The following is a 57407-nucleotide window of genomic DNA, read 5'->3' on the forward strand; positions in this document are numbered from 1 at the left end:
ATCCTCCGAGGGCCGGATGGTTCGGAAATCCAATCCTAACCCTTCTTGACCACCCGCCGCCCCATAGGATCTGTGGTTCTCTCCCCGTGCTTTCTTTCGCACGGGGGCCACGGGTGCCAGTCGGCACCCGGCCTTCCCTGCGCCCTCTGTTTCGAAGGGGGCGGCTTCGATCAGCACAGCTCGGACAGATCCTGTCGCGAGGCCCCTGATGCTCGCGTGGTTGCTGGAAGCAGACCTTGCCTTACTCCGGCATCATCTCGCCGGAGCCGCCGAACTCGGCCGGGAAATCCTTCAGCTTCGGCAGGCCGTCCCTGATGGGCAGCACCGTTTCCGCGTAGTTGACGTGCACGCCGGGCGTGAACTTTAGCGTCGGAATCGTCGCGGCATAGACGTCGATCATGCCGAGCGGCGGGTGGTCGGTCATCAGATGTCCGCCACACTTGGTGCAGTACTTGCGGTAGCTCATGTCGGTCTTGTGGTAGGTGCCGATCGCATCGGCGCCCTTTGTCACCCGCACGCTCTGTGGCTTCCACAGGGTGAAGGCGTTGACCGGGCCGGCCGACCAGGACCGGCACGACGAACAATGGCAATAGCCCATTGCCTCCGGCTCGCCGTCGGCCTCGATCTCGACCGTGCCGCAGAAGCATTTGCCCTGATAGAGCGTCATGAGAGCGTTCTCCCTCGTGTGTGTTCTGGATGTTGGACCGGCATGCTGACACACCTGAACGTTGAAATGGAATCCTAGAATGCAGCTCGCTGCAGGGAACATCTGGTGCAGCGCAGCGGTCCTCGTCCGTGATCCGCGACACGAAATGTTGCGGCGGGGGATCAGACGCATGGCCCCATACCCGCAGGCCCGCTTGCTAGGGAACATCAGGTGCCGTTAGCTCTGGCGACAACAAGGATCGAGGGAGCCGACGCCACGATGGGACCGCTTGCGGGCATCAAGGTCATCGACATGACCACCGTGCTGATGGGGCCGTATGCTGCCCAGACGCTCGGCGACTACGGCGCAGATGTCATCAAGGTGGAATCGCCGGAAGGAGACGTCACCCGCAAGATCGGCCCCTGGCACCATCCCGGCATGGGCCCGGTGTTCCTCAACACCAACCGCAGCAAGCGCGTGATCTGCCTCGACCTCAAGAAGACGGCCGGCCGCGAGGCCGCGCTGCGCATGGTCAAGGATGCCGACGTGCTGCTCTACAACATCCGGCCGCAGGCGATGGCGCGGCTGAACCTCGGCTATGATGTCGTCTCCGCGCTCAATCCGCGGCTGATCTATGCCGGCGTGTTCGGCTTCGGCCAGGACGGTCCCTATGCGGCCAAGCCCGCCTATGACGACCTGATCCAGGGTGGGGCGGCGCTGTCGCACCTGATGGCGGTCGCCGGTGACGGCACCCCGCGCTATGTGCCGAATGCGCTGGTCGACCGCATCGTCGGCCTGACCGCGGTCGGCGCCATCTGCGCCAGCCTCGTGCATCGCGGCCGCACCGGGCGCGGCCAGCGCCTCGACGTGCCGATGTTCGAGACCATGTCGGCCTTCATCATGGGCGACCACATGGGCGGGCTGACCTACGAGCCGCCGCTCGACAAGGGCGGCTATGCGCGGCATTTGTCGCCCGACCGCCGGCCCTACAAGACCGCCGACGGCCATATCTGCGTGATCGTCTACAACGACAAGCAATGGGACGCATTCTTCACGGCGTCCGGCCGCACCGACCTGCGGGGCGATGACCGGTTCAACAGCTTTGCCCGGCGTGCCGCCAACATCGATTTCGTCTATGCCGAGCTCGCGCGCATCTTTCAGACGCGCACCACGGCCGAATGGACCGATCTGCTGGATGCCGCCGACGTGCCGGTCATGCCGATGCACGACCTCGAAAGCCTGCTGAACGATCCGCACCTCGTGGCAACCGATTTCTTTCCCGTGGTCGAACATCCGACCGAAGGCCCGATCCGCAGCACCCGCGTTTCCGCGACCTGGTCCGAGACCAAGGCCGAGCCGCAGCGTCTGGCGGCGCGGCCGAACGAGCATGGCGCGCAGATTTTGCGCGAGCTTGGTTTCTCGGACGAGGAGATCGATGCCATGATCCGCGACGGCGTGACGACGCCGGCGCCAGCCAGGGAGTGAGACGATGGATTTCGCGCTCTCCGCCAACCAGGAATCGATCCGCGACGCGGTGGCAAGAATCTGCGCTGATTTCGACGACGCCTACTGGCTGAAGAAGGACAAGGAGGGCGGCTTCCCCTTCGACTTCCACAAGGCGCTGGCAGATGCCGGCTGGCTCGGCATCTGCATCCCCGAGGAGTATGGCGGCTCCGGCCTCGGCATTCTCGATGCTGCGATCATGATGCGCAGCATCGCCGAATCCGGCGCCGGCATGTCCGGTGCCTCGGCGATCCACATGAACGTGTTCGGGCTCAATCCGGTCGTCGTGTTCGGGACCAAAGAGCAGTGCGCGCGGATGCTGCCGGGCATCGTCGATGGCAGCGAGAAGGCCTGCTTCGCGGTGACCGAGCCCAACACCGGCCTCAACACCACCCAGCTCAAGACCCGCGCCGTGCGCAAGGGCGACCGCTACATCGTCAACGGCCAGAAGGTGTGGATATCGACCGCGCAGGTCGCCGAGAAGATCCTGCTGCTGGCGCGCACGACGCCGCTAGAGGAGGTGAAGCGGCCGACCCATGGGCTCAGCCTGTTCTACACGGATTTCGATCGCAATCGGATCAAGGTCCACGAGATCGAGAAGATGGGCCGCAAGCCGGTCGACTCCAATGAGCTGTTCTTCGAGGATGTCGAGATTCCGGCCGAGGATCGCCTGGGCGAGGAGGGGCGCGGCTTCGACTACATTCTGCATGGGATGAACCCTGAGCGCATCCTGATTGCCGCCGAAGCCGTCGGGCTCGGTCATCTCGCGTTGGCACGCGCGAGCGCCTATGCGCGGACGCGCAACGTGTTCAATCGCCCGATCGGTCAGAACCAGGGCATCCAGCATCCCCTGGCGAAGAACTGGATGGAGCTGGAAGCCGCCTGGCTGATGGTGCTGCAGGCCGGCTGGCAATACGACCAGGGCATGGCGTGCGGCCCGGCGGCGAACGCCGCGAAATATCTCGCCGCAGAGGCCGGCTTCCACGCCTGCGAGCAGGCGGTGATGACCCATGGCGGCTTCGGCTACGCGCGCGAGTATCACGTCGAGCGTTACCTGCGCGAATCCCTGATCCCCCGCATCGCGCCGATCAGCCCGCAACTGATTTTGTCCTTCATCGCCGAGAAGGTCCTCGGCCTGCCGAAATCGTATTGAGATGAACTCTTGCTGAAATGATGAACCCAATCGCGATGGACGCACGCTGCCCGCATTCCCTCCCCCCTTGTGGGGGAGGGGCAGGGAGGGGGGGGACCCCACGACGACTCCTCGTGCGGCCACCCCCACCCCCGCCCCCTCCCCGCAAGGGGGAGGGGAGCGCAGCGGTGCTCTTGGTGCGCCAGATGACCTACGTCACCGGCACCGGTCTCACGCCGTTCGGCAAACACGACGGCCGCTCCTCGCTCGATCTCATGAGCCTGGCCGCGCAGCTCGCGCTCGACGATGCCGGGCTGAGGCGGCGCGACATCGACGGCATCCTGTGTGGCTATTCCACGGTGTCGCCGCACATCATGCTCGCGACCGTGTTCGCCGAGCATTTCGGCCTCACGCCGTCCTATGCTCACGCCGTCCAGGTCGGCGGCGCCACCGGGCTCGCGATGGTGATGCTGGCGCATCACCTGGTCGAGGCCGGCGTGGTCAAGCACATGCTCGTGGTCGCCGGCGAGAACCGCCTGACCGGGCAGAGCCGCGACGCCTCGATCCAGGCGCTGGCGCAAGTCGGCCATCCCGACTACGAGTTGCCGCTGGGGCCGACCATCCCTGCCTATTACGGCCTCGTCGCCTCGCGCTACATGCACGAATACGGCGTCACCGAGCATGACCTCGCCGAGTTCGCCGTGCTGATGCGCACGCATGCGCTGGATCATCCCGGCGCGCAGTTCCAAGAGCCGATCACGGTGGCCGACGTCATGGCATCGAAGCCGGTGGCGCGGCCGCTGAAGCTGCTCGACTGCTGTCCGGTCTCCGACGGCGGCGCCGCCATCATCATCAGCCGCGAGCCGACCGGAGCGACAGCGGTGCGCGTGCGCGGCTGCGCCCAGGCGCACACGCATCAGCACGTCACGGCGGCGCCGGCCCTGAGCGAGCTCGGCGCCGAAATCGCGATCAAAAAGGCCAAGGCGGCCGCAGGCATCGAGATCGCCGACGTCGACTACGCCGCGGTCTATGACAGCTTCACGATCACGCTGTGCATGCTGCTCGAAGACCTTGGGCTCGCCGGCCGCGGCGAGGCTGCGGCGCGGGTCAGGGCCGGGAATTTCAGCCGTGACGGCGCGGTGCCTCTCAACACCCATGGCGGACTCTTGAGCTATGGCCATTGCGGCGTCGGCGGCGCGATGGCGCATCTCAGCGAGGCACATCTGCAGATGACGGAGCGGGCGGGTCACCGTCAGGTGCGCGACGCCACGCTGACCTTGCTGCACGGCGATGGCGGCGTGCTGTCGTCGCATGTCAGCATGTTCTGGGAGCGGGTGCGATGAGCGAATCGGCCGACTGGACCAGGGGTGTTGCAGCGATTCGCTTTCAGCGCTGTGCGCGCTGCGCCCACCTGCAGTATTTCCGCCGCGACTTCTGCGCGGCTTGCGGCTCGCTTGCGCTCACCGATCACGCGGCGACGGGCGAAGGCACCATCTATGCGGCATCATTGGTCTGCCGTGCCGCGACGCCGGAGACGCGCGCGCATGTGCCCTACAACATCGTGCTGGTGGATATGCGCGAGGGCTTTCGCATGATGGCCCATGGCGACCACGAACTTGCGATCGGCGATTCGGTCGAAGCGCGCTTCGTCGCCTTTGCAGGCGGCACGGTGCCTTACTTCAGGAAGGCGAAATGACGATGGAGCGCCGCGCTATGACAGGACACGCCAAGCGCAGGCGGCCGAGGCGGGACGATACGCATGACAAATTCGTCCCGACCCGGATCGCCGCGCGATTGACGCAAAACTGTTACGCTACGCTCACCAACTCAAACGCAACTCTACTCGGTCGTTCGCGTGAGCAATCAAGCTCACATTCCTACCTACGGGCGATGAAGAAACTGCGACGCAGAACCTCCAGACAGCCCTTCATCGCCCGTAGAACAGGACGCTGGCGATGACGATCATGGACGTCACCGCCAGCATATGCGCGAGTGCCTCCGACGTTGCCCTCTTAGTGGCTTCCTTCATGCCGTTCCTCCCTGGACACTGGACACGACTCTCCGTGGCGCAAATACACACGCTACGTCGGCTGGAATTTTACTCGGAACACCCCACTTCGACGTTCGCTTCGCGAGTCCCCACTCGGCGTTCATCGACGGTTCAGAACATCGTCGGGTAATGCGGCGTGAATTGGGCTCGCTTATGGTTGTCCTGCGACCGAGTCCCGGTAACGTTTAGGCGAGCCCGTACAAATACGAGTGATGCGAATTATCGACCGAAAGCCGTTAGTTACTGTGGATTGCAACCTTGAGTAATTGTTTGCTTCGACCGCGTGCGACACTTCGATGACGGACTTCGACGCACTGAGATCAGTCTGCCGCAAGCAAATTGAGCCGCGCATTGGCGACAGTCAGACGCTCGGCCAACAGCTGCGCCAGATTGCGCATGATCCGCTCGCCGGCTTTCGGATGTCGCACGCGGAAACGTTCGAAATCCACTAGCGAGATCTCGAAAGCGGTGGCCGAGAAATCCGCGACGACGTCGGCGGAGCGCACGGGCTCCAGCAGTGCCATCTCGCCGAAGCATTGCCCTGCCGTCAGCGTCGCGAGCCGGATGCCGTCGGGCAGGGTGACGTGGACGACGCCGGAGCGCAGGAAGAACAACGAGGCCGCAGCATCGCCGGCCGCGAGGATGCGTTCGCCCTGCTGATAGTGCCGGATGATCGCCAGTGCCGCGAGCTCATGGCGCTCGTCCGCGGAGAGCCCCGCGAGCAGCGGCTGCTCGGCGAGCTCGGTGGTTTCGAGGAAATCGATGGCGCCGCCATAGCGATAGACGATCTGGTCCTCGGCCCATTCGATCGCGGTGTCGAGCAGGTAGAAGTCGCGCACGTTCTTGCTGTCGCCGGTACGGGCCGCGATCTCCTGCCATTCCGGCGAGCTGCGTCGGATGCCCGACAGCACGACGGTGACGTGGAAGTCGGCGAGCTCGTGAAACAGCTCGGAGAGCAGGCGCAGGCCTGCTTGTGTCATCGCGGTGACGCGGTGGAGGTCGACGATGACGAATTGCGGTCGCGTGCTCGCCGCAAGCTGGCGCGAGACGTAGTCGACGCTGGAAAGAGACAGCGTGCCGACCAGCTCGAGCACGCGCACCGCGTCGGGATGGGCGGAGAGGATGTTGCGCTCCTGAGCGCGGCGGCTGCGTCGCGACGGATTGGCGCCGATGTCGTAGTCGGCGATGATCGTGGTGCGCGCATCGTCGGAACGGTTCAGCATGTGCAGGCCGTAATGCGCCGACAGCGCCTCGCAGACCTTGATGCCGCGCACGCTGTTGCCGTGACCGTCGAGCCTGGGCGAATAGCTGCCGAGCCCGAGCCGTGCCGGCAGGCTTGCCAGGATGCCGCCGCCGACGCCGCTCTTGGCGGGAATGCCGACGCGGTAGATCCACTCGCCGGCGAAGTCATACATGCCCGACGAGGTCATCACCGACAGCGTGCGCGACACCGCATAGGGCGTCACCACCTGCTCGCCGGTGACCGGATTGACGCCACGATTGGCGAGCGTGGCCGCCATGATCGCGCAGTCGCGCGCTGTGACGAGCACGGCGCATTGCCTGAAGTAGACCGCGAGCACGTCGTCGACAGGCTCCCTGATGACGTCGGAAGTCCGCAGCAGATAGGCGATCGCGCGGTTGCGATCGCCGGTGGCGGCTTCCGATGCGAACACCGCGTCGTCGACATCGAGCTTGCGGCCGGCGAAGCGGCCGAGCGCATCGCGGATGGTCTCGAAGGCGTCGTCGTGCCGTGCCCTGCGGATCAGGCCGCTGCAGGCGATCGCGCCGGCATTGACCATCGGATTGAACGGGTGGTTCTCGGCATTGAGCCGGATCGAATTGAAGGGATCGCCGGACGGCTCGACGCCGATCACGCGTTCGACCTCGTCGGAGCCGAGCGTATCGAGCGCCAGCGCGAACACGAACGGTTTCGACATCGATTGAATCGTGAACGGCACGCGGCTGTCGCCGACCTCATAGACATGGCCGTCGAGCGTGGCGAGGCTGATGCCGAAATGCGCCGGGTCGGCTTTGCCGAGCTCGGGAATGTAGTTCGCGACCGCGCCGTCGTGGTCAGGCCAGAAGTCGGCATGGCAGGCCGACAGGAAGCGCTGCAGCGGCGGCATCGCGGCCGTCGCCCAATGCTGCGGATGTCGGATCGGCCTCGGGTGGGTGGTCATGGCAAGCTCGGCGGGAACAAGGTCTCGCGCCGGTTATGTCGCAGCTGCGACGGCGCAGCCAGCCCACACTTGTCGCAACGCTGGTCAAATGTTGCCGCTGCTCACCGATTGAGCGGGTTTGCGGGCGCGATGACCGCCCCGTGTTGCCATGCGCGGGGCCGATGCCGATCGAAAGCCAGCGCTGGGGTACCGCGCTTTGGAACCGGCGACGGTCGTCACGCCCGCATACCGCTGGCCGTTGTCTAAGGATGCCGAGTCTTGTGCCAACACGCTGAAGAATGGCGGCTTTTAGAGACGGTCTACTGTTGTGACGGCAAAACGGCTGGGTTAGCTTGTTCGATAAGCGGAATATCATTCCGCATGACGGAATTGGTGGGAAACGCATGGGACGACGGTCTGAGCGATTGAGCAGGAGCAGCATGCTGCCCGGAGATCTCGCCGGCGAGGGCGAGGTCATTCAGGTGGTGTCGCGGGCGTTCGACGTGCTTCGCTGTTTCGAGGGGCACGAGGCGCGGCTCGGCAATCTCGAAATCTCCAACCGCTGCGGCCTGCCGCGGTCGACGGTGTCGCGGCTGACGCACACGCTGACGCGCATGGGCCAGCTGGTCTACCTGCCGCGCGATCAGAAATACCGCATCGGCCCGAGCGCCGTGGCGATGAGCACGTCGATGACCCGAGGCTTGCAGTTGCGCAATCTGATCCGGCAGCGGCTGCAGGACGTCGCCGAGCAGTTGCCCGGCACCGTCGGCTTCGTCATTCCCGACCGCTTCCACCTCGTCTATCTGGAGTTCGGCCGCGCCGCGAATGCGCTCGGCCTGCATGAGACCACGGGCAGCCGCATCTCGATGGCCTCGACCGCGGCCGGTCATGCCTATGTCGCCGCGCTCGAGCCGGAGGTCGGCGATGCCTTGCTGGCCGAGATGGAGCGCGAGATGCCGGACGCGGCCAAGCTGCTGCGGCCACGCCTCGAGCACAACAGACAGTTTCTCAAGGAGCATGGCTACGTCGTAGCCTGCGGCCTGTGGAGTCCGCACATCAATGGCGTCGCGCTGCCGCTGTGGTCGCCGCAATACCAGACTTATGTCGTGCTCACGATCGGCCTGTTGTCGGCGATGTACGACGAGCAGCGGCTGCACGACGAGGTCGCCCAGCCGATGCGCGAGCTCGGCCGCAGCATCGCCGCGCTGCTGCAGGGCGCGGAAGCCGACGTCTTCAACAGCCGGATGGACAGAAAGCCGCTCCAGGTGAACGCGAAGACCAACCATAAGAACAAGACCATCACCGGGGCAGGGGGAACGAATGAGTTGGCAGCCGGAGCTCGAGGAACTGGCCCGGCGCGAGGCCTTCGCGCGGGAGATGGGCGGGCCTGACAAGGTCAAGCGTCAGCACGACCAGGGCCGCCTCACCGTTCGCGAGCGCATCGACGGCGTCGTCGATCCCGGCAGCTTCCACGAGATCGGCGCGGTCTCAGGGATCGGCGAGTATGACGAGCAGGGCGAGCTCACGCATGTGACGCCCGCCAATTGCGTGTTCGGGCGCGGCCGCATCGACGGCCGCACCGTCGTCGTGGTCGGGGATGACTTCACCGTGCGCGGCGGCTCGGCCGACGCATCGATCGCCGCCAAGCCGCTGATGGCGGAGGAGATGGCGCACGACTTCCGCCTGCCCATCATCCGCATCATCGAGGGCTCCGGCGGCGGCGGCTCGGTCAAGACGATCGAGACCAAGGGCGCGGCCAACCTGCCCGGCGGCATCGGCGGCAATCGCTGGTACCGCTACACGACCGAGAACATGTCGCTGGTGCCCGTGGTCGCGCTCGGCCTCGGCTCGGTCGCAGGGCTAGGCGCGGCGCGGCTCGCGGCGAGCCACTACTCGGTGATGACCAAGCAGTCGGCGATGTTCGTCGCCGGCCCGCCGGTCGTGAAGCGGCTGGGGCAGGACCTCGGCAAGATGGAGCTCGGTGGCGCCGACATCCAGACCCGCGCCGGCGGCGTCGATCATGCGGTGGACACCGAGGCGGAGGCGTTCGCCTGCGCGCGGCGCTTCCTGTCCTACCTGCCATCGTCGGTCTACGAGCTGCCGCCGACCTTGCCCTGCACCGATGACCCGCAGCGCGTCGACGAGCAGCTCATCAGCGCGGTGCCGCGGGATCGCCGGCGCGTCTACAAGATGCGGCCGATCATCGAGTCCGTCGTCGATAACGGCTCGTTCTTCGAGGTGACGCAGAACTATGGGCGTCCGATCATCATCGGCCTCGCGCGTCTCGAAGGCCGCGCGGTGATGGTGCTGGCGAGCGATCCCTATCATTATGGCGGCTCGTGGACCGCGGATGCCTGCCAGAAGGTGATCCGCTGGGTCGATTTCGCCGAGACCTTCCATCTGCCGATCGTCTACCTGATGGATTGCCCCGGCTTCATGGTCGGGCTCGAGGCGGAGAAGGCGGCGACCATCCGCCATGGCGTGCGCGCGATGGCCGCCGTCAATCAGTCGACGGTGCCGTGGTGCACGGTGATCGTGCGCAACAATTTCGGCGTCGCCGGTGTCGTGCATCAGCCAGCCGACCGGTTCTCGATCCGCTACGCCTGGCCGTCGGCCTATTGGGGCTCGCTGCCGCTCGAAGGCGGCATCGAGGCGGCCTATCGCGCCGAGATCGACGCCGCGCCCGACCCGAAAGCCAAGCTCAAGGAGATCGAGGATCGGCTGAACAAGCTGCGCTCGCCGTTCCGCTCGGCCGAGAAGTTCTGGGTCGAGGAGATCATCGACCCGCGCAAGACGCGCGCGCTGCTGTGCGAGTTTGCGCGCCTTGCCGAGCCGCTGCGCACGCCCGGGCCGCCCACGGCGATGACGACTCGGCCGTGAGCCGCTGATGTTAAGCCGCGGCGGGCTTCGCCTGCCGCGCGATCGCCAGCGCCAGGAGCGCGGCGACGATGCACAGTGCGCCCGCCGTGAAGAACGCCGGCAGGTAGCTCTGCAACAGAGTGCGCGACAGGCCGGCGCCGAACGCGGCGGTGCCGGCGCCGAGCTGATGTCCGGCGAACACCCAGCCGAACACCAGATTGGCCCGCTCGGCCCCAAACCGCTGCGCGGTCAGCCGCACCGTCGGCGGCACGGTGGCGATCCAGTCGAGGCCGTAGAACATCGCGAACAGCGACAGGCCATAGAAAGAGAAGTCGGTGAACGGAAGGAACAGCAACGAGAGCCCGCGCAAGCCGTAGTACCAGAACAACAGCCAGCGATTGTCATACCGGTCCGACAGCCACCCCGAGACGATCGTGCCGACGAAGTCGAACATGCCCATCGCGGCGAGCAGGCTCGCCGCCTGCACCTGCGGAATGCCGAAGTCGAGGCACATCGGGATCAGATGGACCTGGACGAGGCCGTTGGTCGAGGCGCCACAGATGAAGAAGGTCGCGAACAGCATCCAGAACACCGGTGCGCGCGCCGCATCGCGGAGGGTGCCGAGCGCGGCGGCGAGGATCGGTGTGGTGACGGGCGCGGGTGCGGCGATCGGGTCGGTGCCCTTGTCGCCGAAGGGACGCAGGCCGAGATCGCTCGGGCGATCGCGCATCAGCAGCAGCACGGCGGTGGCGGAAACGCCGAGCATGACGCAGATGAGCCCGAGCGCGACGCGCCAGCCGAGCCGCTCGGTGAGGCTGGCGAGCAGCGGCAGGAACACCAGCTGTCCGGTGGCGACGCTGGCGGTGAGGATGCCGACGACGAGGCCGCGGCGCGCGACGAACCAGCGCGTCGCGATGGTGGCGCCCAGCACCAGCGCGGTCATGCCGGTGCCGATGCCGATCACGACGCCCCACAGCAGCACGAGGTGCCAGACATGGGTCATCGCCAACGACGAAAGCAGCGCGGTCACGACGATCAACTGGGCCAAAAGCGTGATGTTGCGCAGACCGTAGCGGTTGAGCAGGGCGGCGGCGAAGGGGGCCATCAGCCCGAACAGCACGAAGCGGATCGACAGTGCCGAGGAGATCTCCGCGGTGCTCCAGCCGAACTCCTGCTGCAGCGGCACGATGAACACGCCGGGTGCTCCCACCGTGCCGGCCGATACCAGGGCCGTGAAGAACGTTACGGCCACCATGATCCAGCCATAGTGGATGTTGCGCCGTTCGAGTGCTGCCGCGAGCCGGTTCGAGATCATGTGCTTCTCAGTTCGATGGGGATTTCGCGCCCATTCTGTCAGGGCGCCTCAACGACATAAATGGCTAAGTTCCCTCGTTTCAGGACATCAAGGTCGCTCTACGGCGATCGCAGTCGCCTCGCCGCCGCCGATGCATAGCGACGCCACGCCGCGCTTTAGTCCACGGGCCTGCATCGCATGCAGCAGCGTCACGATCAGCCGCGCGCCGGTGGCGCCGATGGGATGGCCCAGCGCGCAGGCGCCGCCGTTGACGTTCAGCCGGTCACGCGCAATGCCAAGGTCGCGCTGCGCGGCCATCGCGACGATCGCAAACGCCTCGTTGATCTCGAACAGGTCGACATCCTCCACCCGCCAGCCGACCTTGTCGAGCAGCTTCCTGATCGCCGGAATCGGCGCGGTCGTGAACCATTGCGGCTCCTGGCTGTGCGTGGCGTGGCCCTTGATCTCCGCGATGATGGGCAGCCCGTCACGGTCCGCACGCGAGCGCTTGGCGAGCACGAGCGCTGCGGCACCATCCGCGTTCGCAGAGGACGCCGCGGGCGTGATAGTGCCGTCTTTGCGGAACGCCGGCTTCAGCGCCGGGATCTTCGCCGGATCGACCTTGAGCGGATGCTCGTCATTGACGACCAGGCGTGCGCCGGATTTCTCGACGAGCGTGATCGGCGCGATCTCGGCCTTGAACGCGCCGCTCTCGACCGCCCTGCGCGCACGCGTCAGCGTCTCGACGGCGTAGGCATCCTGGTCGGCGCGGGTGAACTGATAGGCCTCGGCCGTCGCCTCGCCAAAATCGCCCATCGAGCGTCCGGTCTCATAGGCGTCCTCCAGGCCGTCCAGCATCATGTGATCGAGGATCCGATCGTGCCCGGCACGATAGCCGCCGCGCGCCTTGGTCAGCAGATACGGCGCGTTGCTCATGCTTTCCATGCCGCCGGACACGACGAGGTCGGCAGAACCGGCCTGGATGATATCGTGCGCCAGCATCGTAGCCTTCATTCCAGAGCCGCAGACCTTGTTGATGGTGGTGGCGCCCGTGGCATCGGGCAGGCCGGCGCCCCGTGCCGCCTGCCGCGCCGGAGCCTGGCCCTGACCTGCCGGAAGCACGTTGCCCATGACAACCTCCGTGACCGCGTCAGGCGAAACGGCGGCGCGTTCGAGCGCGGATTTGATCACGTGCGCACCGAGCTTGTGCGCGCTCAGCGGCGACAACTCGCCCATGAAGCGGCCGAGTGGAGTGCGGGCAGCGGACAGGATCACGACGGGATCGGACGAGGCCATGACAGGCTCTCCCTTGAGAAAGATGATAATCATCATATAATGAAATCGCGAAAAAGGAAACCCCGGCAATCGCGCTGAACTTGTCGTGAAGTTGGCGCGACACTGCCGGGATCCGCGAGACGAGACTTGGAGAAACTTGCTATCGCTTGCGGTCGATGAACTGCTGCATCAGCCGTTTCGGCTCGTCGGTCAGGAACGACCGTCCGAAGGCGCCGATCGATATCTCGACGGACTCCTTCAGCGGCAGCTCCTCCCATTGCCGCAGCAGAGCCTTCTGAGTCCGCAGCGCTTCGGGACCGCAGGCGAGCAGGGATGCCACGGCCTTTTCGACCGCGATGTCGAGCTCTCCCTCGGCGGCGACGGCGTCGACAAGGCCCCAGGCGAGCGCCGTCGGCGCGTCGATCGTCTCGGCCGTCATCAGCAGCCAGCGCGTGCGGCCCCAGCCGATGAGACGCGGCAGCAGCGCGGCATGAATGACCGAGGGGATGCCGACACGAACCTCGGGCATGCCGAACTTGGCATCATGTGCCGCGACACGGATATCGCAGGCCGTTGCGACCTCCAATCCGCCACCCAGACACCACCCTGGCATCCGCGCAATCACGGGTGCAGGAAAATTTCGCACCGCATCGCAGAGCCCGGCAAGTCGCGAGATGAACGTTTCCGCTGAAGCCTGATCGAGCGTCGCCATCTCCTTGATGTCGGCGCCGCCGATCATGCTCTTCCCGCTTTCGCCGGCCAAAACGAGAACGCGAATGCCGGCTTCGGCGGCGAGCGATTGCAGGCCGGCTTCTATGTCGAGAATCGCCGCCGAACCGAGAATATTGAGCGGACCGGCATTGCAGATCGTCAGCCGGACCACGCCGCGGCCGTCACGACTCACGCCGCAGTGGGAATTGAGCATGTCCATGGTTGTCCTCGTCGGGTTCCTGGGCAAGGGAGAGTGTGCCGGGAATAAATCAGGCCAGCGAAGTTGATTTAGATCAACTCGAATTCATCAAATAGCTGCAGTCAGCAGGACGCAGAACTGTTATTGTATGACCGCAGACATTCAATGGGACGGCAATGCGTTACTCTCCGGAACACAAGGCGGAAACCCACGCGCGGATCGTGCGCAAGGCATCGGTGCGGCTGCGCGAGCGTGGTGCTCACGGTGTCGGGGTTGCCGACCTGATGAAGGAGGCCGGGCTGACTCATGGCGGCTTCTATGCGCATTTCGATTCGCGCGAGGCGCTGGTCGTGGAGGCGTTCGGTTATGCGATCGACCGTTCGATTGAGCATTGGCGCAAGCTGCTGGACCAACTGCCGCCGCAGAAGCGACTCGCGGCCATCGTCGACGGCTATCTGTCCGCGGCTCATCGCGACGATGTCGGTCACGGCTGCGCGGTTCCTGCGCTCGGAGCAGAAATCGCCCGCGAGAGCGCAAAGACCCGCAAGGCCTTTGCTGCGAAGCTGGAAGAGCTGATCGCCCTGTTCGCCGAGTACATCAGCGACGTGCCGGCCAAGACTGCGCGAAGGCGGGCTTCGGCGATGCTCGCGACGCTGATGGGGACGCTCGTGATGGCGCGACTCATGGGCAGCGGCGAATTGTCAGACGAAATCCTGAGCTCCGGGCGCGAGGTGGCGCTGGCTGTCGCCAGCGGCGGCGGGCCGGCGGGGAGGGCCCCTGCGCGGGCGCCCGCGAAAAGGCCCGTGAAGAAGGCGGCAGCCGCGAAGCGCTGATCCGTCGCGCGGCTCGGATGGTGGACGCAGCGCGCCACGCTGCAGGGCCTGCCGTGATCGTGCCGGCCGAGCGAAGGGGCGGCATTTTCGCAGCGCCGGGCAGCGCTTAGACCCTTCCCAAACGCCGCAAAGACTGCAAGATGCCGGCCAAATCGGCACTGCTTACCCCTGCGGAGGATACCCCATGCGTTCGATCGGTCATTTCATTGGCGGCAAAGAGGTCAAGGGCACGTCTGGACGGACGGCCGACGTCTTCGAGCCCATGACCGGCGACGTTCAGGCCAAGGTCGCGCTGGCCTCTCGCGCCGAGCTCCGTGCCGCTGTCGAGAACGCAAAGGCGGCGCAACCGGCCTGGGCCGCGACCAATCCGCAGCGCCGCGCCCGCGTGATGATGAAGTTCGTCGAACTCGTCCAGCGCGACTATGACCAGCTCGCCGATCTGCTTGCGCGGGAGCATGGTAAGACCGTCCCCGACGCCAAGGGCGATATCCAGCGCGGCCTGGAGGTCGCGGAGTTCGCCTGCGGCATTCCGCACCTGATGAAGGGCGAGTACACTGAGGGAGCCGGCCCCGGCATCGACATCTATTCGATGCGCCAGCCGCTCGGTGTCGTTGCCGGCATCACGCCGTTCAATTTCCCGGCGATGATTCCGATGTGGAAGTTTGCCCCTGCCATCGCCTGCGGCAATGCCTTCATCCTCAAGCCCTCGGAGCGCGATCCGGGCGTGCCGATGAAGCTCGCCGAGCTGATGATCGAGGCCGGGCTGCCGGCGGGCATCCTCAACGTCGTCAACGGCGACAAGGAGGCGGTCGACGCCATCCTCGAGGATCCGGACATCATGGCGATTGGCTTCGTCGGCTCGTCGCCGATCGCGCAGTACATCTATGAGCGCGCGGCTGCGCACGCCAAGCGCTGCCAGTGCTTCGGCGGCGCCAAGAACCACGCCATCATCATGCCGGACGCCGATCTCGACCAGGCGGTCGATGCGCTGATCGGCGCCGGCTACGGCTCGGCCGGCGAGCGCTGCATGGCGGTCTCGGTCGCCGTGCCCGTCGGCAAGACCACGGCCGACCGGCTGATGGAGAAGCTGATCCCGCGCGTTGAAAGCCTGAAGATCGGCACCTCGGTCGATCCCTCGGCCGATTTCGGTCCGCTGGTGACCCGCGAGGCGGTCGAGCGCGTCAAGAATTATGTCGATATTGGCCTCAAGGAAGGCGCGACGCTCGCCGTCGACGGCCGCGGCTTCAAGATGCAGGGCTACGAGAACGGCTTCTACATGGGCGGGTGTCTGTTCGACAACGTCACCAAGGACATGCGGATCTACAAGGAGGAGATCTTCGGCCCGGTGCTGTCGGTCGTGCGCGCCAAGGACTACGCCGAGGCGCTGGCGCTGCCGTCGGAGCATGATTACGGCAACGGCGTCGCGATCTTCACCCGCGATGGCGACGCGGCGCGCGACTTCGCGGCCAAGGTCAATGTCGGCATGGTCGGCATCAACGTGCCGATCCCGGTGCCGATCGCCTACTACACCTTCGGCGGCTGGAAGAAGTCCGGCTTCGGCGACCTCAACCAGCACGGTCCGGATTCGATCCGCTTCTACACCAAGACCAAGACCGTCACCTCGCGCTGGCCGTCCGGTGTCAAGGAAGGCGCGGAGTTCTCGATCCCGCTGATGAAGTGAGGTCGGGTCCGTTCGGACTCTCTCCTTCGTCATTGCGAGCGAAGCGAAGCAATCCAGGATCTTTCTGCAGAGGCAGTCTGGATTGCTTCGTCGCCTTCGGCTCCTCGCAATGACGGCGCATGAGGAAAGCGCAAAGACCAACAAACAAGACCAGGAAACGCGGAGAACGGATGCAGTTCGCTCTCGACGAGGATCAGATCGCGGTGCGCGACATGGCGCGCGCCTTCGCGGCCGAGAAGATTGCCCCGCATGCGCTGCGCTGGGACGAGGAGAAGCATTTTCCCGTCGATGTGATGCGGGAGGCGGCGGGCCTCGGCATGGGCGGCATCTACATCCGCGACGATGTCGGCGGCTCGGGTCTCAGCCGGCTCGATGCGGCGCTGATCTTCGAGGCGCTGGCGACGGGCTGCCCCACGGTGTCAGCGTTCATCTCGATCCACAACATGGCCTCGTGGATGATCGACACCTTCGGCACCGAGGCCCAGCGCCAGGCTTACCTGCCGAAGCTCTGCGCCATGGACCTGATCGCGAGCTATTGCCTCACCGAGCCGGGCGCGGGCTCCGATGCGGCGGCGCTGCGCACGCGCGCGGTGCGCGACGGCGACGACTACGTGCTCAACGGGCAGAAGCAGTTCATCTCTGGTGCCGGCGCCACCGACATCCTCGTCGCGATGGTGCGAACCGGCGCCGATGGTCCCGGCGGCATCTCCACGCTGGTGATCGACGCCAATGCCCCCGGCGTGTCGTTCGGCGCCAATGAGCGCAAGATGGGCTGGAACGCGCAGCCGACCCGCGCCGTGATCTTCGAGAATGCGCGGGTGCCGGTGGCCAACCGGCTGGGCGCGGAGGGCATTGGGTTCAAGATCGCGATGGCGGGGCTCGACGGCGGCCGTCTCAACATCGCCGCCTGCTCGCTCGGCGGCGCGCAGGCGGCGCTCGACAAGACGCTGGCTTATACGAAAGAGCGCAAGGCGTTCGGCAAGCGGCTCGACGAATTCCAGGCGCTGCAGTTTCGCATCGCCGACATGGCGATCGAGCTGGAGGCGGCGCGCACCTTCGTCTGGCGCGCGGCGGCTGCGCTCGACCGCAAGGATGCTGACGCGACCATGCTGTGCGCCATGGCCAAGCGCTTCGGTACCGATGTCGGCTTCGAGGTCGCCAACCAGGCGCTGCAGCTGCACGGCGGCTACGGCTATTTGAGCGAATACGGCATCGAGAAGATCGTCCGTGACCTGCGCGTGCACCAGATTCTCGAAGGCACCAACGAGATCATGCGCCTGATCGTGTCGCGCAAGCTGATCGAGGCGGCGCGATGAGCGAGGTCATCGAAGGCGACCTGATCGTCCGCCGCGAAGGCTCGGCCGGCATCATCCGGCTGAACCGGCCGAAGGCGATCAACGCGATGACGCTGGAGATGTCGATGGGCATCGACGCCGCGCTGGATCGGTTCGAGGGCGATCCGGCCGTCGCAATTGTCGTGCTCGAAGGCGCGGGCGAGCGTGGACTTTGCGCGGGCGGCGACATCCGCGGGCTCTATGAGAGCTCGAAGACGAACGGCGATCTCGGCAAGGTGTTCTGGCGCCAGGAATACATCATGAACGCGCGCATCGCGGCGTTTCCAAAACCCTATGTCGCCTACATGGACGGGCTGGTGATGGGCGGCGGCGTCGGACTATCGGCGCATGGCCGTCACCGCATCGTGACCGAGAAGACCAAGCTCGCGATGCCCGAAGTCGGCCTCGGCTTCTTTCCCGACGTCGGCGGCACCTGGCTCTTGTCGCGCGCGCCTGGCGAACTCGGCGCCTATTTCGGCCTGACCGGGCAGACCATGAACGGGCCCGATGCGATCCATGCGCGCTTTGCCGATGCGGTGGTGCCGACCGAGAAATGGCCGGCGCTGCGCGAGGTCCTGACCAAAGTCAGGCCGGGCACGCTGTCGATCGAGATCGACCGGCTGATCGCCGGCTTCGCGACGTCGGAGACGGCCGGCCCGGTGGCGGCGCAGCAGGCGAAGATCGACGCGTGGTTCGCCCATGACAGCATGCACGACATCTTTACCGCGCTGAGAGCGGACGGCTCGGAGCTCGCGTTGGCGACGCTGAAGATGCTGAAGGAGAAATCGCCGCGCGGCATGGTCGTGACGCTCGAGCTGCTGCGATTGGCACGCGGTGCGGCGTCCCTGGAGGAATGCCTGGTGCGCGAGTATCGTGCGGCGCTCGAAGTGTTCCGCAGCGACGATTTCCGCGAGGGCGTGCGTGCGGCGATCATCGACAAGGACCGCGAGCCCAGATGGTCGCCGCCTGATGTCGATCAGGTGACACCGGACATGCTGGCGCCATATCTTGCCGAGATTGGCGCCGACGAGCTGACCTTTCCGCAGAGCAAATAACAATCAGGTCGAGGGGAGAGAACGAACCATGGCAACGATCGCATTCATCGGCCTCGGCAACATGGGCGGACCAATGGCCGCCAACCTGGTCAAGGCCGGCCACAAGGTGGTCGCGTTCGATCTGGTCGAGGCCTCGCGCATCCAGGCCAAGGCCGATGGCGCCGAAATCGCCGACAGCGCCGTCGCCGCGGCCAAAAGCGCCGATGCCGTCGTCACCATGCTGCCGGCCGGCAAGCATGTGCAGGCGGTCTGGAACGAGGTCGTGCCGGCGATGTCCAAGGGGGCGCTGATCATCGATTCCTCGACCATCGATGTCGAGAGCGCGCGCGCCGCGCATGCGCTGGCCGCAAGGCACGGCATCGCCGCCGTGGACGCGCCGGTGTCCGGTGGCACCGGCGGCGCCAAGGCCGCAACGCTCACCTTCATGTGCGGCGGCGAGGAAAGCGCCTTCGCCACGGCGAAGCCGATCCTGGAGAAGATGGGCAAGAAGATCGTCCATTGCGGCGGCGCCGGCGCGGGGCAGGCGGCCAAGATCTGCAACAACATGATCCTTGGCATTTCGATGATCGCGGTGAGCGAGGCCTTTGCGCTCGGCGAGAAGCTCGGCCTGTCGCATCAGGCGCTGTTCGACGTCGCCTCGACCTCGTCAGGACAGTGCTGGTCGCTGACATCCTATTGCCCGGTGCCGGGCCCGGTGCCGGCCTCGCCGGCCAACAACGACTACAAGCCCGGCTTTGCGACGGCGCTGATGCTCAAGGACCTCACGCTGTCGCAGGACGCCGCCAAGGCGGCCGGCGCGGCGACGCCGCTCGGGCAGCACGCGCAGGAGATCTACAAGGCATTTGAGGCTGCCGGCCATGGCGGCGTCGATTTTTCAGGGATCATTCAGCACGTTCGCAAGCTCGCCGGGACCATCTGATGACGACATTCAAGGACGCACGCGCGTTTCTGCTGGCGCATCGCACCGACTACGATGCGGCCGTGAAGGGTTTTCGCTGGCCCGATCCCGTCCCGTTCAACTGGGCGCTCGACTGGTTCGATGCCGAACTCGCATCTGATCCGGAGAGTCGCGAGCGGACGGCGCTATGGATCTTCGATGCCGCGCAGGACCGCCAGACCAAGCTGTCCTTCGCGGCGCTGGCGCGCCGCTCCAACCAGGTCGCGAATTTCCTGCGCGCGCAGGGGCTGAAGCGCGGGGACCATCTGCTGCTGCTGCTCGGCAATGTCGTGCCGCTGTGGGAGACGATGCTGGCGGCGATGAAGCTCGGCGTCGTCGTGATCCCCGCGACCACGCTGCTGACGACCGACGAGCTGCGCGATCGTCTGGAGCGCGGCCGCGCCAAGGCCGTGGTCGCCGCGCAGGACCAGGTGGCGAAGTTCGCCGATCTCGGCGCCGATGATCTCGTCCGCGTCGTCGTCGGCGCGCCGGCAGCGCCTGCCGGCTGGCTGCCGTTCGAGCAGGCGGCCGACGCGGCCGAGGCGTTCACGCCGGATGGGCCGACGCAGCCGGATGATCCGATGCTGCTGTATTTCACCTCGGGCACCACGGCCAAGCCGAAGCTGGTGCGGCACAGCCACCGCAGCTATCCGGTCGGCCATCTCTCGACCATGTACTGGCTCGGCCTGCAGCCGGGCGACGTGCACCTCAACATCTCCTCGCCGGGCTGGGCCAAGCATGCCTGGAGCTGCTTCTTCTCGCCCTGGAATGCCGGCGCCACGGTATTCGTGGTCAATCAGCCGCGCTTCGACGCCAAGGGGCTGCTCGCGATCATCAAACGCTGCGGCGTCACGACGCTGTGCGCGCCACCCACGGTGTGGCGGCTGTTCATCCAGGAGCACCTCGCCGACTTCAAGGTCTCGTTGCGCGAGGCCTGCGGCGCCGGCGAGCCGCTCAATCCGGAGGTGATCGATCAGGTGCGTGCCGCCTGGGGGCTGACGATTCGCGACGGCTATGGCCAGACCGAAACCGCGGCCATCGTCGGCAACTCGCCGGGCCAGAAACTGAAGATCGGCTCGATGGGCCGGCCGCTGCCGGGCTATCGCGTCGAGGTCGCCGACATCGACGGCAATCTCGCCAGAGAAGGCGAGATCACGCTGGCGCTCACCGGCGAGCGTCCGGCCGGCCTGATGCAGGGCTATCAGGGCGACGACGGTAAGCTGTCCGGCACCGATGGCACGCGCTACCGCACGGGAGATGTCGTGTTCCAGGACGACGACGGCTATCTCACCTTCGTCGGCCGCTCCGACGACGTGTTCAAATCATCCGACTACCGCATCTCGCCGTTCGAACTGGAAAGCGTGCTGCTGGAGCATGAGGCCGTCGCCGAGGCTGCCGTTGTGCCGTCTCCGGATCCCATCCGTCTCGCCATCCCGAAAGCCTATGTGTTGCTGACAGCGGGCGCGGAGCGCTCGCGCGCCACGGCGCTGTCGATCTTCGTGCATCTTCAGGCGCGGCTGGCGCCGTTCAAGCGCATCCGCCGGCTCGAGCTCGTGAGCGAGCTGCCGAAGACGATCTCCGGAAAGATACGCCGCGTGCAGCTGCGCCGGCTGGAGCATGAGGACGACCGCACGGATCATCTGCGCGGCACGGAGTTCAAGGAAGAGGATTTCCCGGAGCTGAAGACCAGGCCGTCCGGGCACGAGGTGTAGGAACGCATGAACCAGATCTGGAAGAAGCCGCCGATTTCGCTCGCAGCCTATCAGGCCATGGTGGGCCAGGAGATCGGCGTGTCATCGTGGCACGTGCTCGATCAACAGCGCATAGACACCTATGCCGATGTGATCGAGGATCATCAGTTCATCCATGTCGATCCGGAGAAAGCCAAGGCGACGCCGTTCGGCACCACGATCGCGCACGGTTTTCTGACGATGTCGCTGCTGTCGGTGATGTCCTACGAGGTGATGCCGGCGATCGAGGGCACGGCGATGGGCGTCAATTACGGCTTCGACAAGCTGCGCTTCATCTCGCCGGTGAAATCGGGAAAACGCGTGCGCGGCCGCTTCGTGCTGGCGGAAGCCACGCTGCGCAAGCCCAAGGAATTGCAGTCGCGCACCAATGTCACGGTCGAGATCGAAGGCGAGGACAAACCCGCGCTGGTCGCCGACTGGATCGGACTGATCTATCTCAGCTAACTCTCTTCGTCCCAACCCACCCCTCGTCATCGCCGGGCTTGACCCGGCGATCCAACAAAACTGAGAGTTTTCGAAGTGGATGGATGCCCGGGTCAAGCCCGGGCATGACGAGCCTAGAACCTAGGACACAGCAACATGGCAATCAGATTTGACGGACGCGTCGCCATCGTCACCGGCGCAGGCAATGGTCTCGGACGCGCGCATGCGCTGGGATTGGCGAGCCGCGGCGCCAAGGTCGTGGTCAATGATTTCGGTGGCGCGCGCGACGGCACCGGCGGCTCGATGACTGCGGCGGAGACGGTGGTCGAGGAGATCCGCAAAGCCGGCGGCACCGCGATCGCCGACGGCGCCGACGTCTCGAATTTCGAGCAGGTCACTGCGATGGTCGAGCGCGCCACGAAGGAGTGGGGCAGCGTCGACATCATGTGCGCCAATGCCGGCATCCTGCGCGACAAGTCGTTCGGCAAGATGGAGGTGGCGGATTTCGCCAAGGTGCTCGACGTGCATCTGGTCGGCAGCTTCTACTGCTGCAAGGCGGTGTGGAACGGCATGCGCGAGCGCAACTACGGCCGCATCGTGCTGACGACGTCGTCGTCCGGCCTGTTCGGCAATTTCGGCCAGGCCAACTACGGCGCGGCCAAGACCGGCATGGTCGGCCTGATGAACGTGCTGGCGGAGGAGGGCCGCAAGACCAACATCCGCGTCAACATCATCTCGCCGACGGCGGCGACGCGCATGACGGAGGAACTGCTGCCACCGCAGGCGCTGCAGCTGATGAAGCCGGAATCGATCACGCCCGCGGTGGAGTATCTGCTGAGCGAGGACGCGCCGACCCGGACCATCATGGGCGCGGGTGCTGGCTCCTTCGCGGTGATCAGGATCCTGGAGAGCGAGGGCATCAACCTGCCGCCGGAGGAATGGACGCCGGACGCGATCGCCGCGCATTTTGCCGAGATCAGCGACATGTCGAAGGCGAGGGCGCTGCAGGGCGCATTCGAGCAGACGCAGAAATATGTCGGTCAGGCCGCCGCGCGGCTGGGGATCAAGCTGTAAGACACGATGCCCGGGTCGAACTCCGCCGTCATGGCCGGGCTTGACCCGGCCATCCACGTCTTTGGCACTGAATGCGTGGAGAGGCGGGGATGCCCGGGTCAAGCCCGGGCATGACGACCTTTTGCTCGGCGACCTGCTCGGCCTAGATTGGCGCCATGTCCTCTTCAAACCAAGTCGCCGTCATCGGAGCCGGCCCGGCCGGACTGATGGCGGCCGAGGTGCTGGCCGAGGGCGGGACCGCCGTCACCGTCTACGATGCGATGCCGTCGGTGGCGCGCAAGTTTCTGATGGCCGGTCGCGGCGGCCTCAACCTCACCCATAGCGAAGAGCTGCCCGCCTTCCTGGCGCGCTACCGCGAGGCGGCGGCGTGGCTTGAGCCGGCGATCCGCGCGTTCCCGCCACAGCGGCTGCGCGACTGGTGCGAGGCGCTGGGCGAGCCGACCTTCGTCGGCTCCTCGGGCCGCGTGTTTCCGAGGGCAATGAAAGCCTCGCCGCTGCTGCGCGCGTGGCTGCGCCGCCTCGATGCGCAGGGCGTGCGCGTCGAGTTGCGGCATCGCTGGACCGGCTGGGACGCGGACGGACATCTCACATTCGAAACGCCGGCGGGAGCGCGCGCGGTCGCCGCTGACGCTGTCGTGCTCGCGCTCGGCGGCGCCTCTTGGCCGCGGCTCGGGTCCGACGGCGGCTGGGTGCCGATCCTGGCGGCGAAGGGCGTCGCGATCGCGCCGCTGCGGCCGGCCAATTGCGGCTTCACCGTCGCCTGGTCAGACATCTTCCGCGATCGCTTCGAGGGCCAGCCGCTGAAGGGCATCGCGCTGTCGTTCGGTGATCGCGGCGTGCGCGGGGAGGCTGTCGTCACGCGCGATGGCATCGAGGGCGGCGCCGTCTATGCGCTGTCGGCGGAGCTGCGCGAGGTGATCGCGCTGACAGGGGGGGCGATCCTGCATGTCGCGCTGCGGCCCGACCTTGCGACAGCCGATCTCGTCACGCGGCTCTCGGCACCGCGCGGCAAGCAGTCGTTCTCGAACGTGCTGCGCAAGGCGGTGCAGTTGTCGCCGGTGGCGATCGGGCTGCTGCAGGAGGCGGCCAGGGCGCACGGCCTGTCACTCTCGTCGCTGCCGCCCGATCGTCTCGCGGCGCTGATCAATGCCGTGCCGCTGAAGCTGACGGGCACCGCCGGACTCGCCCGCGCCATCTCCAGCGCCGGCGGCATCGCGCATGACGAGCTTGACGCCGATTACATGCTCAAACGCCTGCCCGGTGTGTTCGCCGCCGGCGAGATGCTCGATTGGGAGGCCCCGACCGGCGGCTATCTGCTGCAAGCCTCGTTCGCGACCGGGGCCGCCGCGGGCAGGGGCATCTTGAAGCGGCTCGAATTGTAGGGTGGCAAAGCGAAGCGTGCCCACCATTGGCATTCGTACAAGAACGCGGTGGGCACGACGCTTCGCGCCTTTGCCCACCCTACAGATTTCTCGTCATTGCGAGCGAAGCGACGTGTCCGCCGAAGCTCCTCGAGCGTAGGTGGAAGCAATCCAGGGTCACGCGCGCGACTCTGGATTGCTTCGTCGCTTCGCTCCTCGCAGTGACGCTGCGAGAGAGCTTCGTCCTACCGCAGCTTGCCCCGCGCCGCGACCGGCAACGTGCCCAGGATCTCCTCGCCGCGGACCATCACGACCTCGTCCATCATGTTGACGACGACGCAGACGTGGTTGGGGATGATGCGCACGACGTCGCCGACATTGGGGCGGGTGTTGCTGCGGGAGAGATCGAGGAAGCCGTGCTCCTCGGCGAAGCGCGCGATCTTCGCTTCCGGGTGCTCCAGGATCAGGCCGTGGCCGTCGAGGCCGCCGGTGTCGGTCGTCAGCGTCTTCGAGCCGGCGTCGAGGATGCCGCGCTCGGGCGCGGCGCGGCTGACGACGGTGGAGTAGATGTGCAGCGCGCAGTCGTCCCAGGTCGCGACCCCGGCGGCGACCTGCATGCGGTCGTTGTAGATGTAGGTGCCGGGCCGGTGCTCGGTGGCGCCCTTGAGCTTGCCGAGATTCTTCAGGTTGGGCGAGCCGCCGGTCGAGACGATGGCAGCCTCCAGCCCTTCGGCGCGAACGCCGGCCAGGGCCTCGTCATAGAAGCGCTGCGCCTCGTCCCAGCCGGTCTCGGTCGGGTACATCATGAAGCCGGCGAAGCGCAGGCCCTCGCTGGCCTTGATCTGGCGCGCAAGCTGGATCGCCTCGGCCGGTGTCTCGACGCCGGCGCGCTTGCGGCCGGTGTCGCATTCGACCACGACCGACAGCGTGCGGCCGGATTGTTTTGCTGCCTGCGGCAGGCCGGCGATCACGGTCGCGTTGTCGGCGGCGACGGTCATATCGGCCTTGGTCTGCAGCGCGGCAAGACGCGCCATTTTTTCCTCGCCGATCAGGTTGTAGCTGATCAGGATGTTACTGATGCCAGCGGCCGCCATGATCTCGGCCTCGCCGATCTTCTGGCAGGTGATGCCTTGCGCGCCGGCCTCGATCTGCAGCTTGGCCAGCACCGGGCTCTTGTGGGTCTTGATGTGCGGGCGGTTGGCGACGCCCGCGGCCTCGCACTGGGCCTGGATGCGCGCGATGTTGCGCTCAACTCTGTCCATGTCGATGACGGCGCAGGGCGTGCCGTAGTCCCTGGCGATCTTGGCGGCGAGCGGGGTGGTCATGTCATTTACTCCATATAACCGTCATTGCGAGGAGCGAAGCGACGAAGCAATCCAGAGTCACGACTGCAGCCCTGGATTGCTTCCGCCGTCGCCCTTCGGGCTATGGCGGACATGTCGCTTCGCTCGCAATGACGAAGTGATTTCGATGAACGTCACGCGCCCTCGATCTCCTCGCGCAGCACTTCGAGCTCCAACCAGCGGTCTTCGGCGGCGGTGAGCTCGGCTTGCGCAGTGGCGAGGGCGAGGGAGGCGGCGTCGAATTTCTTGCGGTCTTTCGCATATAGCGCGGGGTCGGCGAGCACGGCCTGCTGCTTGGCGATCTCGGCTTGCAGCTTGGCGATCGTCTTCGGCAAGGTCTCCAGTGCGTGCTTCTCGTTGAAGGAGAGCTTGCGCTTCGGCGCGCTCGCAGGCGCCGCGGCCGCGTGCTTGGTTTCCTTCTTCTCCTCAGCCGCCTTGGCATGCTGGCGCTTCAGGTCGGCACCGCGCTGAGCCAGCATGTCGCTGTAGCCACCGGCGTATTCCTGCCATTTGCCGTTGCCCTCGGGGACGATCACCGAGGTGACCACGCGATCGAGGAAGTCGCGGTCGTGGCTGATCAGGATCACCGTGCCCTCGTAGTCGCCGAGCATGTCCTCGAGCACGTCGAGTGTCTCCAAGTCGAGATCGTTGGTCGGCTCGTCCAGCACCAGCAGGTTCGATGGCTTGGCCAGTGCGCGCGCCAGCATCAGCCGGCCGCGCTCGCCCCCGGAGAGCACTTCGAGCGGCGTGCGCATCTGCTCGCGCGAGAACAGGAAGTCCTCCATGTAGCCGACGACGTGCTTCGGCTTGCCGGCCACCATGACGTGATCGCCGCGGCCGCCGGTCAGCGCTTCGGCGAGCGTCGTCCGGGGATCGAGGCTCTCGCGGTGCTGGTCGAGCGTCGCCGTCTCCAGATTGACGCCGAGCCGGATGCTGCCGCTGTCCGGCTCGCTGCCGCCGGTGAGCAGGTTGACCAGCGTGGTCTTGCCGGCGCCGTTGGGGCCGACGATGCCGATGCGGTCGCCGCGCTGGATGCGGATGGAGAAGTTGTCGACGATCTTGCGATCACCATAGCTCTTCGATGCGCCCTTCGCTTCGATCACCAGCTTGCCGGACTTGTCGGCCTCGGCCGCGGCGAGGTTGGCGGCGCCCGCCGTGCCGCGATAGTCGCGGCGCTGCTGGCGCAGCGCATGCAGATTGGCGAGCCGCTTGACGTTGCGCTTGCGGCGGCCGGAGACGCCGTAGCGCAGCCAGTGCTCTTCGTTGACGATCTTGCGGTCGAGCTTGTGCTGCTCGCGTTCTTCCTCCGCCAGCACCTCGTCGCGCCACGCCTCGAACGCCGCAAAGCCGCGGTCGATCTGCCTGATCTGGCCGCGGTCGAGCCACGCGGTCGCGCGGGACAGATTGGTAAGGAAACGACGATCGTGACTGATCAGCACCAGCGCCGAGCTTCGGCCGTCGAGCTCGTTCTCCAGCCACTCGATGGTCGTGAGGTCGAGGTGGTTGGTCGGCTCGTCCAGCAGCAGGATGTCGGGGTTGGGCGCAAGCACGCGCGCCAGCGCCGCGCGACGCGCCTCGCCGCCGGAGACATGCGCGGGATCCTCTTCTCCGGTCAGTCCGAGCTGCTCGACGAGATAGCGCGCCTGATAGTGATCGTCGCCCGGGCCGAGCCCGGCCTCGACATAGGACAGCGTGGTGGCATGGCCGGAGAAATCCGGCTCCTGCGGCAGATAGCGAACCGTGGCGCCCGGCTGCACGAAGCGGGTGCCGCTGTCGCATTCGACGAGGCCGGCGGCGATCTTGAGCAGCGTCGACTTGCCGGAGCCGTTGCGGCCGATCAGGCAGACGCGCTCGCCGGGCGAGACCGACAGTTCGACGCCCTGCAGCAGCGCGGTGCCGCCGAAGGTCAGGCGGATGTCTTTGAGTTGGATGAGAGGCGGCGCCATATCTCTAGCTCTGCTGCTGGACCCGCGCCGCGCGCTGGCGCTGCAGGCGGCGGATCGTGGTATCGAGGGTGGAGAGGAAGGTGGAGCGGTCGCGCGGCGTGAACGAGCGCGGGCCGCCGGTCACCTCGCCCGATGACCGCAGATCGGTCATGAGGTTGCGCACAGCGAGCGTCATGCCGATCGACTCCTCGGTGAACGGCTTGCCGTTCGGTGCGATCACGGCGCTGCCGGCCTTGACGCAGCGGCTCGCCAGCGGAATGTCCGCGGTGATGACGACGTCGTCGGCGCCGGCGCGCTCTGCGATCCAGTCATCCGCGGCATCCATGCCGCTGCCGGCCGCCACGCGCGTGATCAGGGGATCCTCGGGCACGCGGATGAAGCCGCCCGCAACCACGATCACTGGCAGGCCGTGGCGGATCGCGACGCGATAGATCTCGTCCTTCACCGGACAGGCGTCGGCGTCGACATAGATCGTGACAGGGGCGAGCTCGGCGGTTTCGGTCGTCATCTGGCGTTCTGCTGGGGGTGGCCGGTTGGTACCCCATCGCCAGCCAAATTGCGAGCCAAACGCTGGCCTTGCCAGGACCTTTCCGGCCGTTACCATCGCCCGAAAAGGGTCAAAGGGAGGCAAGGATGGCAGACGGAATCGCGACCTATGCGGTCGAGGCGTTCAACACGGCCAAGCAGTCCGAGAACAAGATGCACGATGACAGCGTGGCGCGCCGGTTCGGCTTCGCCGGCGGCCTCGTGCCCGGCGTCGAGGTGCTGGCCTACATGCTGCATCAGCCGGTTGTGCGCTGGGGCCGGGCATTCCTGGAGCGCGGGCTGATCGAGGCGCGGTTCACCAAGCCGGTCTATGACGGCGAGATCGCCGAGGTCAGGGCGGAGGAGGTCGGCGACGGGCTCCGCCTGGAGGTGACGAGTAAAAGCGAGATCTGCGCCACCGGTTCCGCGTCGTTGCCGGCGGCGGCGCCGGACGTGGTGCTGGCCGGCTATCGCGATGTTCCGCCAGCAGCGGTGCGGTCGGTGATCGGCGCAGACTCGTTCGCCGTCGGCAACTGGCTCGGCACTGCGCCACGCGCCTGGCCGGGGCAGGCGGCGACGGCCTATCTCGCCGAGATTCGCGAGCGCGATCCGATCTATTCCGGCGAGCGGCTCGGTCATCCCGGCATGCTGCAGCGGGTGATGAACCGCCTGCTGGTCGACAACATCGTGCTCGGTCCGTGGATTCACGTCGGCAGCCGCATGCAGCTGCTGTCGGCGATTGCCGAAACCGACGAGATCACCGCGCGTGGCCGGGTGGTCGCGAACTACGAGAAGAAGGGACACCGCTTCGTCGAGATCGATGCGCTGGTGGTGGCGAACGGCACGCGGCCGCTGGCGCACTGTCACCATGTGGCGATCTACCAGCCGCGCGCGCAGGCGGCGGCGTAATGGTAAAAGGCAGGCGGCATCCATAAAGCAGCTGTCATGCTCCGCGCAGGCGGAGCATCCAGTACGCCGCGACGTCTCGGCTGAATCGTAGCCGCCTCGGAGTATTGGATCGTCCGCATGCGGACGATGACAGTTGAGATTGGGGCATGCTGGTCGCCCCACGCTCCCGTCATTGCGAGCGCAGCGAAGCAATCCAGACTGTCTCCGTGGAAGGATTCTGGATTGCTTCGCTACGCGCTACGCTCGCAATGACGTGGAGAGGACCCGCGGCCCAATCTCGACAGTCCGTAGCCCGGATGCGCGCACGCGGGTGCAGGCGGGAGCGACATCCGGGTTCACCGATACGGCCCGTGAGACCCCGCATATCGCTGCGCTCGTGCGGGCTACGGGCTTTTCGTTTAGCAATGAGATGTTTTCGCCTCATCGCGAGCGCAGCGAAGCAGCTACGCCGCGGTCTTCGCCTTGCCGTCCTGGATCGCGCGCCAGAGCTTCTCGGTGGTCAGCGGCATGTCCAGGTGCTTCACGCCATAGTCCGACAGCGCGTCGATCACGGCATTGATCACACTCGCCATCGAGCCGGCGCAGCCGGCTTCGCCGCAGCCCTTGGTGCCCAAGGGATTGCTCTTGGCGGGCACCGGATGGTTGTCCACCGTCATCATCGGCACGTCGGAGGCGCGCGGCAGCGCGTAGTCCATCAGCGAGCCGGTGATCGGCTGGCCGCTCTCGTCGTAGCGCAGATGCTCCATCAGCGCCTGGCCGATGCCCTGGGCGACGCCGCCATGCAGCTGGCCGGCCACGATCATCGGATTGATCACCGTGCCGAAGTCGTTGATTGCGGTATACGCGACGATCTGCGCGACGCCGGTGTCCGGCTCGATCTCGACCTCGCAGACGTGGCAGCCATTGGGGAAGGTCGACTCCGTGACCGTCGAGTTGTGGTCGACGTCGAGCGAGGCCGGCACGCCCTCGGGCATCTTGCCGTCGCGTAGGCGGCGCGCTAGCTCCATGACGTCGATGCTGCGGTCGGTGCCGGCGATGGTGAACTGGCCGTCTGCGAACTCGATGTCGGCTTCCGAGGCTTCGAGCAGATGCGCCGCCGCCTGCTTGCCCTTGGCAATGACGAGCTGCGAGGACTCGACGATTGCCTGGCCGGTCGCGGTGATCGAGCGCGAGCCGCCGGTGCCGTTGCCGAACCGCACGAGATCGGAATCGCTCTGCTCCAGCCTGATCTTCTCGAAGGGCACGCCGAGCTGCGCCGACAAGACCTGCGAGAACGGGGTCGCGTGGCCCTGGCCGTAATCGAGCGTGCCGGTCGTCAGGGTCACGCCGCCATCGGCGTCGAAGGTGATCTTGCCGAGCTCGCCCGACGGCGGCGCGGTCACCTCGAGATACGAGCCGACCGCGATGCCGCGCAGCTTGCCGTTCTTGCGGCTCTCGCGCTTGCGCTTGGCGAAGCCGGCGTAGTCGGAGACCTGCAGCGCCTTCTCGAACACCGCGGCGAAGTCGCCGGAGTCGTAGGTCACGCCCGACGCGGCCGGGAACGGCATCTGGCTCGGCTTGATGAAGTTGCGCTTGCGGATGGTGAGACGGTCGATGCCCATCTCGCGCGCGGCGGTGTCGATCAGCCGCTCCATGAAGTAGTTCGCCTCGGGGCGGCCGGCGCCGCGATAGGCGCCCATCAGGGTGACGTTGGTGAGCACGGTCTTGATGTCGACGCCCAGCAGCGGCGTCTTGTAGACGCTGGCGAGGTTCTTGCCGGTGTTGAGCGACAGCGGCAGCGGCGCCACGCCCATGATGTAGGCGCCGAGATTGCCATAGCCGGACAGCCTGACAGCGAGGAACTTGCCGTCGGCGTCGAGCGCCAGCTCGCCATGGATGATCTGGTCGCGACCCTGGCTGTCGGACAGGAAGGCGGTGGTGCGCTCGTCGCGCCACTTCACGGGACGGCCGAGCTGCTTCGCCGCGTGCAGAATGCAGACGTACTCAGGATAGGAGACGTTCTTCATCCCGAACGAGCCACCAACATTGGTGGTGAGGATGCGGACCTTGTCCGGTGCGACGTTGAGGATCTTGGCCAGCGTCGCCTTGTTGCCGGACACGCCCTGGGTCGGCACCTGCAAGGTGAAGCGCTCGGTCTTGCCGTCGAACGCGGCGAGCGCCACGCGCGGCTCCATCGACACCACGGCGACGCGGGTGTTGACGATGTCGAGCTTGGTGACGTGCGCGGCCTTGGCGAAGGCCTCTTCGATCTTGGCCGTGTCGCCGTAATGATAATCGAGCGCGACGTTGTTGGGGATATGGTCATAGAGCTGCGGCGCGCCGGGCTTGGCGGCTTCCTCGGCATTGGTGACCGCGGGCAGGGGCTCGATATCGACCTCGACCGCCTCGGCCGCGTCGCGGGCCTGGGCCGCGGTCTCCGCCACCACGAACGCGACGGGGTCGCCGACGAAGCGCACCTTGTCGGTGACGAGCGCCGGCCGGTTGGTCTGCAGCAGCGGCGAGCCGTCCCGGCCCTTCAGCGGCAGGCCGCAGGTGAACGGGCCATAGTTGGCTCCGGCGAGGTCGGCTCCAGTCCACACCCCGAGCACGCCGGGCATGGCCTTGGCGGCCGCGGTGTCGATCCTCTTGATGATGCCATGGGCGTGGCTGGAGCGCACGATCCAGGCATGGGCCTGGCCGGGCAGGTTGAAATCGTCGGTATATTTGCCGTGACCGCGCACCAGCGTGTCGTCCTCCTTGCGCCGGACCGGCTGCCCGACGCCGAATTTCTGCAGCGCGATCGCGTTTTCGAGGGAGGCCGGGACGGTGTGATCTTGCATGAATGAGGACCCAAGAGGCTGGATTGGTCGCAAATGCGGGCTGTTCCCAGATAGTGCAGCGCCCGCGGCCGGACAACGGTTGATTAGGAATGGTGCATCACGCCTGACGGAGGGGCTGTTGCGCCGGCGCTATCCACTGATAATGTCTCACGAAAGAGAACTTCCATCTGAGCCGGTTCGGCCAGCGGAAAGACATTTGAATGATCAATGACACGCGGCTGCGGGAGAGTCCCACGCCGCGCGGGAACCTGGAGCCCGGCTTGCGTCCGGGTCTGGACGTCGCGACGCCTTCCTGCGCCAGCAATGGCAGCAGCGTCTACGCGGCCCTGGACCTCGGAACCAACAATTGCCGGCTCCTGATCGCCTGTCCTTCGGGCGACAGTTTCCGCGTGGTCGACTCCTTCTCGCGCATTGTCCGGCTGGGCGAGGGCATCTCGACCACCGGCTGCATCAGCGATGCGGCGATGGATCGGGCCATCGCCGCGCTCAGCATCTGCCGGGACAAGATCCAATCCAAGAAGGCCAGCCGCCTGCGTCTGATCGCGACCGAGGCCTGCCGCGCCGCCTCCAATGCGGAGGGGTTCCGCAGCCGGGTGGCGGCGGAGACCGGCATCGAGCTCGAGGTGATCGACCGCGAGACCGAGGCGGCGCTGGCCGTCAAGGGCTGCGCGCCGCTACTGGATCCAGGCGGGCGCGGGGCCATCCTGTTCGACATTGGCGGCGGCTCCAGCGAGCTGGTGCGGATCGAGCGCGATCCGGCAGACCGCAACGCCGAGCCGAGGATCAAGGCCTGGATGTCGATCCCGCTCGGCGTCGTGACGCTGGCCGAACGCTTCGGCGGCCGCGACGTGACGCCGGAGATCTATGCCGCCATGGTCGAGGCCGTGGCCGAGCATGTCGGGCCGTTCGCGGCCGAGAACGGCGGCGACCTCTCCGGCATGCACCTGCTCGGCACCTCCGGCACCGTGACGACGCTCGGCGGCATTCATCTCAACCTCGCGCGTTACGATCGGCGCCGGGTCGATGGCATCTGGATCAACGATGCCGACATCACGACGACGATCGCCAAGCTGCTGGCGATGAGCTACCAGGAGCGCGCCGAGAACAACTGCATCAGCATCGACCGTGCCGACCTCGTGCTCGCGGGCTGCGCCATTCTCGACGCGATTCGCCTGGCGTTTCCGTTGCCGCGGCTGCGCGTCGCCGATCGCGGCCTGCGCGAGGGCATGCTGGTCGAGATGATGCGCGAAGACGGTGCGCTGCGCACGGCGTAGCGACTTTACCCTCCCCTGGAGGGGGAGGGTCGTCTCACATGGAGCGCAGCGCAATGTGAGACGGGGTGGGGTGAGTTCCACGAGCAGTCTTCGTGTGGCTCACCCCACCCCGATCGCTCGCTTCGCTCCCGATCGACCCTCCCCCTCCAGGGGAGGGTGACCTTTGTAGTTCCGCCAGACCTCGAGCATGGACGGATTTTCGCCTCCCGCGTCTGGTCACGACGACCGAGAAACACATGGCAAAAGACACGACCGGCCGCATGCATGTGCAGGTCAAGACCGGAGGCAAGCGCAAGCTGTCCTCGAAGCTCTGGCTGGAGCGCCAGCTCAACGATCCCTATGTCGTCCAGGCTAAGCGCGACGGCTATCGCTCGCGCGCGGCCTACAAGCTGCTCGAGATCGATGACAAATACCGGCTGCTCAAGCCCGGCATGACGGTGGTCGATCTCGGCGCCGCACCCGGCGGCTGGAGCCAGATCGCGGCGCGTCGGGTCGGGGCCGAAGCCGGGAAGGGCAAGGTGATCGCGATTGATCTGCTGGAGATGGGCGAGATCCCCGGCGTCACCTTCACCCAGCTCGATTTCCACGCCCAGGACGCGCCGGAAAAGCTTCGCGCGATGCTCGGCGGGCGTGCCGACGTGGTGATGTCGGACATGGCGGCCAACACCACCGGCCACCGCAAGACCGACCAGCTGCGCATCGTCGGTCTCGTCGAACTCGCCGCGCATTTCGCCAGCGAGGTGCTCAAACCGGGCGGCAGCTTTCTCGCCAAGACGTTCCAGAGCGGCGCCGATGCCGACTTGATGGCGCAGCTCAAGCGCGATTACGCCAGCGTCCGCCACGTCAAGCCGGCGGCGAGCCGGCAGGATTCGTCGGAGCGCTACGTGCTGGCGATGGGGTTCCGCGGCGGAGAGCAGGCCGACCTGCTGTAACGGCGTCATTGCGACCGGCCAGCGCCGGCGATACAGAGCAGATGCAACGAGGTCTCGGGAATCGGCTTGGGCCGACGAGACCCGTTCCGGAGGTCCCGAAATGCGTGTCCTGACCTGCAGCGCTGTCGCGGTCGCTTTGATGGTGGGCTCGGCCATATCGGGGCCGGCTCACGCCCAGGCCTACGATCCGCGCTATCCCGTGTGCATGAAGGTCTATGAAGGCGGCCGGTTTGGCGGTGGCGAGTGGATCGACTGCAGCTATACGTCGCTGCCGCAATGTCGCGCGACGGCGTCGGGCCGTGCGGCGATGTGCGATCTCAATCCCTTCTACGCCCCGCCGTCGCCTCCGCCGCGCCGCGCGCATCGGCGGCATCGCTGAAACATTTCATGACGGAACGGCCGTTGCCGTGCCGCAATCGAACTGAAGATTCGAGACCCTCGTACCCATCGGGCTGCCGTGATGCCGCATCGTTTCATCGTCGCGATCGTGATGCTTCTGCTGCTGGTCCCCGCGATCGCGACCGCCGCGCCGTCGCACAAGCGCAAGGCGCACCGCTGGCAGGGCTATGGCTTCCTGCCCGGCTACAAGCAGCCGCCCAACAACAGCTTGCCGCTCTATGCCGACAAGGAGGCCATGCGCAACGGGCCGCGCGGCAGCCGCCGCCATTGGTATATCGACGGCACGCCGAAATACATGCTCTACAACGGCGAGTGGCATTATTTCGGCCAGCCAGGCTTCTATCGCGGCCATTACAATGGCGGCAGCTTCGGCCCGTGCTGGACGCGGACGCCAGTGGGGATGGTCTGGACTTGCGGTTAGGCCGCTCCTCCCACAACCGTCTCGTCCTCCCAGGGCTGCTGCTGCAACGCGGGCGACGGCGCGAGCAATCCCGTCTGGACAGAGGCCGCATTTCCCGCTGAAATGCCGCTCGTGAGGGGCAAGAGAAGAAACGCGAGCCGTTCGTTCGGCCGACCGTGGAGGACCGCTTTGAATTCGTTCTGTACGCGCCTGTTCGGCGCCGTCGTCGCTTTGACCTTCCTTGCCGGTGCTCCGGCCTTCGCCCAGCAGCTCGAGCTGAAGGTGATGGCGCCTGCCGCGCCCGGCGGCGGCTGGGACCAGACCGCGCGGGCCATGCAGCAGGCCTTCGTGGCGTCGGGCGTGGCACGCAGCGTCCAGGTGACCAACGTCGCTGGCGCCGGCGGCACCGTCGGCATCGCGCAGTTCGTCAACGGCGCCAAGGGCGACGGCAACCAGCTGATGGTCAACGGCTTCGTCATGGTCGGCGCGCTCGCCATGAACAAGTCGCCGGTGACATTGGAGCAGGTGACGCCGATCGCGCGGCTGACCGAGGAGATCCAGGTCATCGTCGTGCCCGCGAACTCGCCGATCAAGACGGCGCAGGATCTCGCCGCGGCGCTGAAGGCCGACATCGCCAAGGTCACCTTCGCCGGCGGCTCGGCCGGCGGCGTCGATCACGTGATGGCGGCGCTGTTCGCCGGCGCCGTCGGCGCCGACGCCAAGAAGGTCAACTACATCCCGTTCTCGGGCGGCGGCGAGTCGCTGGCGGCGATCCTCGGCGGCAAGGTCACGGCGGGCATTTCCGGCCTGTCGGAATACGACGGGCAGATCAAGAGCGGCAAGCTGCGCGCCATCGGTGTGTCCTCGGAGAAACGCATTCCAGGGGTCGACATCCCGACCTTCAAGGAGCAGGGCATCGACCTCGTGCTCGCCAATTGGCGCTCGGTGGTCGCGGCGCCCGGCATCACGCCGGAGCAGAAGAAGGTGCTCAGCGAGGCCGTCGAGAAGATGGTGAAGTCGGATGCGTGGAAGGAGATCTTGAAGCAGAAAGGCTGGGATGACGCCTATCTTCCGGGTGATGCGTTCGCCGACTTCCTGAAAAAGGAGAACGTCCGCGTCACCGACGTGTTGAAGTCGGTCGGCCTCGTCAAGTCATGACGACGGAGAGTGCCGGCACCGAGACACCCGCCTCGGGTGGCGTCGACAAGGCCGGCATCGTCATTGCGGCGCTGCTGGCGGCTGTCGCGCTCGTGCTTGTCTATGACGCCAATCAGATCCCGGCGACCACGATGTACGGCATGGGCCCGCAGGTCATGCCGGTCGTGATCGCGATCGGGCTCGGCATTCTTGCACTGGCCAATCTGATCGATGCCCTCAGAGGCAACCTGCCGCCGCGCGAGAGCTCCGATCCGATGGCGGTGCTGTTGATCCTCGCAGGCCTTGCGCTCTTGATCGCGATCATCGGGTTCGGTGGCGGCTTCATCCTGGCGACCACCGCGCTGTTCGTGACGACGTCGGCCGCGTTCGGCCGGCGCGCCTTCGTCACCGATCTCGTCATCGGCGCGGTGCTGACGACGCTGATCTATCTCGCATTCGACCGCCTCCTCACCCTGAGCCTTCCCGCCGGTCCGCTCGAAAGACTGCTCTGATGGACACCTTTGCCGCGCTCGCGCATGGGATGGCGATCGCCGTCCAGCCCATGAACCTGCTCTATGCGCTGGTCGGCGTGTTCCTCGGCACCGCCGTCGGCGTGCTGCCGGGCATCGGGCCGGCGCTCACCGTCGCGCTGCTGCTGCCGGTGACCTACAAGCTCGATCCCGGCGGTTCGCTGATCATGTTCGCCGGCATCTATTATGGCGGCATGTATGGCGGATCGACCACCGCGATCCTGATCAACACCCCCGGCGAGAGCGCCTCGATGGCGACCGCGCTCGAGGGCAACAAGATGGCCAAGGCCGGCCGCGGCGGCCCGGCGCTGGCGACGGCGGCAATCGGCTCGTTCGTCGCGGGCACCATCGCCACCATCGGACTCGCGTTTCTGTCGCCGTATCTCGTCGACATCGCCGTGCGCTTCGGGCCGGAGGACTACTTCGCGCTGATGTGCGTCGCCTTCGTCACGGTGTCCGCGACGTTCGGCGATTCACCGATCCGCGGCCTCACCAGCCTGTTCATCGGCCTGACGCTCGGCCTGATCGGCATCGACAAACTGACGGGACAGGCGCGGCTCGCCTTCGGCGTGCCGGAACTGCTCGATGGCGTCGAGGTGACGACCTTGGCGGTCGGCCTGTTCGCGGTCGGCGAGGCGCTCTACGTCGCCTCGCGCCGGCACCATAGCGAGGAGAAGATCGAGGCCATCAAGGGCTCGCTGTGGATGACGCGCGAGGATTGGAAGCGGTCGTGGAAGCCGTGGCTGCGCGGCACGATGTTCGGCTTTCCGATTGGCGCGCTGCCGGCCGGTGGGGCGGAGATCCCCACCTTCCTGTCCTATTCGACCGAGCGACGGCTGACCAAATATCCCGATCAGTTCGGCAAGGGCGCGATCGAGGGCGTCGCCGGTCCTGAGGCCGCCAACAACGCCTCCGCCGCGGGCACGCTGGTGCCGCTGCTGACCCTCGGCCTGCCCACCTCGGCGACCGCCGCGATGATGCTCGCCGGCTTCCAGCAATATGGCCTCAATCCGGGCCCGCTGCTGTTTGCCGAGCGGCCCGACCTGGTCTGGGGCCTGATCGCCAGCCTGTTCATCGCCAACACGATGCTGCTGGTGCTCAACCTGCCGCTGGTCGGTCTGTGGGTGAAGCTGCTCGCGATCCCGACGCCATGGCTCTACGCCGGCATCCTCGTGTTCGCCACGATGGGGACGATCGCCGCAAAGCCGTCCGTGGTCGAATTGTCGATGCTGGCCGGCTTCGGCGTGCTCGGCTTCCTGATGCGCCGCTTCGATTTCCCGATCGCGCCGGTCGTGGTCGGGCTGATCCTCGGGCCGATCGCCGAGAGCCAGTTGCGGCGGGCGCTCGCGATCAGCCTCGGCGATCCCATGACCCTGCTGCAGTCGCCGATCTCTGCCACTCTGCTGGCGGTCGCGCTGATTGCGCTCGTCGCGCCGTTCGTCCTCAAGGGACTCGGGCGCTTCAAGGCGAATGAGGATTGAGTGTGGCGCGCAAGCCGAACCGCGCCACCTCTGGTCGCGATCCCCGGCGTAGGCGCAGCCATCCGGCAGAGGCTTATCGGTTGGTTAAGACTAACGCGAGAATACCCCCGATGTCCTGGCAGGCGCCGACGGCGCTGCAAAGCCGGCTGCGCTATGACTTGGATGAATGCGGCGCTGACTTCGCAGGATCGCAAACCGGACGCGGGCTGCGCGACAGGGTAGGACATATCGGGCGTGGAGGCTGGAACGCAGAGGGCAACGGCTGACACCGCGCGCACGGCGTGGATCGATTTCGCGCGCGGCCTCGGCGTCATCCTGGTGGTCTACGGTCACGTGCTTGGCGGTCTGGTGCGCCCGGGCATCTTCCCGGATGGAGCCGTCGCGCGCTGGATGGACTACACGCTCTACACGTTCCACATGCCGCTGTTCTTCTTTCTGGCCGGCTTGAATGTGCAGCACAGCTTGCGGCGCGGCGCGCGTCCCTTCCTCACGTCCAAGCTCTGGACCATCGCCTATCCCTACGTGCTGTGGTCGTTGATCCAGGGCGGGATCACGATGCTGCTGGCACGGGATGCCAACATCCCGATCCATCCCGGCGATCTCGCCGCGATCTGGTATCGTCCGATCGCGCAGTTCTGGTTCCTCTACGCGTTGATGATCTGCCACGTGATCGCGGTGCTGGTCCCGTCGCGGACGGTCTTGATCACGCTCGCGCTGGCCGGCCTCTGCGTGTTCCTCGCGCTGCCGATCCGGCCTGACCTCGCGCTCACCCTGCATCATCTGCCGTTCTACGTCGCGGGCGTCTACGGTGTCAGCGCGGTGGCGGAATGGCGGCCGTTCGGCTGGTCCGCGTTGGCCGTGATCGGGATCGCGTTTGCGGCCGCAGTGGCGTTGGGCGGCCGGCTGTCCGGCATGGACGCCAACGGGCTCGCCTCCCTGCCGGCCTGTGTGCTCGGGATCGCCGGCATGGTCGGGCTCTGCAAGCTGCTCGCGCCAACGAGCCATCGCTGGCTTGCGGCCGCAGGCGTCGCGTCGATGACGATCTATGTCCTGCACATCCTCAGCGGGTCGGGCATGCGCATCATCATGCTCAAGCTGCACATCCCGCCATCGCCATGGGTCTATCTGTTGGCCGGTACGGCGGCCGGTGTCGTGCTTCCTCTGATGGCGCATGCCATCCTGCAGCGGCTGCATCTGCTGCCGGTCTTCGGGCTTGCACCGCCGGCCTCCCGGAAGTCGCAGGCCGCAGTGATCGCGCCGCGCGTTGCAACGTCCGATCAGGCGCCGGCCTGATGCTGCCGAGCGGCGACGGTGCGCCGTGCGCCGCCGGCCATCTGGTCGAGCGGACAGGCCATGGCGACGAGCATCCAGAACAGCGCCGAGACCTCGCCGGAGGAGATGCTGGTCAGCGGCAGCTGGATCAGCAGCGCACTGATGGCGAGCGCGCCGAGCACGGCGCCCTCGCGCGTCGGCATCCGCCAGGCGGCACCGGTGGCGGCGAGCCCAACCCAGACATAGGCCGCGAGGCAGATCAGTCCGACCGGAATGCCCATCGTCACCCAGCTTGCGATGATCTGCCCGTCGATCGGCATCGCGCCGGCGACGCCGACGTCCGTGATGGTGAAGCCCGATCCCAGGACCATGCTGTTCGGTGCATTCCACAGCGTGACGAACTCATCCAGCCGCTCGCTGCCGCTACTGTCCTGCGACACGCTGCCGAGCGATTCCAGACGGGAGGTGATGACCTCCGCGAACGGCGTGAACATGACGGTGACGATCACCGCGCCGACCAGTCCGACCGTGATCGATACGGCCCGACGCCGCGTCGAGGGGAACAGCATGCAGAACAGCACGCCCACCGCGAGCGTGATCCAGCTGGTGCGGTAGAGCGACAGCAACAGGCCGAGCGCTGCGGGCGCCATCGCCGCCAGTGCCAGCCATCCCGGGCGCAGGAAACCCACCAGCAGCAGGCCCGTGGCCGTGAAGGTCGCGTAGCTGGCCGGGCCGTTCATCGTGCTGAACACGCGCACCATGTAGGGCAGCGGATAGCCGGCCGAGGTGATGCTGGCGTTCACCATCCAGAACCGATCCCAGCCTTGCGGATCGACATATTGCCAGATGCCGTAGAGGCCGGTGAGCGGCAGCACCAGCAGGAACACGCGCGTGATGGCATCGAGCAGGGCGCCGTCGGATTGCGCCCGCTGCTGCAGGGCGATCGCATAGAGTACGGGCGCGGTCCATTTCATTCCGCCATTGGCGGCGTTGAACCAGTCGTTCTGGAAGATCGACAGCGCGCCGCCATAGACGATGCAGGCGAGGATGATGAGCGGCGCCACGAGCCAGGGATTGCCCGGCCTGTCCTTGTCCGAGGGCGAGAGTGCCAGACTCGGAACTGGCGCGATGATGAACAGCAGGGGGCCACTCAACATGATGCCGGACGAATCGAATCCTGCGGAGATGTCGACCAGGCGGCGCACGAAAGGAGCGAAGGCGAACATCAGGATCGCCGACTGAACGTGGGCTTCGGGGCTGCGACGCCACGCGAACCAGCCGGCGACCGCGCAGCCGAGCACGAAGGCCGGCCTGACAAGGCCGCCGAGTGCGGGCACGGCGAGCACCGTCGCCGCGAGCAGAAGCGCGGTTGCCCAACAGTCCGTCGCCAGGGTGGCGAGCGGCCGTGCATCGATTCGGCTCTCCTTCATGGAGGCGGACTATAATGGAAAAGGCGGCTCGCGCCGTATCCACAAAACAGGGCGGTGCCGGCGTGCATAACGAGATTGGCGCTCCTCGGTTCTTCCGCACGAACGCGGGGCTGCTTTCACATGGATGACACCAACGGGAGTGCGCCCTGTGGCCGTCCTTTGAGACGCGCGCCAAGGGGCGCGCTCCTCAGGACGAGGTCTGTGTTCGGAGCGCAATCCAAGCCCCTCATGGTGAGGAGCGCCGCTTGCGGCGCGTCTCGAACCATGAGGCCCGGAACGGCTGGAAGTCATATGCAAGCTCTGGAACAGAGGTGATATCCAAGGTTGGCGACGAAGAGTGACTGGAACATGAACCTGCGTGTATCAATCGTCGTACTTGTCGCAGCGTGGTTCGCCTCGTTCGCTGCCACGGCCGGCGCCGCGGAGGTGCTGCCGGCCCGCGACGTCTGCCAGCCGACCACCGCGGCCAGGACACGCGACGGCAATTGCGTTCCCTGCGCCGTCGGACCGATCTCGACCCGCCCAGGCTTCCTGGCGCTGCTGGAGCAGGTACGCACGCGGCGCGCCGCCTTTGCCGACATCGACCGTCGTATCGACGGCGCGAGCAGCGACCCGGAGGTGCAGAGCCTGCTGCAGGGACGCAACCTTGCCCTTGCGCTGTACGGTTCTGACGCGGATTTCATCGCGGGCGGCAACGCCTCGCGCTGTCTCATGGGGGACAACGAGGCTGCGCGTGCAAGGGCGACGCCAATTGCCTGCGACGCCATTCCGCGCGAGGGGCTGGTGGTGCTTCTGACCGCGGGCCAGTCGAACATCTCCAACACCGGCGCGCCCGATCAGAGTGGCCGGCTCTATCAGCCTCACAACCGGTTCTACAATTTCGACCGCTTCGACGGCCGCTGCTACGTGGCGCGCAATCCGTTGCTGGGAACGCCGGGCGGGGGCGAGAACGTCGCCACCCGGCTGGGCGACGAATTGATCGATCGCGGGCTGGCGAAGACGGTCGTGATCGCACCCGTTGCGATCGGCGGGACTTATCTCGAGGAGTGGCGCGCCCGCGGCGGCAAGTATTTCGAGGTGCTGCTCGCAACCATCGCCGGCCTGCGCGACGCCGGTCTCGAGCCAAGCGCGGTGCTCTGGCATCAGGGCGAGCACAACGCCTTCGCCTTCTCGACGAACGGGGCGGAGGACGGCACGCATCTGCAAGTCACCCCGAAGATGAAGGAAGCGGGCCGGCTGTCGTACTTGCGAAACTATCTGGAGATCGTCGCCGGCCTGCGGGCGGCCGACGTGACGGCGCCGATCTTCGTGGCCACGGCGACGCTTTGCGGCAGCGTTCCCGACGAGATCATACGCTCGGCGCAGGCTGCGGTGCCGAACCCGGCGCTCGGCGTCCATCCTGGCCCGGATACGGATCAGATCGGGCTTACGCTGCGCCATGACGGCTGCCATATGAGCCGTGCCGGCACGGAGCTGCACGCGCGGATGTGGGCGGATCGCCTCGCCGAGTTCTGGAAATCCGGCGCGAGGAGACCTTGACCGGAAAACGGTCGCTACCCCAGCCGCTGATCCCGCACGTCCTGCGTGGTCTCGCTCGCCGATTTCCTGGCGGCCTTCTCCGCGCCCTTCTCGGCGCCCTTGCGGCTCGCGATCGCAGCCACCTTGCGGCCTGAGATCTCGCTGCCGGCGTCATCCGGCATCTGCCAGAACAGGATCGACGACAGCGCCGAGGTGATCGCGACGACAATGAAGGCGGGCGCGAAGGACGACGCGGTGAGCTGGCTCGCCCCGTGCATCCACATCGTGGTCTCCACCGAGAACGCGCCGACCGCGACGCCGGCGGAGATCGCGAGCTGCTGGTTGACACTGGTGAGCGTGGTGGCGCGGCTCATCTGCGCAGTCTCGACCTCGGCATAGGCTACGGTGTTGATCGCGGTGAACTGCAGCGAGCGGAAGAAGCCGCCGACGACGAGAATGATCAGGATCAGCAGCAGCGGCGTCGCCGGCGTAAACAGCGCGCAGGCGGCGAGGAAGACCGAACTGACGACGGCATTGACGGTCATCAGATGGCGGAAGCCGAAGGCGCGGATGAGGCGCGCGGCCAGCGCCTTCATGCCCATCGCGCCGGCGGAGGAACCGAAGGTGACGAGGCCGGACTGGAATGGCGACAGGCCGAAGCCGAGCTGCATCAAGAGCGGCAGCAGGAAAGGCAGGGCGCCGATGCCGAGCCGGAACATGAAGCCGCCGACGATCGAGGCGCGCAGGGTCGGCAGTCGCAGCAGCGAGAAGTCGAGCACCGGCGAGTTGGTCCGCCAGGAGTGGCGGATATAGAGCGTCATCGAGATCGCGCCGATCGCGACGAGACTGCCGACCACCGACCATGGCAGCAAATTGAGGCCGGCGACGGAGAGGCCGAAGGCGAGACCGGCGAGGCCGATGCCGGCCAGCACCATGCCATAGAGATCGAACGGCTCGGGGTTCTCGCTCTTGATCGGATCGATGAAGCGCAGCGCCATGATGATGCCGACGATGCCGATCGGGATGTTGATCAGGAAGATCCAGTGCCAGGAGAAATAGGTGGTGATGAAGCCGCCGACCGGCGGCCCGATCACCGGGCCGATCAGCGCGGGGATGGTGACCCAGGCCATCGCGCCGACCAGCGCGCTCTTGTCGACGGAACGCAAGAGAACGAGACGCCCGACCGGCGTCATCATCGCGCCGCCCATGCCCTGCAGGATGCGGGCGAACACGAAGTTCTCGACCGAGTTGGCAAAGGCGCAGCCGATCGAGCCGATCATGAACACGGCGACCGCGCTGGAGAACACGCGTCGCGCGCCGAAGCGGTCGGCGGTCCAGCCGCTGGCCGGGATGAACACCGCCAGCGACAGCAGATAGGAGGTGATGGCGAGCTTCAAGGTCAGCGGGCTGGTGCCGATGTCCCTGGCGATCGCCGGCAGCGAGGTCGCGATCACCGTAGAGTCCATGTTCTCCATGAACAGGGCGGTGGCGACGATCAGCGGAATGACGCGTTGCTTGTTCATCGGAGGTCGGCGGCGGGGAGGGCAGGCGGGCGGTGCGGCTTTAACACCCTGCGACGAACGAGGCCATTGCGCTGCTGGCATGGCCCCCTAAATGCAGCGCGACGCTGTCGCGTCCCCGCTTCTTGGAGATGTGCCGATGATCTACCTGCTCGCCGCTCTGGTGCCGCCGCTGGGCCTGCTGCTCAACGGGCAGCCGTTTGCGGCGGTGTTCAACTTGCTGCTCTGCGTGGTGTGCCTGGTCCTCGGCCTGTTCTTCCACGTGCTGCTGCTGGTGCCCTCGGCTCACGCGCTGATCGCCGTGCACATGCGGCGGGAGGACCGGCGGCACCGGGAGGTGGTCGAGGCCATCCGCCGCTACGGGCCGCCGCCGGGCGCATGGCGCTGAACGCGGAACTTCTGCTCCGGAATCGAGGTCTTCGCGACCTTTTGTTGCGCGTTTCGGACCTGATCAGGGCACGTCTGGGCCGTTCTTCGCAATCGCGGGAGGATGGTGGATCGGCCCTTTGATTCGTCACAGGCCCATGCTATCGACCCGCGTCAACCCCACCGATGGGCACCGATTCGACGGCGAGGCATGGTCTCGACGGCGGCGTCGCTCATCCGTACCCGCATCGCGGCCGTTTTGGCCGCAGACAAGGAGTTGACGATGGCGACCGTCCAGACACTTCGCGAAGCCTTCACCTTCGACGACGTGCTCTTGAAGCCGGGCCTCTCCGATGTGCTTCCCTCCGAGGTCGACATCCGCTCGCGCGTGACGCGCGAGATCCCGCTCAACATTCCGATCATGGCCTCCGCCATGGATACCGTCACCGAAGCGCGCATGGCGATCGCCATGGCGCAGGCCGGCGGTGTCGGGGTCATCCACCGCAATTTCGATCCCGAGGGCCAGGCCGCCCAGGTGCGCCAGGTCAAGAAGTTCGAATCCGGCATGGTGGTCAACCCGCTGACCATCTCGCCCGACGCGACGCTCGCCGACGCACTGGCGCTGATGAAGGATTACGGCTTCTCCGGCATCCCGGTGGTCACCGGCGGCGGCAAGGGCATTCCGGGCAAGCTGGTCGGCATTCTCACCAATCGTGACGTGCGCTTCGCCACCGATCCGCGCCAGAAGATCTCCGAGCTGATGACGCACGAGAACCTCGTCACCGTGCGCGAGGGCGTCGGCCAGGACGAGGCCAAGAAGATCCTGCACAAGCACCGCATCGAGAAGCTGCTGGTCGTCGACGATCAGTACCGCTGCGTCGGCCTGATCACCGTCAAGGACATGGAGAAGGCGGTCGCGCATCCGCTCGCCTGCAAGGACGGCCAGGGCCGGCTGCGCGTGGCCGCGGCGACGACGGTCGGCGAGGGCGGCTTCGAGCGCACCGAGCGGCTGATCGAGGCCGGCGTCGACCTCATCGTGGTCGACACCGCGCACGGTCATTCCTCGCGCGTGCTCGAGGCGGTCAACCGCATCAAGCGCATCTCCAACGCCGTGCAGGTGATCGCCGGCAACATCGCCACCCGCGACGGCGCGCAGGCGCTGATCGATGCCGGCGCTGACGCCGTCAAGGTCGGCATCGGCCCGGGCTCGATCTGCACCACCCGCATCGTCGCCGGCGTCGGCGTGCCGCAGCTCACCGCGATCATGGATGCGGTCGAGGCGGCCAAGAAGGCCGATGTGCCTGTCATCGCCGACGGCGGCATCAAGTTCTCCGGCGATCTCGCCAAGGCGCTTGCCGCCGGTGCCGACGTCGCCATGGTCGGCTCGCTGCTTGCCGGCACCGACGAGACCCCCGGCGAAGTGTTCCTGTGGCAGGGCCGCTCCTACAAGGCCTATCGCGGCATGGGCTCGGTCGGCGCCATGGCGCGCGGCTCGGCCGACCGCTACTTCCAGCAGGACATCAAGGACACGCTCAAGCTCGTGCCGGAAGGCATCGAGGGCCAGGTGCCGTACAAGGGCCCGGTGGGCAACGTCATGCACCAGCTCGCCGGCGGCCTCCGTGCCGCCATGGGCTATGTCGGCGCCAAGGATCTCGGCGAGTTTCACTCCAAGTCCGAGTTCGTCCGCATCACCGGCGCGGGCCTGCGCGAAAGCCACGTGCATGACGTGACGATCACGCGCGAAAGCCCGAACTATCCGGGCGGGGTGTAAGCGACGCTTGCTCTCTCCGTCATTGCGAGCGAAGCGAAGCAATCCAGGGCGGCGCGTGAAGCCCTGGATTGCTTCGTCGCTTCGCTTCTCGCAATGACGGCGCCCGTGGGGCTACCAGCATCGACCGTCACAACCAACAAAAGAGGAAACATCCCATGTCCCAAGCCAAGCGCATCGTTCTCGCCGCACGTCCCGTCGGCGAGCCCAAGCCGACCGACTTCCGTCTCGAGGAGCACGCCGTCCCGACGCCCGGTGCTGGCGAGGTGCTGCTGCGCACGATCTGGCTGTCGCTCGATCCGTACATGCGCGGGCGCATGAGCGACGGGCCGTCTTATGCCCAGCCGGTGCCGGTCGGCGGCGTGATGGAAGCGGGCACCGTGTGCGAAGTCGTGGCCTCCAACAATCCCGGCTTCAAGGCCGGCGACATCGTGCTGGCGCGCGCCGGCTGGCAGACGCATGCGATCTCCGACGGCAAGGGGCTGGCCAAGGTCGACCCCAAGCTGGCGCCGATCTCGACCGCGGTCGGCGTGCTCGGCATGCCCGGCATGACGGCCTATACCGGCCTGCTCGACATCGGCCAGCCCAAGCCGGGCGAGACGGTGGTGGTCGCCGCGGCGTCCGGCGCGGTCGGCTCGGCCGTCGGCCAGATCGCCAGGATCAAGGGCGCCCGCGCCATCGGCATCGCCGGCGGCAAGGACAAATGCGACTACGTTCGATCCGAGTTCGGCTTCGACGACTGCCTCGACCATCGCGATCCCGATCTCGCCGCCAAGCTCAAGGAAGCCTGCCCGAAAGGCATCGACGTCTATTTCGAGAATGTCGGCGGCCCGGTGTTCGAGGCGGTGTTCCCGCTGTTCAACGCCTTCGCCCGCATGCCCGTCTGCGGCCTGATCGCCCATTACAACGACACCCAGTCGGTGGCGCCGAAATGGGCCGGCGCCCTGATGCGCAACGTGCTGACCAAGCGGCTCACCATCCGCGGCTTCATCGTCTCCGATTTCGCCTCCCGCCATGGCGACTTCCTCAAGGACATGTCGGCCTGGGTCCGCGACGGCAAGGTCAAGTACAAGGAGTTCGTCACCGAGGGCCTGGAGAACGCGCCGTCAGCGTTCATGGGCCTGCTGAAAGGTGCCAATTTCGGCAAGCAGCTGGTGCGGGTCGGGCCGGACAAGGCCTGAGCCACACTTGATGTGATTCTTCAGCCTCTCCGCAAAAACATGGGAACCATGGACGCTTTTCGGGAGTCCTGAGGGAACCGGTTCATCCACGAGGGCCCGGCATCGCGCCGGGCCTTCGACATTCGTGAGGGGGATTCTCATGTCGCTGACCATGGTGCTGCTGCCCGTCTTCGTCGAGGTCGGGCTCACCTTCGCGCTGCTGTTCTGGAACAGGACGCGGGCGCAAGCCACTGACGCCGCCGACGAATTCGGCCTGCCGACCCTGTTCTACGCCCTGATCGCCATTGCGCTGCCGCTGCGCCACGCCGATCTGGTGATCGTGCTGCTGTCCTGGGTGTTCGTGGTGACCCGCTTCGTCAATGCCGGTCTCGTCAGCGGCGCCAAGGACAGCCGCCAGCGCGGGCTCGCCTGGACCGCCTCGGCGCTGGTGCTGCTGGCGATGTGGCTGTATTTCGCCCTCAAGATCCTTCTCCTGATCTAGAACTGGACCCTGAATGACCCCCGCCGCCCGGCTGTCCGCCGCCATCGACATCATCGAAACCATCGAGGCCGACAGGGCGCCGGCGGCCAAGGCGCTGAAGGACTGGGGCACCAGCCACCGCTTCGCCGGCTCCGGCGACCGCGCCGCCATTGCCGGGCTCGTGTGGGACGTGCTCCGCCGCCGCGCCTCCAGCGCCTATGTCATGGAGGACGACACTGCGCGCGCCCGCGTGCTCGGCATGCTCAAGCTCGAGCGCGGCCTCGATGTCGCGACCATCGGTGCGATGTGCGACGGCAGCCGCTTCGCCCCGCCGCCCTTGAACACGCAGGAGGAGAAGGCGCTGGCCTCGCGCACCACCGACGGCGCGCCGCCGCCGGTCGCCGGCGACTATCCGGACTGGCTCGACCCGTATCTCGCCGCCGTGTTCGGCGACGACCGCGTTGCGGAAGCCATGGCGATGGCCAGCCGCGCGCCGCTCGATTTGCGCGTCAACACGCTCAAGGCGAAGCGCGACAAGGTGCAGGCCTCGCTGAAGCATCTCGGCGCCGTGCCGACGCCATGGTCGCCGATTGGCCTGCGCATCACGCTCGGCGCCGACGCCCGCAATCCCGGAATCCATGCCGAGGAGGATTTCATCAAGGGCGCGATCGAGGTCCAGGACGAGGGCTCGCAGCTTGCGGCGCTGTTCACCGCCGCCAAGCCCGGCGAGCAGGTGATCGACCTCTGCGCCGGCGCCGGCGGCAAGACGCTCGCTTTGGCCGCGATGATGGGCGGCAAGGGCCGGCTGATCGCCACCGACCACGACAAGCGCCAGCTCGCGCCGATCCACGAGCGGCTGTCGCGCGCCGGGGTCCACAATGCCGATGTGCGCAGCCCGAAGGGCGACGCCGACCCGCTCGCCGATATCAAGGCCTCGGCCGATCTCGTCGTCATCGACGCCCCCTGCACGGGCACGGGGACCTGGCGCCGCAACCCCGACGCCAAATGGCGCATGCGCCCCGGCGCCCTCGAGATCCGTCTCAAGGACCAGGCCGAAGTGCTTGATCGCGCGGCCTCCCTGGTCAAGCCCGGCGGCCGCATCGCCTACATCACCTGCTCGGTGCTGAACCCGGAGAACGGCGACCAGGTCCGCGCCTTCGTCGGACGCCACCCTGAGTTCTCCATCCAGCCCCCGGAGCAAACCGCCACCGTCCTCTGGGACAAGGCCGAGGCCTTCGCCGAGGCCGCGCTGAAGACGCCGGAGGGCTGGCTGATGACCCCGCGCCGGACGGGTACGGACGGGTTCTTCGTGTCGGTGCTGAAGAAGCAGGCGTAGCCGCACCCACGCCGCCGTAGGGTGGGCAAAGGCGCTGCCGCGCCATGTCCGCGCACGACAATGGCAATGGCGCCGTGCCCACCGTGTCGCCGCGGTGAACGCCGCCCGACGGTGGGCACGGCGCGCATCAGCGTGGACCAAACGGAAGGCCTGCCGCGCGCCTTTGCCCACCCTACGGCCCCCCGCCACGAACATTCCCCGCTGTCGTCCCGGGCAAGCCCGCGCGCGTAGCGCGTGGGGCGCCGACCCGGGACCCATACTCCGCGGCCGTCGTCTGGCGCGAGCTGTGGCCACAGCGTGCCCGAGCCCCGCGTCCTGTGGCTATGGATCCCGGCTCGGCGCGAACTGGCGCAATGCTGCGCATTGCCCCAGTCCGCTTGGCCGGGACGACAGCGGTGGGTGGGGTACGCACCGGTGAATCGCTTGCTGGCAAGGGTTGCGAGTCCTCCCGCCGCGGCGTAATTGCTTGCCATGACAGCCCAGCCCAACACCCCCGCCAGCGCCGCCGCCGACACCTCCGTGGCCGCGCTCCACGACAAGATCCTGATCGTCGATTTCGGCAGCCAGGTCACGCAGCTCATCGCGCGCCGGGTGCGCGAGGACGGCGTGTATTGCGAGATCGTGCCGTTCCAGAAGGCGGAGGCCGCCTTCCGCGAGATGCAGCCCAAGGCCGTGATCCTGTCCGGCGGTCCGGAATCGGTCCATGAGGAAGGCTCCCCGCGCGCCCCGCAACTGATCTTCGACTCCGGCGTCCCCGTGATGGGCATCTGCTACGGCCAGATGACGATGGCCGCCCAGCTCGGCGGCACCGTCGAGGGCGGCCACCACCGCGAGTTCGGCCGCGCCGACGTCGAGGTGAAGACCACGAGCCGCCTGTTCGAGGGCGTCTGGCAGACCGGCGAGCAACACCAGGTATGGATGAGCCATGGCGACCGCATCACGCAGATGCCGCCGGGCTTCTCGGTCGCCGGCGTCTCGCCGAACGCGCCGTTCGCCGTGATCCAGGACGAACAGCGCAAGTACTACGGCCTGATGTTCCACCCCGAGGTGGTGCACACGCCCGACGGCGCAAAACTGATCCGCAACTTCGTCCGCAACATCGCCGGCCTCGGCGGCGACTGGACCATGCACGCCTTCCGCGCGGAGGAGATCAAGAAGATCCGCGCGCAAGTCGGCAAGGGCAAGGTGATCTGCGGCCTGTCCGGCGGTGTCGATTCCGCCGTTGCCGCGGTGCTGATCCACGAGGCGATCGGCGACCAGCTCACCTGCGTGTTCGTCGATCACGGCCTGCTCAGGCTCAACGAGGCCGAGACCGTCGTCGATCTGTTCCGGCACCACTACAACATCCCGCTGGTGCATGTGGACGCGTCAAAGCTCTTCCTCGGCGAGCTCGCCGGCGTCACCGACCCGGAGCAGAAGCGCAAGACGATCGGACGACTCTTCATCGACGTGTTCGAGGCGGAGGCCAAGAAGATCGGCGGCGCCGATTTCCTGGCGCAGGGCACGCTCTATCCCGACGTGATCGAGAGCGTCTCCTTCACCGGCGGCCCCTCGGTGACGATCAAGTCGCACCACAATGTCGGCGGCCTCCCGGCCCGCATGAACATGAAGCTGGTCGAGCCGTTGCGCGAGCTGTTCAAGGACGAGGTCCGCGTGCTCGGCCGCGAGCTCGGCCTGCCCGACGTGTTCGTCGGCCGCCACCCGTTCCCGGGCCCCGGCCTCGCCATCCGCTGCCCCGGCGAGATCACGACAGACAAGCTCGACATCCTGCGCAAGGCCGACGCCATCTACATCGACGAGATCCGCAAGGCCGGCCTCTACGACACCATCTGGCAGGCCTTCGCCGTGCTGCTCCCCGTCAAGACCGTCGGCGTCATGGGCGACGGCCGCACCTACGACTACGTCGTCGGCCTGCGCGCCGTCACCTCGACGGACGGCATGACCGCGGATTTCTATCCGTTCGACATGAAGTTCCTGGGCAACACGGCCACGCGCATCATCAACGAGGTGAAGGGCGTGAACCGGGTGGTGTATGACGTGACATCAAAGCCGCCGGGGACGATTGAGTGGGAGTGAGGGGAAGCTAGCGGATCTACGGTGTCGGAACGTGCCATGAGCTATAGATTTGGCAGATATCTACATCCGTAGCCGAGCTAAAGGTGCTTCACTTTAAGTGCACTGTCCCACTTCGCGTTCAGGTAATCGCACACTAGGCGTCGGTGACAATGATGTGGCTTGTCTTCCGAGCAAAGTAGGCAGGCTCTTCGGAACATTTCGGGCTTAAGTTTATGCTCGATTCGTCTGTTCTCCATAAGCTTCATGAATGAAGCTTCGTAAATGGCCCAATCGCCTTTATCCCGCTTATATGCCTTAAGGATATCGTCAGTTGGTGCAAGAAGTGGCTGGTGAACGTAGTCCGCGGAGCAAATTGTCTTCAAGAAATACGCCAGGTCTTCCGCCTTCGCAAAGCCCGCGAGCTGAGACGTATTGTGTAGTCGTACATCGATCACTCGGGTCACGCCCGCCTTCTTCAATCTCTCGAAGAAGTCTGAGGCAGTGGTCTTCGTGAATCCTATAGTTGCAATATCAACCGGTTCCAACTGAACGGCTCCGCATGGCTTTTCGCTCATCGTGTCGTTGGTGCTCAGTAAATGCCACTTTCCTCGCGCGATTGCGGTAGGCTGCCGCAAGTCGTTTTTCTGGTACGTCGAACAAGTCCGCTCCACCCAATTGCGACATTTCAATCAACTGTGCTTCGATTTTTTCGTGGTCAGCAATCAGGCCGCTGCCAAGGATATGTCTAACGTTCATACCTTTTTCGTGCAGCGCCCGCCCGACTAGCAGGCAGCGATGACAATCGAGAGGGTCGTGCTCCGAGCACATCATAGCGATTCGGTACTTCCTGGAGCCTTCGACAATGCGAGCAAGCCCTTGAGCGAACTCTGCGGTTGCCGCCATCTTTTCATAGTCGGCTATTCCATCGCAAAAGAACCGCTTATCGGTCGGACGACCGCCCAGTTGTCCTCCAAGAAATACGTACGCAATCCCGTCCATACGCAGTTCTCCGCACAGTGTATCTTTGTTGAAGTGGGCGAAATGCCTTGAATACGGCACCGTCCTCACATCGGCGACCGCTGTGATTGACGCTTGGCGCAACAGGGCGACAAAGCTCTCGTAAGATAGCGTCGAATGCCCTATCGTCAGGATTTCGAGAGACTGTTCTGACAATACTGGCCTCCTTGCCTGGACATTAGCGCTGACTTATCAGGTATTCAGGGGCCCAATATAGCGTTCATTTTATCGGCCCTCTCCCGCCTAATCATTTATATCACAAGAAAAGGAGGCCGTTTACCTGTGCATAGCAGGAATCTGGCATTTGGGCGAATGGCCGACTCAGCCCCAGCCGGACATGGATAATTGTGCTAGCTTGGGCGGCTGCCGCTAGCGCTTCTACTCCCCCTGCAAGGAACTGAGCGGCAGCTGCATCGGCTGGGACCGATAAATCGTACTCTATTCCGTCCTGAACAATCTCAGCTCGCAGCTTGCGCTTGCCGTTGGAACTGTCCTCGTAAAATGAAATTGCGTTTGGCTGAATCTGTACGGCGTCGAGTGAAACAGTTCGTTCGCCAGCCCGAACGTAAGCCTTCCCCGAATACGCTCGTTGAAGGGCTCCGCTGAATGCACGATCAATCGATGGAGACATTCCGGGCGCTACGCTACTTGCAATTTCTGCAGGTGTGATTTTTTTCAGAACGGCAGTCTCTTTCCCATCCACGAATATCCGATCTTCTGTAGCGTGAGGATATGGCGAATTGGCTGGAGCCGGCGCGGTTTCAAAGCGAACAACATTGCCAATGTCAAAGAATTTTCCAGGACCGGCGTTCTGATCGCCCCAAAATCGAGACGCTTCGACGGCCGGATTCATCGTCGGCGGTTCTGGACGCACCATTCTGCCTTCCTGCAAATCCCATCCCGCAACGCAAAAGAGTGTGCCGTATCGAGTAACATCGGTTACTATTAGATTGTGCATTGACATCGTCTCCCTCCCAAATTGCGTAAATCTGGGATTGAGCGAGTTGATTTGCAAGCGTCTATGGTAGTGAGATCGCCGACAAAACTATGGAGAGCATTCAACCGCTGTATGCCTTATGCCGAACCTATCATCCGGCGCCGCCCTGGACTGCACAATCAGTCTTGGCTAACCGACCCCATCCGTCGCATCTCGTCCTGCCGCATCGGCATTGCATCGACGCGTCTGAACAGGCCCTCGGCCGAGATCGGCTTTTCCGGGGCCAGCGTATTGTTGCCGTCCTCGCCGATCATAACGCGGCGGCCGTCGGTGCCAAGTGTCGCGCGGAGCTGGCGGTGTCGTCGCCGGCCTGGAGCAGGATGATAGCGCGCTTGGACATGACGGGGACTATGGTGACGGTGCACGGGGCGGATTCCAATTTGAAGTGCAGCGTCACCGAATTTCCGTGGCCAGTCACGGCTGAGCCTGCAGGACGACCTCGATCGCCAATAGGTCACTTTTCGTCTTTTCCACGATCTCCTTTGTGCAAGCGACGCAGAAGATCGGGTGGGCGGTAAAGCCGCTCTTCTGCTTGGGAATCTGAAAACACGTCGCCGCTGTCGCAATTCGCTCTTTGCAGCGGTCGCAATTCGTGGCCTTGCCACAGGTGTGCAAGACTGGCGATCCTGTCGACATTGAGAGAAGCGAAGGTGTTTTACCCTTTGGCTTTGGCACCTAAAATCCCCTTATATCTTTTAGTCAGCAGGTTCAGAATTTCCTCAAGGCTCTTAATCGAACCTTCGAACTCCTCAGTTGACCAGTCCTTGCGTTCTTTAGGATTGTTTTTCTTCAGCTCTTTGTTGATGAGCGTGACGCAGGCAACGAAATTGTTTGTTGCCGGAATGCCGCTATTGATGATCTCACGGCCGGCGCGGTTAACACCCAGCCTGTTTACAAGCAGGTTCGCGGCGCGGTTGACCTCGTCATTGAGGCCCTTCCGGCGCATCTCCCATTCCCGAATGGGTAGCTTCTGATATGGCTGTGCGGCCCTCGAGGTTGTCTGCGCGGTCGAACGCGCCAGCACAATCGCTTCGGCCTGATCTGGATCCAGCCCCAACCGCTCCAGGTTTTCGCGCAGTTCCCCGATGATGTCCTCCTGTTCGGCGGAGGTGAACTGCTCTTCGATCAATGAGTCGACGATCTCGTAGTTGACCACGACCGGTTCGGACAATTTCATTCGAGCCTCACCCGACCTCACTTCCGCAGGCGGCTCAGGCTCCTTACCTCCGATGACATCTTCCCAGAACTTTTGATCATCGCTTTCGAACAGCTTGAATTCACGCAGTCGCTCATCAAGGTTCATACCAGCGTGAGTTACGACGTGGCCGTAGTTGTCGGGGTGGCCCGGGCTGTTTTGCACGATCACCCGCAGAATTCGTCCGACGAATTGAATATATGGCGCCAAAGTACGGAACGGGCGAAAGATTGCCGCAACACTCAGCTTGGGATGGTCAAAACCTTCACCAAGCATCTGCACTTGGACGATGCAGTCAAGTTCCCCGCTCGTCAACCTCCGTTTGACCTCGCCCTTCTTTTCTTCGTCCATCTCACTGTAGATCAAGTCCGCCTTAAAGCCGCGCGCTTCATACATTGCAGTGATTCTGCGGGCATGGTTGACGCTGCAGGCGACAGCGATCAGTTGGTGCGCCGTGCCTGTCTCCCTCAGCATCTCAAGCTTTTCGAGGCTATTCTCGACAATGGTCTGGTTGCAAGGGTCGGAAAGCGCAATTCCTCGGCTGAACCAGTCCTTATCCTTCATCGCCAGCACGTCATCCAACGTGAAGACTTTGGTCTCCCCCTTGGCGGTGAACTCCAGTTCGGTCGGGGCGGCGTAGCTTGCAGTAATGCGCTTGATATAGCCTTTGAACGTGGCTTTCTTGAACGGGTAGCGATAGACGAGGTCTCCGTCGATTTCTTGACCGTCGCCGCGGAAGGGCGTTGCGGTCATGTTTATCACGCGCGCCCGGTCGAAGTGCTCAAGGATCTTCTTCCAGCTTTCGGCTGGCGAGTGGTGAGCCTCATCAACGATGATGAGGTCGATGAAGTCCTTGGGGAACTTGTGGAGCCACTTCTCAGTGTTGGTGGCAAGCTGCTGGACATTGGATACGATGAAGTGGGATTTTTCGCAGACTGAGAGATTCCCCGTGTCCAAGGTCGTGGCAAACGGGCCACCGATCATGGCTTCGTCAGTGAGGATGTTCCGTTTCCGCCAGAAGCACTTCTGCCGGTTGGTGACGTCCAGGGCTTCGAACAGGCCTTCTTTGATGGTCAGGTTCGGCGCGACAACCAGCACACGCCCTTTCGCGATGCCGAACGGCGCGATAGCCGCGATGCCCGATTTCCCGCAGCCGACGGGTATCTGGATGATCGCCGTTTTCCCGCCCGCCTTGAAGTATTCGTACAGGGCTTGGTAGGCCTCAATTTGAGGCTCACGCAGCTGAAGGTTTTCTTCGATATGGGCGGACGTCTTTAGGAAATACTGTTCCAGTGGGATGTTGGAGCGGACCCAGGCGTCCAGATCGCTCTTGCTGAACAGCCATTTGCTGCCGACCTTGTTCGACGGCAGCGTTCCTTCTCGCGCCAGATCGTATAGGGCGGTCTTGCCGAGCTGCAGGTAACGCGACGCGTCCTCAATCGTCATCCATTCGTCGGTCATGGCCAAAGCTCCCTTTTATCATTTCTTATCAAACGATATCGTCTGATGCAATAGGTCGTTCTGCCTTTGTTTCGCGCTGGTGGATTAAGTCGGGCAGATTTGCGCAAAACGCGCCGGGCTTACGGTCGGTGTTACGGTGACTGTGCATGAAATTCGCGAACGTAGCCTGCGATCGAGGCTCCCCTAGCTCCCTTGTTTGGCGCGGGCCTTCGCCGCGCCTAGGCGGCTTCGGCCGGCAGGGGGAATAAGCCCGGCCCTGACGATGGGAGAGAGGCGAGGCGACTCACGGACATCCCGTAGTCGTCCAACTGACCATCCGCCCGACGGGCAATCCGCGCATGCCGTGAATGCGCCAACTGCCCGTCGTGCCAGTTTGTCGCAAACTACCCCCTTGCCTCGTCGGGCAAATCACCTCCACATTTCCGGGCATACCGGCTCGCTGAAGAGGGACGTTTCGCGATCGTCACGAGCGTCGAGCTGGGGAGGCGATGGGCGCGTTGCTCCGCAGCCGGGTGTCACAGCCCGTGCCGACGAACGGAGCGAGGCGACGGCGAAGTGGTGTGGTCCTGGCATCGCGGTGCTGATGCCAAGCCGGCGGTGATGATGATCCGCTGGCGACGGGGGCAAGACAGCCGATCCCCGGGGAGAGCGCCTATAACCCGTCAAACCGTCGCGCAGGGAAGGCCGGATATTGGGCTGAACCTGTGGTTCTGCCGCGTGCTTTTTGCTGCACGCGGACCGCGGGTATCAGTCGATACCCGGTCTTCCCTGCGCCTCTTCGTTGAGAGGCGGTTGAATGAAGACAACAACTCGGGCTCAGGCGGCCGCGAGATCGCGTCGTCACGCCTGCTGTTTGAAACGTGGAGACAGGTGCCGGGACGATGTTCCGCGCTGGTGTTCGGCGCTCATTCAAAGCTGACCGTGGACGAGAACCAGTCCGCCGGTGAGAGGCGGCTTCATTGCCCGCGCATGCGCTGCGCGAAGGCCGTAAGACGTGTCCGTGCGATGTCCATCAGGAGGGCAAGTGCGTTGAGGCGCTGCGGCTCGGCAGTCTCCGCCGGATTCAACGTGCCGTTGAGATGCCGCTCGCAGTTTTGCGCGAACGTCGTCGTGAGGCGCGCCGCCAGATCGCGCACCAACCCGTCGCGCGCGATCTGCGCTAGTGGACCGGAGAGGCTGTAGCGTATGGCGAGCTCGACGCGGGTGGCCCGTCCTTCGTCGATCGGAAGCATGCGCCAGCTGATCTGCCCGGAGGTCGAGCTGCGGCTCCGCTGGTCACGTCCGGTGCCGATCAGCCGGCCGGACAGACTTGCGTCGTCGCGCTCGATCCGCGCGGCGCCGCGGAACACGGCCGCAAGCGGGCCAAGCGCGACCCTGATCTCGCCTTCGATGCGATCGGGGGCCGGCATGGCCGTGATCATCGCGCCGGGAAAGCATGCGGCCAGGGTCGTGAGGTTTCCGAACAGCGCGAAAACCTGCGCAGGCGCGGCGTTCACAGTGAAGGATGCGTCGAAGCTCTTGGCGGGTACGGCCTCGGGAATATCGCGTGTGCTGATGGCAGCGCCCCGGTCAACCGCCGTCTCCGCTATTGCTGGCCGCGCTGACGACGCAGCGGTCGCGACCGCGCCCGACTGCGATCCCACGGGTCCGAGCGTCGTGCGTCCGGCGCCGATCACGGCCGCGATGCCACGTTGCCGCCGCGCCTCGATCACCGCGCGGACAGCGCGGACGATCCCGACATAGCCTGTGCAACGGCAGAGATTGCCGCTCAACCCGACACGGATGGCCTGCTCGTCCGCGTGATCGAGGCGCAGCACGAGGTCGCGCGCCGACATGATCATGCCGGGTGTGCAGTAGCC

At 65.6% G+C, this 57407-nt stretch carries 47 protein-coding genes and 1 pseudogene (1 of these 48 running past the window's edge); 31 read left to right on the plus strand and 17 right to left on the minus strand.

Annotated elements, in window-relative coordinates; genetic code table 11:
• Positions 1–241: 241 nt before the first annotated feature.
• On the minus strand, positions 242–667 hold the full coding sequence (locus QX070_RS21825; protein ID WP_315739144.1) for a GFA family protein: 426 nt from the start codon (positions 665–667) through the stop codon (positions 242–244).
• 258 nt (positions 668–925) lie between these two features.
• Between QX070_RS21825 and QX070_RS21830 the strand changes: the two genes are divergently transcribed.
• The 4 genes from QX070_RS21830 to QX070_RS21845 all read left to right on the plus strand — a co-directional run bounded on the left by QX070_RS21830 (position 926) and on the right by QX070_RS21845 (position 4977).
• Positions 926–2131 carry a CoA transferase gene (locus QX070_RS21830; protein ID WP_315739145.1) on the plus strand — a complete coding sequence of 402 codons (1206 nt, stop codon included), beginning with the start codon at positions 926–928 and terminating at the stop codon, positions 2129–2131.
• 4 nt (positions 2132–2135) lie between these two features.
• The gene (locus tag QX070_RS21835; RefSeq protein WP_315739146.1) at positions 2136–3302 is read left to right on the plus strand and encodes an acyl-CoA dehydrogenase family protein; all 1167 of its coding nucleotides are present in this window, start codon (positions 2136–2138) and stop codon (positions 3300–3302) included.
• A 185-nt stretch (positions 3303–3487) separates the two neighbouring features.
• A complete protein-coding gene (locus tag QX070_RS21840) occupies positions 3488–4624 on the plus strand; it encodes a thiolase family protein (protein ID WP_315739147.1) in 1137 nt (378 codons plus the stop codon).
• A complete protein-coding gene (locus QX070_RS21845; RefSeq protein ID WP_315739148.1) occupies positions 4621–4977 on the plus strand; it encodes a Zn-ribbon domain-containing OB-fold protein in 357 nt (118 codons plus the stop codon). Before QX070_RS21840 ends, QX070_RS21845 begins: the two co-directional genes overlap by 4 nt.
• A gap of 674 nt (positions 4978–5651) precedes the next feature.
• Here QX070_RS21845 and glsA read toward each other — a convergent pair.
• The gene (glsA, locus tag QX070_RS21850; RefSeq protein ID WP_315739149.1) at positions 5652–7511 is read right to left on the minus strand and encodes a glutaminase A; all 1860 of its coding nucleotides are present in this window, start codon (positions 7509–7511) and stop codon (positions 5652–5654) included.
• A 383-nt stretch (positions 7512–7894) separates the two neighbouring features.
• On the opposite strand from glsA, the gene QX070_RS21855 reads away from it, so the two are divergent.
• Together QX070_RS21855 and QX070_RS21860 are read left to right on the plus strand one after the other, a co-directional pair.
• The gene (locus QX070_RS21855) at positions 7895–8881 is read left to right on the plus strand and encodes an IclR family transcriptional regulator (protein WP_315739150.1); all 987 of its coding nucleotides are present in this window, start codon (positions 7895–7897) and stop codon (positions 8879–8881) included.
• Complete coding sequence (locus QX070_RS21860; RefSeq protein WP_315739151.1) at positions 8811–10370, plus strand: acyl-CoA carboxylase subunit beta; 1560 nt, start codon at positions 8811–8813, stop codon at positions 10368–10370. Before QX070_RS21855 ends, QX070_RS21860 begins: the two co-directional genes overlap by 71 nt.
• A gap of 10 nt (positions 10371–10380) precedes the next feature.
• Here the strand turns inward: QX070_RS21860 and QX070_RS21865 are convergent, their stop codons facing one another.
• The 3 genes from QX070_RS21865 to QX070_RS21875 form a co-directional block, all read right to left on the minus strand.
• Positions 10381–11664 (minus strand): MFS transporter, encoded by a 1284-nt coding sequence (locus tag QX070_RS21865; RefSeq protein WP_315739152.1) that lies wholly within the window; start codon positions 11662–11664, stop codon positions 10381–10383.
• A gap of 87 nt (positions 11665–11751) precedes the next feature.
• Entirely contained in the window at positions 11752–12939 is a 1188-nt protein-coding gene (locus QX070_RS21870; protein ID WP_315739153.1) for an acetyl-CoA C-acyltransferase, read from the minus strand.
• 139 nt (positions 12940–13078) lie between these two features.
• Complete coding sequence (locus tag QX070_RS21875) at positions 13079–13849, minus strand: enoyl-CoA hydratase (protein WP_315739154.1); 771 nt, start codon at positions 13847–13849, stop codon at positions 13079–13081.
• 155 nt (positions 13850–14004) lie between these two features.
• Here QX070_RS21875 and QX070_RS21880 point away from each other — a divergent pair, with 155 nt between their 5' ends.
• The 9 genes and pseudogenes from QX070_RS21880 to QX070_RS21920 all read left to right on the plus strand — a co-directional run bounded on the left by QX070_RS21880 (position 14005) and on the right by QX070_RS21920 (position 24298).
• Positions 14005–14661 (plus strand): TetR/AcrR family transcriptional regulator, encoded by a 657-nt coding sequence (locus tag QX070_RS21880; protein ID WP_315739155.1) that lies wholly within the window; start codon positions 14005–14007, stop codon positions 14659–14661.
• A 184-nt stretch (positions 14662–14845) separates the two neighbouring features.
• Positions 14846–16342, plus strand: coding sequence for a CoA-acylating methylmalonate-semialdehyde dehydrogenase (locus QX070_RS21885; RefSeq protein ID WP_315739156.1), 1497 nt, complete (start codon positions 14846–14848; stop codon positions 16340–16342).
• A gap of 170 nt (positions 16343–16512) precedes the next feature.
• The gene (locus tag QX070_RS21890) at positions 16513–17658 is read left to right on the plus strand and encodes an isobutyryl-CoA dehydrogenase (RefSeq protein WP_315739157.1); all 1146 of its coding nucleotides are present in this window, start codon (positions 16513–16515) and stop codon (positions 17656–17658) included.
• Complete coding sequence (locus tag QX070_RS21895; RefSeq protein WP_315739158.1) at positions 17655–18731, plus strand: enoyl-CoA hydratase/isomerase family protein; 1077 nt, start codon at positions 17655–17657, stop codon at positions 18729–18731. Before QX070_RS21890 ends, QX070_RS21895 begins: the two co-directional genes overlap by 4 nt.
• Before the next feature lie 10 nt (positions 18732–18741).
• Positions 18742–19650 (plus strand): annotated as a pseudogene (mmsB, locus tag QX070_RS21900) (3-hydroxyisobutyrate dehydrogenase); the annotation flags it as partial.
• Complete coding sequence (locus QX070_RS21905; protein WP_315739160.1) at positions 19650–21380, plus strand: AMP-binding protein; 1731 nt, start codon at positions 19650–19652, stop codon at positions 21378–21380. The pseudogene mmsB and the gene QX070_RS21905, both read left to right, overlap by 1 nt.
• A gap of 6 nt (positions 21381–21386) precedes the next feature.
• Entirely contained in the window at positions 21387–21863 is a 477-nt protein-coding gene (locus tag QX070_RS21910; RefSeq protein ID WP_315739161.1) for a MaoC family dehydratase, read from the plus strand.
• A 135-nt stretch (positions 21864–21998) separates the two neighbouring features.
• The gene (locus QX070_RS21915) at positions 21999–22916 is read left to right on the plus strand and encodes an SDR family NAD(P)-dependent oxidoreductase (RefSeq protein WP_315739162.1); all 918 of its coding nucleotides are present in this window, start codon (positions 21999–22001) and stop codon (positions 22914–22916) included.
• A gap of 155 nt (positions 22917–23071) precedes the next feature.
• Positions 23072–24298, plus strand: coding sequence for a TIGR03862 family flavoprotein (locus tag QX070_RS21920; RefSeq protein ID WP_315739163.1), 1227 nt, complete (start codon positions 23072–23074; stop codon positions 24296–24298).
• Between the two features lie 224 nt (positions 24299–24522).
• Here the strand turns inward: QX070_RS21920 and QX070_RS21925 are convergent, their stop codons facing one another.
• The 3 genes from QX070_RS21925 to QX070_RS21935 form a co-directional block, all read right to left on the minus strand.
• The gene (locus QX070_RS21925; RefSeq protein WP_315739165.1) at positions 24523–25602 is read right to left on the minus strand and encodes a D-TA family PLP-dependent enzyme; all 1080 of its coding nucleotides are present in this window, start codon (positions 25600–25602) and stop codon (positions 24523–24525) included.
• A 152-nt stretch (positions 25603–25754) separates the two neighbouring features.
• Positions 25755–27566 carry an ABC-F family ATP-binding cassette domain-containing protein gene (locus QX070_RS21930; RefSeq protein ID WP_315739166.1) on the minus strand — a complete coding sequence of 604 codons (1812 nt, stop codon included), beginning with the start codon at positions 27564–27566 and terminating at the stop codon, positions 25755–25757.
• Between the two features lie 4 nt (positions 27567–27570).
• The gene (locus QX070_RS21935; RefSeq protein WP_315739167.1) at positions 27571–28074 is read right to left on the minus strand and encodes a YaiI/YqxD family protein; all 504 of its coding nucleotides are present in this window, start codon (positions 28072–28074) and stop codon (positions 27571–27573) included.
• 125 nt (positions 28075–28199) lie between these two features.
• Here QX070_RS21935 and QX070_RS21940 point away from each other — a divergent pair, with 125 nt between their 5' ends.
• Complete coding sequence (locus tag QX070_RS21940) at positions 28200–29000, plus strand: hypothetical protein (protein ID WP_315739168.1); 801 nt, start codon at positions 28200–28202, stop codon at positions 28998–29000.
• A gap of 443 nt (positions 29001–29443) precedes the next feature.
• On the opposite strand, the gene QX070_RS21945 is transcribed toward QX070_RS21940, so the two are convergent.
• Positions 29444–31819: a xanthine dehydrogenase family protein molybdopterin-binding subunit gene (locus tag QX070_RS21945; RefSeq protein WP_315739169.1), complete on the minus strand. Its 2376-nt coding sequence runs from the start codon at positions 31817–31819 to the stop codon at positions 29444–29446.
• 200 nt (positions 31820–32019) lie between these two features.
• On the opposite strand from QX070_RS21945, the gene QX070_RS21950 reads away from it, so the two are divergent.
• From QX070_RS21950 to QX070_RS21985, 8 genes are all read left to right on the plus strand, one after another.
• Entirely contained in the window at positions 32020–33093 is a 1074-nt protein-coding gene (locus QX070_RS21950) for a Ppx/GppA phosphatase family protein (protein WP_315739171.1), read from the plus strand.
• A 236-nt stretch (positions 33094–33329) separates the two neighbouring features.
• Complete coding sequence (locus QX070_RS21955) at positions 33330–34025, plus strand: RlmE family RNA methyltransferase (protein ID WP_315739172.1); 696 nt, start codon at positions 33330–33332, stop codon at positions 34023–34025.
• Between the two features lie 100 nt (positions 34026–34125).
• Positions 34126–34404, plus strand: a complete 279-nt coding sequence (locus QX070_RS21960; RefSeq protein WP_315739173.1) for a DUF3551 domain-containing protein — start codon at positions 34126–34128, stop codon at positions 34402–34404.
• 81 nt (positions 34405–34485) lie between these two features.
• A complete protein-coding gene (locus QX070_RS21965) occupies positions 34486–34845 on the plus strand; it encodes a hypothetical protein (protein ID WP_315739174.1) in 360 nt (119 codons plus the stop codon).
• Between the two features lie 168 nt (positions 34846–35013).
• Positions 35014–35982 (plus strand): Bug family tripartite tricarboxylate transporter substrate binding protein, encoded by a 969-nt coding sequence (locus QX070_RS21970; RefSeq protein ID WP_315739176.1) that lies wholly within the window; start codon positions 35014–35016, stop codon positions 35980–35982.
• Complete coding sequence (locus QX070_RS21975) at positions 35979–36473, plus strand: tripartite tricarboxylate transporter TctB family protein (RefSeq protein ID WP_315739177.1); 495 nt, start codon at positions 35979–35981, stop codon at positions 36471–36473. The genes QX070_RS21970 and QX070_RS21975 overlap by 4 nt, the downstream gene beginning before the upstream one ends.
• Positions 36473–37972 (plus strand): tripartite tricarboxylate transporter permease, encoded by a 1500-nt coding sequence (locus QX070_RS21980; RefSeq protein WP_315739179.1) that lies wholly within the window; start codon positions 36473–36475, stop codon positions 37970–37972. The genes QX070_RS21975 and QX070_RS21980 overlap by 1 nt, the downstream gene beginning before the upstream one ends.
• Before the next feature lie 234 nt (positions 37973–38206).
• On the plus strand, positions 38207–39265 hold the full coding sequence (locus tag QX070_RS21985) for an acyltransferase (RefSeq protein WP_315739180.1): 1059 nt from the start codon (positions 38207–38209) through the stop codon (positions 39263–39265).
• On the opposite strand, the gene QX070_RS21990 is transcribed toward QX070_RS21985, so the two are convergent.
• On the minus strand, positions 39250–40674 hold the full coding sequence (locus QX070_RS21990; RefSeq protein WP_315739181.1) for an O-antigen ligase domain-containing protein: 1425 nt from the start codon (positions 40672–40674) through the stop codon (positions 39250–39252). The two genes, QX070_RS21985 and QX070_RS21990, sit on opposite strands and share 16 nt — an antisense overlap.
• A gap of 348 nt (positions 40675–41022) precedes the next feature.
• Here QX070_RS21990 and QX070_RS21995 point away from each other — a divergent pair, with 348 nt between their 5' ends.
• Positions 41023–42213 (plus strand): sialate O-acetylesterase, encoded by a 1191-nt coding sequence (locus tag QX070_RS21995; RefSeq protein ID WP_315739182.1) that lies wholly within the window; start codon positions 41023–41025, stop codon positions 42211–42213.
• Positions 42214–42227: 14 nt separating this feature from the next.
• On the opposite strand, the gene QX070_RS22000 is transcribed toward QX070_RS21995, so the two are convergent.
• A complete protein-coding gene (locus QX070_RS22000) occupies positions 42228–43715 on the minus strand; it encodes an MDR family MFS transporter (protein ID WP_315739183.1) in 1488 nt (495 codons plus the stop codon).
• A 136-nt stretch (positions 43716–43851) separates the two neighbouring features.
• On the opposite strand from QX070_RS22000, the gene QX070_RS22005 reads away from it, so the two are divergent.
• From QX070_RS22005 to guaA, 6 genes are all read left to right on the plus strand, one after another.
• On the plus strand, positions 43852–44100 hold the full coding sequence (locus tag QX070_RS22005) for a hypothetical protein (protein WP_315739184.1): 249 nt from the start codon (positions 43852–43854) through the stop codon (positions 44098–44100).
• Between the two features lie 261 nt (positions 44101–44361).
• Positions 44362–45849, plus strand: a complete 1488-nt coding sequence (guaB, locus tag QX070_RS22010; protein ID WP_315739185.1) for an IMP dehydrogenase — start codon at positions 44362–44364, stop codon at positions 45847–45849.
• 155 nt (positions 45850–46004) lie between these two features.
• Entirely contained in the window at positions 46005–47027 is a 1023-nt protein-coding gene (locus QX070_RS22015; RefSeq protein ID WP_315739187.1) for an NADP-dependent oxidoreductase, read from the plus strand.
• A 139-nt stretch (positions 47028–47166) separates the two neighbouring features.
• Complete coding sequence (locus QX070_RS22020; RefSeq protein ID WP_315739188.1) at positions 47167–47508, plus strand: MAPEG family protein; 342 nt, start codon at positions 47167–47169, stop codon at positions 47506–47508.
• A gap of 13 nt (positions 47509–47521) precedes the next feature.
• On the plus strand, positions 47522–48823 hold the full coding sequence (locus QX070_RS22025; RefSeq protein WP_315739189.1) for an RsmB/NOP family class I SAM-dependent RNA methyltransferase: 1302 nt from the start codon (positions 47522–47524) through the stop codon (positions 48821–48823).
• 471 nt (positions 48824–49294) lie between these two features.
• Entirely contained in the window at positions 49295–50899 is a 1605-nt protein-coding gene (gene guaA, locus QX070_RS22030; RefSeq protein WP_315739190.1) for a glutamine-hydrolyzing GMP synthase, read from the plus strand.
• A gap of 77 nt (positions 50900–50976) precedes the next feature.
• On the opposite strand, the gene QX070_RS22035 is transcribed toward guaA, so the two are convergent.
• The 6 genes from QX070_RS22035 to QX070_RS22060 all read right to left on the minus strand — a co-directional run.
• On the minus strand, positions 50977–51453 hold the full coding sequence (locus QX070_RS22035) for a DUF488 domain-containing protein (protein WP_315739191.1): 477 nt from the start codon (positions 51451–51453) through the stop codon (positions 50977–50979).
• Complete coding sequence (locus QX070_RS22040) at positions 51410–52051, minus strand: DUF488 domain-containing protein (RefSeq protein ID WP_315739192.1); 642 nt, start codon at positions 52049–52051, stop codon at positions 51410–51412. The genes QX070_RS22035 and QX070_RS22040 overlap by 44 nt, the downstream gene beginning before the upstream one ends.
• Before the next feature lie 100 nt (positions 52052–52151).
• A complete protein-coding gene (locus tag QX070_RS22045) occupies positions 52152–52859 on the minus strand; it encodes a dual OB domain-containing protein (protein WP_315739193.1) in 708 nt (235 codons plus the stop codon).
• Between the two features lie 152 nt (positions 52860–53011).
• A complete protein-coding gene (locus QX070_RS22050; protein WP_315739194.1) occupies positions 53012–53146 on the minus strand; it encodes a DUF4174 domain-containing protein in 135 nt (44 codons plus the stop codon).
• Between the two features lie 401 nt (positions 53147–53547).
• Positions 53548–55548, minus strand: coding sequence for a DEAD/DEAH box helicase (locus QX070_RS22055; protein WP_315739196.1), 2001 nt, complete (start codon positions 55546–55548; stop codon positions 53548–53550).
• Between the two features lie 956 nt (positions 55549–56504).
• A protein-coding gene (locus tag QX070_RS22060) for a 2Fe-2S iron-sulfur cluster-binding protein (RefSeq protein ID WP_409999180.1) crosses the window boundary here: on the minus strand, positions 56505–57407 show its 3' portion. It continues 297 nt past the right edge of the window; only the last 903 of its 1200 coding nucleotides appear in the window; its start codon lies off the right edge, out of view; the stop codon is at positions 56505–56507.

This window comes from Bradyrhizobium sp. SZCCHNR1093, assembly GCF_032381175.1.
Classification (GTDB): domain Bacteria; phylum Pseudomonadota; class Alphaproteobacteria; order Rhizobiales; family Xanthobacteraceae; genus Bradyrhizobium.

Excerpts from the sequence above, each read along its gene's own strand:
- guaA (WP_315739190.1), top strand. The coding sequence starts at position 49,295 with ATGACAGCCCAGCCCAACACCCCCGCCAGCGCCGCCGCCGACACCTCC.
- QX070_RS21860 (WP_315739151.1), top strand. The coding sequence starts at position 8,811 with ATGAGTTGGCAGCCGGAGCTCGAGGAACTGGCCCGGCGCGAGGCCTTC.
- QX070_RS21890 (WP_315739157.1), top strand. The coding sequence starts at position 16,513 with ATGCAGTTCGCTCTCGACGAGGATCAGATCGCGGTGCGCGACATGGCG.
- QX070_RS21865 (WP_315739152.1), bottom strand. The coding sequence starts at position 11,664 with ATGATCTCGAACCGGCTCGCGGCAGCACTCGAACGGCGCAACATCCAC.
- QX070_RS21935 (WP_315739167.1), bottom strand. The coding sequence starts at position 28,074 with ATGACGACCGAAACCGCCGAGCTCGCCCCTGTCACGATCTATGTCGAC.
- QX070_RS21990 (WP_315739181.1), bottom strand. The coding sequence starts at position 40,674 with ATGAAGGAGAGCCGAATCGATGCACGGCCGCTCGCCACCCTGGCGACG.
- QX070_RS21910 (WP_315739161.1), top strand. The coding sequence starts at position 21,387 with ATGAACCAGATCTGGAAGAAGCCGCCGATTTCGCTCGCAGCCTATCAG.
- QX070_RS21945 (WP_315739169.1), bottom strand. The coding sequence starts at position 31,819 with ATGCAAGATCACACCGTCCCGGCCTCCCTCGAAAACGCGATCGCGCTG.
- QX070_RS21925 (WP_315739165.1), bottom strand. The coding sequence starts at position 25,602 with ATGACCACCCCGCTCGCCGCCAAGATCGCCAGGGACTACGGCACGCCC.
- QX070_RS21930 (WP_315739166.1), bottom strand. The coding sequence starts at position 27,566 with ATGGCGCCGCCTCTCATCCAACTCAAAGACATCCGCCTGACCTTCGGC.
- QX070_RS21940 (WP_315739168.1), top strand. The coding sequence starts at position 28,200 with ATGGCAGACGGAATCGCGACCTATGCGGTCGAGGCGTTCAACACGGCC.
- QX070_RS21960 (WP_315739173.1), top strand. The coding sequence starts at position 34,126 with ATGCGTGTCCTGACCTGCAGCGCTGTCGCGGTCGCTTTGATGGTGGGC.
- QX070_RS21835 (WP_315739146.1), top strand. The coding sequence starts at position 2,136 with ATGGATTTCGCGCTCTCCGCCAACCAGGAATCGATCCGCGACGCGGTG.
- QX070_RS21920 (WP_315739163.1), top strand. The coding sequence starts at position 23,072 with ATGTCCTCTTCAAACCAAGTCGCCGTCATCGGAGCCGGCCCGGCCGGA.
- QX070_RS22000 (WP_315739183.1), bottom strand. The coding sequence starts at position 43,715 with ATGAACAAGCAACGCGTCATTCCGCTGATCGTCGCCACCGCCCTGTTC.
- QX070_RS21955 (WP_315739172.1), top strand. The coding sequence starts at position 33,330 with ATGGCAAAAGACACGACCGGCCGCATGCATGTGCAGGTCAAGACCGGA.
- QX070_RS22035 (WP_315739191.1), bottom strand. The coding sequence starts at position 51,453 with ATGAGCGAAAAGCCATGCGGAGCCGTTCAGTTGGAACCGGTTGATATT.
- QX070_RS22025 (WP_315739189.1), top strand. The coding sequence starts at position 47,522 with ATGACCCCCGCCGCCCGGCTGTCCGCCGCCATCGACATCATCGAAACC.
- QX070_RS21995 (WP_315739182.1), top strand. The coding sequence starts at position 41,023 with ATGAACCTGCGTGTATCAATCGTCGTACTTGTCGCAGCGTGGTTCGCC.
- QX070_RS21830 (WP_315739145.1), top strand. The coding sequence starts at position 926 with ATGGGACCGCTTGCGGGCATCAAGGTCATCGACATGACCACCGTGCTG.
- QX070_RS22020 (WP_315739188.1), top strand. The coding sequence starts at position 47,167 with ATGTCGCTGACCATGGTGCTGCTGCCCGTCTTCGTCGAGGTCGGGCTC.
- guaB (WP_315739185.1), top strand. The coding sequence starts at position 44,362 with ATGGCGACCGTCCAGACACTTCGCGAAGCCTTCACCTTCGACGACGTG.
- QX070_RS21965 (WP_315739174.1), top strand. The coding sequence starts at position 34,486 with ATGCCGCATCGTTTCATCGTCGCGATCGTGATGCTTCTGCTGCTGGTC.
- QX070_RS21845 (WP_315739148.1), top strand. The coding sequence starts at position 4,621 with ATGAGCGAATCGGCCGACTGGACCAGGGGTGTTGCAGCGATTCGCTTT.
- QX070_RS21855 (WP_315739150.1), top strand. The coding sequence starts at position 7,895 with ATGGGACGACGGTCTGAGCGATTGAGCAGGAGCAGCATGCTGCCCGGA.
- QX070_RS21975 (WP_315739177.1), top strand. The coding sequence starts at position 35,979 with ATGACGACGGAGAGTGCCGGCACCGAGACACCCGCCTCGGGTGGCGTC.
- QX070_RS21840 (WP_315739147.1), top strand. The coding sequence starts at position 3,488 with ATGACCTACGTCACCGGCACCGGTCTCACGCCGTTCGGCAAACACGAC.
- QX070_RS21950 (WP_315739171.1), top strand. The coding sequence starts at position 32,020 with ATGATCAATGACACGCGGCTGCGGGAGAGTCCCACGCCGCGCGGGAAC.
- QX070_RS21880 (WP_315739155.1), top strand. The coding sequence starts at position 14,005 with ATGCGTTACTCTCCGGAACACAAGGCGGAAACCCACGCGCGGATCGTG.
- QX070_RS22015 (WP_315739187.1), top strand. The coding sequence starts at position 46,005 with ATGTCCCAAGCCAAGCGCATCGTTCTCGCCGCACGTCCCGTCGGCGAG.
- QX070_RS21905 (WP_315739160.1), top strand. The coding sequence starts at position 19,650 with ATGACGACATTCAAGGACGCACGCGCGTTTCTGCTGGCGCATCGCACC.
- QX070_RS21825 (WP_315739144.1), bottom strand. The coding sequence starts at position 667 with ATGACGCTCTATCAGGGCAAATGCTTCTGCGGCACGGTCGAGATCGAG.
- QX070_RS21870 (WP_315739153.1), bottom strand. The coding sequence starts at position 12,939 with ATGGCCTCGTCCGATCCCGTCGTGATCCTGTCCGCTGCCCGCACTCCA.
- QX070_RS21980 (WP_315739179.1), top strand. The coding sequence starts at position 36,473 with ATGGACACCTTTGCCGCGCTCGCGCATGGGATGGCGATCGCCGTCCAG.
- QX070_RS22055 (WP_315739196.1), bottom strand. The coding sequence starts at position 55,548 with ATGACCGACGAATGGATGACGATTGAGGACGCGTCGCGTTACCTGCAG.
- QX070_RS21895 (WP_315739158.1), top strand. The coding sequence starts at position 17,655 with ATGAGCGAGGTCATCGAAGGCGACCTGATCGTCCGCCGCGAAGGCTCG.
- QX070_RS22005 (WP_315739184.1), top strand. The coding sequence starts at position 43,852 with ATGATCTACCTGCTCGCCGCTCTGGTGCCGCCGCTGGGCCTGCTGCTC.
- QX070_RS21885 (WP_315739156.1), top strand. The coding sequence starts at position 14,846 with ATGCGTTCGATCGGTCATTTCATTGGCGGCAAAGAGGTCAAGGGCACG.
- QX070_RS22045 (WP_315739193.1), bottom strand. The coding sequence starts at position 52,859 with ATGTCAATGCACAATCTAATAGTAACCGATGTTACTCGATACGGCACA.
- QX070_RS22050 (WP_315739194.1), bottom strand. The coding sequence starts at position 53,146 with ATGATCGGCGAGGACGGCAACAATACGCTGGCCCCGGAAAAGCCGATC.
- QX070_RS21915 (WP_315739162.1), top strand. The coding sequence starts at position 21,999 with ATGGCAATCAGATTTGACGGACGCGTCGCCATCGTCACCGGCGCAGGC.
- QX070_RS21875 (WP_315739154.1), bottom strand. The coding sequence starts at position 13,849 with ATGGACATGCTCAATTCCCACTGCGGCGTGAGTCGTGACGGCCGCGGC.
- glsA (WP_315739149.1), bottom strand. The coding sequence starts at position 7,511 with ATGACCACCCACCCGAGGCCGATCCGACATCCGCAGCATTGGGCGACG.